At 62.6% G+C, this 56,093-nt stretch carries 54 protein-coding genes, 1 tRNA gene, 2 rRNA genes and 1 pseudogene (1 of these 58 running past the window's edge); 45 read left to right on the plus strand and 13 right to left on the minus strand.

What is annotated here, in order from left to right:
- Both V8V93_RS10495 and rrf read left to right on the plus strand, forming a co-directional pair.
- Window positions 1–1,270: ribosomal RNA gene (locus V8V93_RS10495) — 23S ribosomal RNA — on the plus strand (it extends 1,665 nt beyond the left edge of the window).
- Window positions 1,271–1,336: 66 nt separating this feature from the next.
- Window positions 1,337–1,451 (plus strand): 5S ribosomal RNA (gene rrf, locus V8V93_RS10500).
- Between the two features lie 90 nt (window positions 1,452–1,541).
- Here rrf and V8V93_RS10505 read toward each other — a convergent pair.
- Complete coding sequence (locus V8V93_RS10505; protein WP_338666626.1) at window positions 1,542–1,991, minus strand: hypothetical protein; 450 nt, start codon at window positions 1,989–1,991, stop codon at window positions 1,542–1,544.
- Window positions 1,992–2,101: 110 nt separating this feature from the next.
- Here V8V93_RS10505 and V8V93_RS10510 point away from each other — a divergent pair, with 110 nt between their 5' ends.
- Entirely contained in the window at window positions 2,102–2,737 is a 636-nt protein-coding gene (locus tag V8V93_RS10510; RefSeq protein WP_338666627.1) for a TetR/AcrR family transcriptional regulator, read from the plus strand.
- Window positions 2,738–2,779: 42 nt separating this feature from the next.
- Here the strand turns inward: V8V93_RS10510 and V8V93_RS10515 are convergent, their stop codons facing one another.
- On the minus strand, window positions 2,780–3,172 hold the full coding sequence (locus V8V93_RS10515) for a MucR family transcriptional regulator (RefSeq protein WP_338666628.1): 393 nt from the start codon (window positions 3,170–3,172) through the stop codon (window positions 2,780–2,782).
- Between the two features lie 245 nt (window positions 3,173–3,417).
- Between V8V93_RS10515 and V8V93_RS10520 the strand changes: the two genes are divergently transcribed.
- The 12 genes and pseudogenes from V8V93_RS10520 to V8V93_RS10575 all read left to right on the plus strand — a co-directional run bounded on the left by V8V93_RS10520 (window position 3,418) and on the right by V8V93_RS10575 (window position 14,542).
- Window positions 3,418–3,774 (plus strand): hypothetical protein, encoded by a 357-nt coding sequence (locus V8V93_RS10520; protein WP_338666629.1) that lies wholly within the window; start codon window positions 3,418–3,420, stop codon window positions 3,772–3,774.
- Window positions 3,771–3,920, plus strand: a complete 150-nt coding sequence (locus V8V93_RS10525) for a hypothetical protein (protein WP_338666630.1) — start codon at window positions 3,771–3,773, stop codon at window positions 3,918–3,920. Before V8V93_RS10520 ends, V8V93_RS10525 begins: the two co-directional genes overlap by 4 nt.
- A 238-nt stretch (window positions 3,921–4,158) precedes the next feature.
- Window positions 4,159–4,251: pseudogene (locus tag V8V93_RS10530) on the plus strand (MerR family transcriptional regulator); the annotation flags it as partial.
- Window positions 4,252–4,416: 165 nt separating this feature from the next.
- Entirely contained in the window at window positions 4,417–5,001 is a 585-nt protein-coding gene (locus tag V8V93_RS10535; protein WP_338670230.1) for a hypothetical protein, read from the plus strand.
- A 125-nt stretch (window positions 5,002–5,126) separates the two neighbouring features.
- Complete coding sequence (locus tag V8V93_RS10540) at window positions 5,127–5,555, plus strand: hypothetical protein (RefSeq protein WP_071547183.1); 429 nt, start codon at window positions 5,127–5,129, stop codon at window positions 5,553–5,555.
- A gap of 118 nt (window positions 5,556–5,673) precedes the next feature.
- Window positions 5,674–7,053, plus strand: coding sequence for a bifunctional hydroxymethylpyrimidine kinase/phosphomethylpyrimidine kinase (thiD, locus tag V8V93_RS10545; protein WP_338666631.1), 1,380 nt, complete (start codon window positions 5,674–5,676; stop codon window positions 7,051–7,053).
- A 71-nt stretch (window positions 7,054–7,124) separates the two neighbouring features.
- A tRNA-Leu gene (locus tag V8V93_RS10550) sits at window positions 7,125–7,209 on the plus strand.
- 51 nt (window positions 7,210–7,260) lie between these two features.
- Complete coding sequence (gene tig, locus V8V93_RS10555; RefSeq protein WP_338666632.1) at window positions 7,261–8,757, plus strand: trigger factor; 1,497 nt, start codon at window positions 7,261–7,263, stop codon at window positions 8,755–8,757.
- Window positions 8,758–9,026: 269 nt separating this feature from the next.
- Complete coding sequence (gene clpP, locus V8V93_RS10560) at window positions 9,027–9,635, plus strand: ATP-dependent Clp endopeptidase proteolytic subunit ClpP (RefSeq protein WP_338666633.1); 609 nt, start codon at window positions 9,027–9,029, stop codon at window positions 9,633–9,635.
- Between the two features lie 5 nt (window positions 9,636–9,640).
- Window positions 9,641–10,897, plus strand: coding sequence for an ATP-dependent Clp protease ATP-binding subunit ClpX (gene clpX / locus V8V93_RS10565; protein WP_338666634.1), 1,257 nt, complete (start codon window positions 9,641–9,643; stop codon window positions 10,895–10,897).
- Window positions 10,898–11,004: 107 nt separating this feature from the next.
- Window positions 11,005–13,467 (plus strand): endopeptidase La, encoded by a 2,463-nt coding sequence (gene lon, locus V8V93_RS10570; protein WP_338666635.1) that lies wholly within the window; start codon window positions 11,005–11,007, stop codon window positions 13,465–13,467.
- A 91-nt stretch (window positions 13,468–13,558) separates the two neighbouring features.
- Window positions 13,559–14,542 (plus strand): ADP-ribosylglycohydrolase family protein, encoded by a 984-nt coding sequence (locus V8V93_RS10575; protein WP_338666636.1) that lies wholly within the window; start codon window positions 13,559–13,561, stop codon window positions 14,540–14,542.
- On the opposite strand, the gene V8V93_RS10580 is transcribed toward V8V93_RS10575, so the two are convergent.
- The 3 genes from V8V93_RS10580 to V8V93_RS10590 all read right to left on the minus strand — a co-directional run bounded on the left by V8V93_RS10580 (window position 14,539) and on the right by V8V93_RS10590 (window position 17,161).
- Window positions 14,539–15,090: a hypothetical protein gene (locus V8V93_RS10580; RefSeq protein ID WP_338666637.1), complete on the minus strand. Its 552-nt coding sequence runs from the start codon at window positions 15,088–15,090 to the stop codon at window positions 14,539–14,541. The genes V8V93_RS10575 and V8V93_RS10580 overlap by 4 nt on opposite strands.
- Before the next feature lie 114 nt (window positions 15,091–15,204).
- Window positions 15,205–16,557: a M23 family metallopeptidase gene (locus V8V93_RS10585; protein ID WP_338666638.1), complete on the minus strand. Its 1,353-nt coding sequence runs from the start codon at window positions 16,555–16,557 to the stop codon at window positions 15,205–15,207.
- Between the two features lie 172 nt (window positions 16,558–16,729).
- Window positions 16,730–17,161 carry a CBS domain-containing protein gene (locus tag V8V93_RS10590; protein WP_338666639.1) on the minus strand — a complete coding sequence of 144 codons (432 nt, stop codon included), beginning with the start codon at window positions 17,159–17,161 and terminating at the stop codon, window positions 16,730–16,732.
- A 167-nt stretch (window positions 17,162–17,328) separates the two neighbouring features.
- Here V8V93_RS10590 and V8V93_RS10595 point away from each other — a divergent pair, with 167 nt between their 5' ends.
- The 19 genes from V8V93_RS10595 (at window position 17,329) to V8V93_RS10685 (ending at window position 36,384) form a co-directional block, all read left to right on the plus strand.
- Window positions 17,329–17,970, plus strand: coding sequence for a protein-L-isoaspartate(D-aspartate) O-methyltransferase (locus V8V93_RS10595; RefSeq protein WP_338666640.1), 642 nt, complete (start codon window positions 17,329–17,331; stop codon window positions 17,968–17,970).
- Between the two features lie 12 nt (window positions 17,971–17,982).
- Window positions 17,983–18,954: a DUF368 domain-containing protein gene (locus tag V8V93_RS10600; protein ID WP_338666641.1), complete on the plus strand. Its 972-nt coding sequence runs from the start codon at window positions 17,983–17,985 to the stop codon at window positions 18,952–18,954.
- A gap of 45 nt (window positions 18,955–18,999) precedes the next feature.
- Complete coding sequence (locus V8V93_RS10605) at window positions 19,000–19,887, plus strand: Mrp/NBP35 family ATP-binding protein (RefSeq protein WP_338666642.1); 888 nt, start codon at window positions 19,000–19,002, stop codon at window positions 19,885–19,887.
- A 10-nt stretch (window positions 19,888–19,897) separates the two neighbouring features.
- Window positions 19,898–20,485: a CDP-diacylglycerol--glycerol-3-phosphate 3-phosphatidyltransferase gene (gene pgsA, locus V8V93_RS10610; RefSeq protein ID WP_338666643.1), complete on the plus strand. Its 588-nt coding sequence runs from the start codon at window positions 19,898–19,900 to the stop codon at window positions 20,483–20,485.
- Between the two features lie 227 nt (window positions 20,486–20,712).
- On the plus strand, window positions 20,713–20,991 hold the full coding sequence (locus V8V93_RS10615; protein ID WP_338666644.1) for a hypothetical protein: 279 nt from the start codon (window positions 20,713–20,715) through the stop codon (window positions 20,989–20,991).
- Window positions 20,992–20,993: 2 nt separating this feature from the next.
- Window positions 20,994–21,317: an FtsB family cell division protein gene (locus V8V93_RS10620; RefSeq protein WP_338666645.1), complete on the plus strand. Its 324-nt coding sequence runs from the start codon at window positions 20,994–20,996 to the stop codon at window positions 21,315–21,317.
- Entirely contained in the window at window positions 21,301–22,092 is a 792-nt protein-coding gene (locus V8V93_RS10625) for a tetratricopeptide repeat protein (RefSeq protein WP_338666646.1), read from the plus strand. Before V8V93_RS10620 ends, V8V93_RS10625 begins: the two co-directional genes overlap by 17 nt.
- 56 nt (window positions 22,093–22,148) lie before the next feature.
- On the plus strand, window positions 22,149–22,937 hold the full coding sequence (locus V8V93_RS10630) for a hypothetical protein (RefSeq protein ID WP_338666647.1): 789 nt from the start codon (window positions 22,149–22,151) through the stop codon (window positions 22,935–22,937).
- Between the two features lie 29 nt (window positions 22,938–22,966).
- Window positions 22,967–23,998 carry a class 1 fructose-bisphosphatase gene (fbp, locus tag V8V93_RS10635; RefSeq protein WP_338666648.1) on the plus strand — a complete coding sequence of 344 codons (1,032 nt, stop codon included), beginning with the start codon at window positions 22,967–22,969 and terminating at the stop codon, window positions 23,996–23,998.
- Entirely contained in the window at window positions 23,998–25,068 is a 1,071-nt protein-coding gene (tsaD, locus tag V8V93_RS10640) for a tRNA (adenosine(37)-N6)-threonylcarbamoyltransferase complex transferase subunit TsaD (protein ID WP_338666649.1), read from the plus strand. Before fbp ends, tsaD begins: the two co-directional genes overlap by 1 nt.
- 153 nt (window positions 25,069–25,221) lie before the next feature.
- Window positions 25,222–25,542: a thioredoxin gene (gene trxA, locus V8V93_RS10645; protein ID WP_071547203.1), complete on the plus strand. Its 321-nt coding sequence runs from the start codon at window positions 25,222–25,224 to the stop codon at window positions 25,540–25,542.
- 3 nt (window positions 25,543–25,545) lie between these two features.
- Window positions 25,546–26,463 carry a thioredoxin-disulfide reductase gene (trxB, locus tag V8V93_RS10650; protein WP_338666650.1) on the plus strand — a complete coding sequence of 306 codons (918 nt, stop codon included), beginning with the start codon at window positions 25,546–25,548 and terminating at the stop codon, window positions 26,461–26,463.
- A gap of 8 nt (window positions 26,464–26,471) precedes the next feature.
- Window positions 26,472–27,200: an outer membrane protein assembly factor BamD gene (locus V8V93_RS10655; protein WP_338666651.1), complete on the plus strand. Its 729-nt coding sequence runs from the start codon at window positions 26,472–26,474 to the stop codon at window positions 27,198–27,200.
- A gap of 34 nt (window positions 27,201–27,234) precedes the next feature.
- Complete coding sequence (locus V8V93_RS10660) at window positions 27,235–28,098, plus strand: hypothetical protein (RefSeq protein WP_338666652.1); 864 nt, start codon at window positions 27,235–27,237, stop codon at window positions 28,096–28,098.
- Window positions 28,099–28,100: 2 nt separating this feature from the next.
- The gene (gene fusA / locus V8V93_RS10665; RefSeq protein ID WP_338666653.1) at window positions 28,101–30,152 is read left to right on the plus strand and encodes an elongation factor G; all 2,052 of its coding nucleotides are present in this window, start codon (window positions 28,101–28,103) and stop codon (window positions 30,150–30,152) included.
- A 3-nt stretch (window positions 30,153–30,155) separates the two neighbouring features.
- A complete protein-coding gene (locus tag V8V93_RS10670) occupies window positions 30,156–30,695 on the plus strand; it encodes a DUF2062 domain-containing protein (protein WP_338666654.1) in 540 nt (179 codons plus the stop codon).
- Window positions 30,696–30,955: 260 nt separating this feature from the next.
- Window positions 30,956–32,920: a methyl-accepting chemotaxis protein gene (locus V8V93_RS10675; RefSeq protein WP_338666655.1), complete on the plus strand. Its 1,965-nt coding sequence runs from the start codon at window positions 30,956–30,958 to the stop codon at window positions 32,918–32,920.
- 137 nt (window positions 32,921–33,057) lie between these two features.
- On the plus strand, window positions 33,058–35,298 hold the full coding sequence (locus V8V93_RS10680) for a chemotaxis protein CheA (protein WP_338666656.1): 2,241 nt from the start codon (window positions 33,058–33,060) through the stop codon (window positions 35,296–35,298).
- An 18-nt stretch (window positions 35,299–35,316) separates the two neighbouring features.
- Window positions 35,317–36,384, plus strand: coding sequence for a protein-glutamate methylesterase/protein-glutamine glutaminase (locus tag V8V93_RS10685; RefSeq protein WP_338666657.1), 1,068 nt, complete (start codon window positions 35,317–35,319; stop codon window positions 36,382–36,384).
- 106 nt (window positions 36,385–36,490) lie between these two features.
- On the opposite strand, the gene V8V93_RS10690 is transcribed toward V8V93_RS10685, so the two are convergent.
- Both V8V93_RS10690 and crcB read right to left on the minus strand, forming a co-directional pair.
- A complete protein-coding gene (locus tag V8V93_RS10690) occupies window positions 36,491–36,838 on the minus strand; it encodes a DUF190 domain-containing protein (protein ID WP_338666658.1) in 348 nt (115 codons plus the stop codon).
- Between the two features lie 21 nt (window positions 36,839–36,859).
- Window positions 36,860–37,237 (minus strand): fluoride efflux transporter CrcB, encoded by a 378-nt coding sequence (gene crcB, locus V8V93_RS10695; protein ID WP_338666659.1) that lies wholly within the window; start codon window positions 37,235–37,237, stop codon window positions 36,860–36,862.
- 46 nt (window positions 37,238–37,283) lie between these two features.
- Between crcB and V8V93_RS10700 the strand changes: the two genes are divergently transcribed.
- The 4 genes from V8V93_RS10700 to aat all read left to right on the plus strand — a co-directional run bounded on the left by V8V93_RS10700 (window position 37,284) and on the right by aat (window position 41,336).
- Window positions 37,284–37,880: a class IV adenylate cyclase gene (locus tag V8V93_RS10700; RefSeq protein ID WP_338666660.1), complete on the plus strand. Its 597-nt coding sequence runs from the start codon at window positions 37,284–37,286 to the stop codon at window positions 37,878–37,880.
- 80 nt (window positions 37,881–37,960) lie between these two features.
- Window positions 37,961–38,275, plus strand: coding sequence for an ATP-dependent Clp protease adapter ClpS (gene clpS / locus V8V93_RS10705; protein WP_338666661.1), 315 nt, complete (start codon window positions 37,961–37,963; stop codon window positions 38,273–38,275).
- A 9-nt stretch (window positions 38,276–38,284) separates the two neighbouring features.
- Window positions 38,285–40,600, plus strand: coding sequence for an ATP-dependent Clp protease ATP-binding subunit ClpA (clpA, locus tag V8V93_RS10710; RefSeq protein ID WP_338670183.1), 2,316 nt, complete (start codon window positions 38,285–38,287; stop codon window positions 40,598–40,600).
- 43 nt (window positions 40,601–40,643) lie between these two features.
- On the plus strand, window positions 40,644–41,336 hold the full coding sequence (gene aat, locus V8V93_RS10715) for a leucyl/phenylalanyl-tRNA--protein transferase (protein ID WP_338666662.1): 693 nt from the start codon (window positions 40,644–40,646) through the stop codon (window positions 41,334–41,336).
- Between the two features lie 7 nt (window positions 41,337–41,343).
- On the opposite strand, the gene V8V93_RS10720 is transcribed toward aat, so the two are convergent.
- The gene (locus V8V93_RS10720; protein WP_338666663.1) at window positions 41,344–41,823 is read right to left on the minus strand and encodes a hypothetical protein; all 480 of its coding nucleotides are present in this window, start codon (window positions 41,821–41,823) and stop codon (window positions 41,344–41,346) included.
- 84 nt (window positions 41,824–41,907) lie between these two features.
- Between V8V93_RS10720 and uvrB the strand changes: the two genes are divergently transcribed.
- From uvrB to dapB, 4 genes are read left to right on the plus strand one after another with little or no spacing between them, the layout of a single operon-like run.
- Window positions 41,908–43,911, plus strand: a complete 2,004-nt coding sequence (uvrB, locus tag V8V93_RS10725; protein WP_338666664.1) for an excinuclease ABC subunit UvrB — start codon at window positions 41,908–41,910, stop codon at window positions 43,909–43,911.
- Between the two features lie 36 nt (window positions 43,912–43,947).
- Window positions 43,948–44,949: a potassium channel family protein gene (locus V8V93_RS10730; protein WP_338666665.1), complete on the plus strand. Its 1,002-nt coding sequence runs from the start codon at window positions 43,948–43,950 to the stop codon at window positions 44,947–44,949.
- Between the two features lie 23 nt (window positions 44,950–44,972).
- The gene (gene ligA, locus V8V93_RS10735) at window positions 44,973–47,024 is read left to right on the plus strand and encodes an NAD-dependent DNA ligase LigA (RefSeq protein WP_338666666.1); all 2,052 of its coding nucleotides are present in this window, start codon (window positions 44,973–44,975) and stop codon (window positions 47,022–47,024) included.
- Between the two features lie 37 nt (window positions 47,025–47,061).
- Window positions 47,062–47,838 carry a 4-hydroxy-tetrahydrodipicolinate reductase gene (gene dapB / locus V8V93_RS10740; protein WP_338666667.1) on the plus strand — a complete coding sequence of 259 codons (777 nt, stop codon included), beginning with the start codon at window positions 47,062–47,064 and terminating at the stop codon, window positions 47,836–47,838.
- 434 nt (window positions 47,839–48,272) lie between these two features.
- On the opposite strand, the gene cls is transcribed toward dapB, so the two are convergent.
- Complete coding sequence (gene cls, locus V8V93_RS10745; protein ID WP_338666668.1) at window positions 48,273–49,721, minus strand: cardiolipin synthase; 1,449 nt, start codon at window positions 49,719–49,721, stop codon at window positions 48,273–48,275.
- A gap of 96 nt (window positions 49,722–49,817) precedes the next feature.
- Here cls and V8V93_RS10750 point away from each other — a divergent pair, with 96 nt between their 5' ends.
- Window positions 49,818–51,170, plus strand: a complete 1,353-nt coding sequence (locus tag V8V93_RS10750; protein ID WP_338666669.1) for an MATE family efflux transporter — start codon at window positions 49,818–49,820, stop codon at window positions 51,168–51,170.
- A gap of 68 nt (window positions 51,171–51,238) precedes the next feature.
- On the opposite strand, the gene V8V93_RS10755 is transcribed toward V8V93_RS10750, so the two are convergent.
- Both V8V93_RS10755 and V8V93_RS10760 read right to left on the minus strand, forming a co-directional pair.
- Entirely contained in the window at window positions 51,239–51,583 is a 345-nt protein-coding gene (locus V8V93_RS10755) for an Hpt domain-containing protein (protein ID WP_338666670.1), read from the minus strand.
- Between the two features lie 107 nt (window positions 51,584–51,690).
- The gene (locus tag V8V93_RS10760; protein WP_338666671.1) at window positions 51,691–52,320 is read right to left on the minus strand and encodes a CPBP family intramembrane glutamic endopeptidase; all 630 of its coding nucleotides are present in this window, start codon (window positions 52,318–52,320) and stop codon (window positions 51,691–51,693) included.
- Between the two features lie 248 nt (window positions 52,321–52,568).
- On the opposite strand from V8V93_RS10760, the gene V8V93_RS10765 reads away from it, so the two are divergent.
- Entirely contained in the window at window positions 52,569–53,333 is a 765-nt protein-coding gene (locus tag V8V93_RS10765; protein ID WP_338666672.1) for a substrate-binding periplasmic protein, read from the plus strand.
- Window positions 53,334–53,412: 79 nt separating this feature from the next.
- Here the strand turns inward: V8V93_RS10765 and V8V93_RS10770 are convergent, their stop codons facing one another.
- Window positions 53,413–53,844: an ACT domain-containing protein gene (locus V8V93_RS10770; RefSeq protein WP_338666673.1), complete on the minus strand. Its 432-nt coding sequence runs from the start codon at window positions 53,842–53,844 to the stop codon at window positions 53,413–53,415.
- Window positions 53,845–53,870: 26 nt separating this feature from the next.
- Window positions 53,871–55,175, minus strand: a complete 1,305-nt coding sequence (locus tag V8V93_RS10775) for a phenylacetate--CoA ligase family protein (protein WP_338666674.1) — start codon at window positions 55,173–55,175, stop codon at window positions 53,871–53,873.
- Window positions 55,176–55,501: 326 nt separating this feature from the next.
- Here V8V93_RS10775 and V8V93_RS10780 point away from each other — a divergent pair, with 326 nt between their 5' ends.
- Window positions 55,502–56,089, plus strand: a complete 588-nt coding sequence (locus tag V8V93_RS10780) for a nitroreductase family protein (protein WP_338666675.1) — start codon at window positions 55,502–55,504, stop codon at window positions 56,087–56,089.
- Window positions 56,090–56,093 lie beyond the last annotated feature (4 nt).

A 56,093-nucleotide genomic window follows, 5' to 3' on the forward strand; every position in this document is an offset into this window, starting at 1 on the left:
GGGTCGAGCAGACCAAGGCGCTTGAGAGAACTCTGGTTAAGGAACTCGGCAAAATGACCCCGTAAGTTCGCGATAAGGGTGCTCGAATCCGTGACCATTTGACTATGTGAGTGGATTTGAGACGCAGGAATCGAGGGGGCGACTGTTTACTAAAAACATAGGTCTCTGCTAAGTCGTAAGACGATGTATAGGGACTGACGCCTGCCCGGTGCTGGAAGGTTAAGAGGTGGGGTTAGACTTCGGTCGAAGCTCTAAATCGAAGCCCCAGTAAACGGCGGCCGTAACTATAACGGTCCTAAGGTAGCGAAATTCCTTGTCGGGTAAGTTCCGACCTGCACGAATGGCGTAACGATCTCCCGCTGTCTCAACCAGAGACTCAGTGAAATTGAATTCCCGGTGAAAATGCCGGGTACCCGCGGAAGGACGGAAAGACCCTGTGCACCTTTACTGCAGCTTGACATTGGTATTTGATTAATAATGTGTAGGATAGGTGGGAGACTTTGAAGCGTGCTCGCCAGAGTGCGTGGAGTCAACCTTGAAATACCACCCTTTATTACTTAGGTATCTAATCCATAACCGTTATCCGGTGTGGAGACAGTGTCTGGTGGGTAGTTTGACTGGGCGGTCGCCTCCTAAAAAGTAACGGAGGCTTGCAAAGGTTCCCTCAGGCTGATTGGAAACCAGCCGTTGAGTGCAAAGGCATAAGGGAGCTTGACTGTGAGAGAGACATCTCGAGCAGGAACGAAAGTTGGTCTTAGTGATCCGGTGGTTCCGAATGGAAGGGCCATCGCTCATAGGATAGAAGGTACGCCGGGATAACAGGCTGATCGCGTCCAAGAGTTCACATCGACGACGCGGTTTGGCACCTCGATGTCGGCTCATCACATCCTGGGGCTGAAGCAGGTCCGAAGGGTACGGCTGTTCGCCGTTTAAAGTGGTACGCGAGCTGGGTTTAAAACGTCGTGAGACAGTTTGGTCCCTATCCTCCGTGGGCGTAGGAGAGATTGAAGAGGGTCTGCCCTAGTACGAGAGGACCGGGGTGGACGAACCTATGGTGTTCCTGTTGTCACGCCAGTGGCACTGCAGGTCAGCTAAGTTCGGAACGGATAACCGCTGAAAGCATCTAAGCGGGAAGCCAGCCTCAAGATAAGTTCTCCCTGGACATTAGTCCCTAAAGATCCCTGGAAGACCACCAGGTTGATAGGCTGGAGGTGTAAGCAACGTGAGTTGTTCAGCTGACCAGTACTAATAGATCGTGCGGCTTATTTAACAATTACAGGAATTCTCTCTTCCCCTATTTACTAATATATTCCGAACTCCGGTTCGCCAAAATTTTCTTGGTGGCCAAGGAGGAGGGGGTACACCCGGTCCCATTCCGAACCCGGTAGTTAAGCCCTCCATCGCCGATGATACTGCATGGTAGCGTGTGGGAAAGTAGGTCGCCGCCAAGGAATATTTCAAAAAAGCCCTCAGTCATTCACTGAGGGCTTTTTTGCGTTGTGGAGTGGGTTGCCGGGAGAGGGGTGGCTGCACGTTCGCATTCAGTTGCTTTTGGTCTCGAAGTATTTGGGGCCGCGCATTTCCAGATCGCGTACGCATTCTTCCCTGACGGAAGAGTCGGGTTCGAGGAGCACGTAAGTGCTATTCCAGATGAAGCTCCTGACGGCTTTCTGTTCCGCTTCCGCAGTCAGGGCCGAAGACATGTTCTCACCTTGCGCGATGAGCAGAGGAGTTGCCTGCCAGCCCCCCATGTGGCCTCGAAGATGGGTATACGCGAGGATGAAAACGCCTGCCGATTCCGGCAATCCCTCGCTTTTGGGGTAAAGGGTGAAGAGATATTCCGAGCCTGATGCTCCGGTGAAGGTCCATTCGTCTCGCCTGATCATGATGGAGTGCCTTTCTCTTTGGTAATAGTCGAATAGTCGCCAAGCGGTGTTTGAAGGAAGGACTTGATGCTTTTCAAGCCGTGCAAGTCTGGTCAATTTGAACATGTTTCTTGGTCAAGGCCAAGTGTGGCGTATTGGTGAGAAATATCCTTGCGGGGCATGGATGTGTTTGCGATACTGGTTTTAGCCGGATTATTTTAGCTTAAGGAGGGGTTATGGCGATTTTGAAAGCCGTTCCCAAGGTCATACCCATCCGGAACAAGGAAATTACCAAGCAGAAGTTGGTCCGGGCCGTGGGCAAGGTGCTCGCCGAGGTCGGATTTCAACGGCTTGGCGTCAATATGGTAGCCCGCGAAGCCGGTGTGGATAAGAAATTGATCTACCGGTATTATCAGGGACTGGAAGGACTTGTGGCCGAATACGGCCGGACCGTGGAGTTCTGGCCCACGGCCGAGGAATTGCTCGGCGAGGACGTGGATCGCATCCGGGGTATGGCCCCGCATGAACTCATGTCCCAGTTTTTCAGACGCTACCTGCGGGCCATCCTGCGCAGGCCGCAGACCCTGGAGATCCTGGCCTGGGAAGGGGTCGTGCGCAACGACTTAACCCGGTCGCTGGAGGAGGTCCGGGTCAAGACCGCCCTGGAATTCTTCGAGTTGATGCAGGCCGACCCGCCCGAGGAAGTGGACCTGACCGCGTTGGTCATGATCCTGGCCTCGGCGGTCAATTTCCTGGCCGTCCGCTCCCGCATGCACCGCAGTCTGGGCGGGGTGGACCTCCAGTCCGAAGCCGGGTGGAAGCGGATCGACGACACCCTGGATCTGATGTTGGCACGGACGCTCACGCAATGAAAAAGGCCCGGGAATCAATCCCGGGCCTTTTCGATTTCGCGCTTACGCCTTCTTGCCGCGTTTGGTCCAGAGTTTCATCTCCTTCATCTTCTTGCGGCGTTCCCGTTGCAGGGACTTGCAGACCAGGGGGAGTTTCTTTTTGTATCCATATTGCTCCCGGTATTCTTCCGGAGTCATGCCGTGCGTGGACAGATGCTTCTTGGTCAGCACCTTGAAGGATTTGCCGCAGGCACAGCAGAGGATTGACTTTTCACGGATGGCTTTCTGAGGGTCGACGGCGGCGGGGATACCGCTCTCGACCACGTCCCCCTCGGCAATGGCTTTGATGCCGGCGGCCAGTTTCTGCACCATGGAGGTAATTTCTTCCTCGGTCATGGTTCGTACGCTTGCCTGGGCTTTCACGATCTCCAATGCCTCTTGCAAGTAATCTTCCATAGGAATCTCCTTGTTACTCGGACTGTCGGGAATACAGTGCTGAAGCAACTGTATCGTGTCCAAAGTTATAATGCTAAAGTTACACCGCAGCTACATCCTATTCAACATACGGAGTCGTGTGTCAAGAAAATTACACATTAGTGAACCAAAGAATAGCGTGTCTAGGAGATCGGGGGTGGTTATGAAAGGGATTCGGCCTTGGATGCGACCCGGCCTTGATTCCTCTTGCAGGGTGAAGTATATGCATGATCATTCAGGCGGTTGCCACGAGTAAAGCACAATCAATGGAGATTAAAATGGGTTCTGATGGAAATAAAATCCATAAATTGGAGGCTGTTCCGGCGGATAAAGTGAACAATGACGCAAACGGTCAGCAAGCGGGCCCCGCAGCGGCCGCCAACGCCACCAGCCGGGATATGAGCAAGGTTGCGGTCATTGTCTCCCTGCTCGTGGTCGTTCTGCTGGTCATCTTCTTTTTCGGCATGAACAGGAATATCGCCGGACTCACCGAAGAGGTGAAGAGCCTGGGGGCGCTGCGCCAAGACGTTTCCCAGCTTGACGGGCGTATGGTCAAGATGGAGGAGGGCTTCCGCTCCAGATGAAGCGGCTGCTCGCGTTGGACATGGTCAACGAGATGGCCATGAAGTCTGCCTACCTCGGCAACACCCTTGAAGATCAGGCGTTGCGCGACAAGATGCAGAACATTTTGCAGTCCCTCAAGGAAGTTCGTAGCGAGCTTGAGAAGTAGCGGTTCGCCGCATATTCGGTCCAGCCAGAGGTGCGGCGCAGTGTGCGCCGCACTTTTTTTTGTTCACTATATTGATCAGTGCTGTTCGACATTGTTCAAAAATTGGTTGACATAGCATGATTTCATTCATAATGTTCAATTAAATGATTAATGATCAACAGGGGCTGGCGGGGTGAGTAAAAAATTTATCAGTTTGCGCGAAGTGGGGAGGCGGTTGGATATTCCGCCTTCTACTGTTGTGTATTACAAGGATAAATTTGAACGATTCATCCCCTCCGAGGGCGGCGAGGGACGCCGGACCCGGTATCCCGTCGAGGTCTTGGAAATCTTCAGGAGGATTCGAAAGATGTTCAACGACAATTGGTCAACTGAACAAATTGAACAAGAATTAGCGTTGAAATTCGGATTGTTAATGAATGATCAACAGCGTGATCAAGGGTTTGAACAGCCAATCTCTTCCAGCGCCATGCAGGATCTGGCAGGGGTCCTGTCGCGGATGTCCGACGCGCTGGACAACCAGTCCCTGTTTCGCAGCGAGATCCGTTCCCTGCGGGATGAAGTGGCCGCGCTGCGCGCAGAGCGCGAGGCCGAGTCGGCCCGGCTTGAAGCCGAGTCGGTCAGGCAGGAGGAGACCGTCCGCGCGCTGCGGGACGAACTCGCCTCGCTCAAGCGCAGGCTGTCGGCCGGGGATGGGGGCGGCTCCGGCATCGACTTCCCGCCCGCCGAGTTTCTGGCCAGCCCGCTGGTCATCGCGTCCGGCGGCGAGTTTCTCGGCGTGCAGGGCAAGGGCAAGCATTTTTCCCTCAAGGATTTTGTCCAGCTCATTGAGCGCAAGGAGTCGGCCGCCGTGGCGGTGGAGACCTCCTGGAAGCGGCAGAACGGCCATTGGGTGCTCGTGGTGCGCACCGAGGACGCCGATGGCGGTCGTGAACAGAACATTGTCCTGGTGGCCAAGAAGACGGTCACGCCCAGCCGGAATACGGTCACGGAGATCATCCGCCTCAACATCGACGGCAATGACGCGCCCGATGCGCTTCTGCTCACTCTGTTCCGTCAATTGAAGACTGTTTTCAACGGGTAACGGCCATAATTGTTTTAACCTTCTTCTAGAAAAACTCTTGATTGATTCGGCCGTTTCCTTTATATAGCTACTGCCAAATATACTATCAGGTACTAAGTTTCGCCGGTTCATTTGGAGGAGACGGTATGCCCCAGGTCGCTGCAAGAATTACCCATGATCAGGAAAAGTGGCTCAAGGACTATTTCAAGACCAAGAGTGCCGGAGCCGAGTTCATCCTGCCCTGGGCCGTTGACGTCTTTTTCAAATCCATCCGCAACGTGTCGAGCGATTTTTCCGTTGCCGAACTCAAGACCATCCTCGAATCCCACAAGGAAGTGAAGCTGCTTCCCAACCAGTCCAAGCAGGCGTACCTGCTGCTTCGGGTGGAAGAGGCGTGCGACGAGCACAGCGTGCATATCCAGCATGGCGCGAGCAAGAGCAACCTCGAAGTGAAACTGCGTCGCCTGACAGACCTCCAGGCCACCGCCCTGATGATCTGGGCCACGGCCTACTGGGTCAGCAAGGCCTGGAACGGCGTCTCCGTCGAAGATTACGTCAAGTTGTCCTGCGGTTGATAGGCGGCCGTGCGGCCGTCCCCGTTTTTTCTGCTGCGATTGTCGGATGCAGGTGTTGTCACCCTCCGGCGATCGTTGTTTTTTTGCCGGTGATCGTTTTTTTATTGGAGGTTGAACAATGGACAGACTGCCTTGCGTCCTGACCATCGCCGGGTCCGATTCCGGCGGCGGAGCGGGCATCCAGGCCGATCTCAAGACCATCACCATGCTCGGCGGATACGGTGCCAGCGTGATCACCGCCCTGACCGCCCAAAACACCGCCGCCGTGACCGGCATCCACGCCCCGTCGGCCAAGTTCGTGGCCCTGCAGCTCAAAACCGTGCTCGACGACATAGCGGTGGACGCGGCCAAGACCGGCATGCTCTTTTCCGCACCGATCATTGAGGCCGTAGCCGCCTTGCTGAAGAAGAAAACCTTTCCGCTGGTGGTCGACCCGGTCTGCGTGGCCACATCCGGCGGCAAGCTGCTGCAGGACGACGCGGTGGAGGCCGTGGTCGACCGGATGTTCCCCCTGGCCGACCTGTTGACCCCGAACATACCCGAGGCCGAGTTGTTCACCGGCATGGAGATCAAGAGTCGGGAGGACATCCTCCTGGCCGGGAAGCTGCTCCTCAAGATGGGGCCCAAAGCGGTGCTCATCAAGGGGGGGCACGCCGACTCCCTGGCCGTGACCGACTGGTTCATGAAGCCCGGAGCGGACCCGATCCCGTTCATGCAGCGGCGAGTCGACACGGACTGCACCCACGGCACGGGCTGCACCCTGTCCTCGGCCATCGCCACCGGACTGGCCAAGGGGTTGGACCTGGGCGCGGCCATCCTGCGCGGCCAGGAGTATCTGAACATGGCCCTGCGCGCCGGGTACCGGCTCGGGGAAGGGGGCGGACCGCCCAACCATCTCGCGCCGTGGATCAAGGAGCGGGCCAGGGCCGACGTGCTGGCCTCGGTGGACGACCTGGGCCGGCGGCTGGCCGCCAGGCCGGGACTGAGGGACATGCTGCCGGGCGGCCGGGCCAACGTGGCCGTGGCCGTGCCCTTCGCCGACTGCCTCCAGGACGTGGCCGGGTTTTCGGGCGGGTTCATCACCACGGTCCGGGGCCGGGTGGATGTGGTCGGATACCCCGAGTTCGGGGCTTCGGTGCGCGCGGCATCCCTGCTGCTGTCCGCCCGGCGTGTGCGCCCCGAGATACATTGCGCCATGACCTTGAGCGGCGGCGGGGCACTGCTCGGGGCGCTCAAGGCCCTGGATATGGGAACGGCCTGGATGGATTGGGACGGGCGGCCGGACTACGTCAACGGCGCGAGCGGCGCCTTCGAGGAGTGGGGCGGCCTGGATGCTCTCAAGGCGCTCCCGGACGCGGAAAGGGTCCGCGTCCTGGGCGATCCCGGCGGACTGGGCCGGGAATCCGTTGTGTACCTGATGGCCACGGACATGGCCGAATTGCTCGTCTTCCTGCGCGGGATCGCCGACGAATTGACGGAAAACCCCGGAGAAGTGTAGATTTCCGCCTTCGCGAGGCCCCTATAGGTTGACATATGCGCGAGAGCTTGCTTAAACAGCACGTTCTTTTTGCGGGCGTGGCGGAATTGGTAAACGCGCCAGATTTAGGATCTGGTACCTCACGGTTTGGGGGTTCGAGTCCCTCCGCCCGCACCACAAAATGCCATATTTACGCGCCTGCCCAGGCGTTTGAGGAGGATACGTCTCATGGAATACAATGTTGAAGAACTCTCCCCGGTGAAACGCAAGATCACCGTTGAGGTCCCCGCAGAAGAGGTCAATGCGGCTCTCTCCGCCACCATCGCCCTGTATCGCATGCAGGCCGACGTCAAGGGCTTCCGCAAGGGCAAGGTGCCGTCCTCGATCATCGAGTCCAAGTTTCACAAGCAGGTCTACGGCGAAGCGACCACCGACCTGATCAACTACCAGATCAACGAGATCATGAGCGGCCTGTCCATGCAGCCCATGTCCCGCATCGACGTGGACGCCGAGGAACTGGTCCGTGACGAGGACTTCAAGTACGCCATCGAGTTCGAGGTCGCGCCCAAGCTCGACCTGCCCGAGTACAAGGGGCTGAAGATCGAGGAAGTGGACGTCACCGTGACCGACGACGAGATCGCCGAGGTCGAGGGACGCATCCTCGAAAACAATGCCGAGGTCAAGGTCATCGAGGATGTCCGCCCGCCCAAGGACGGCGAGGTCGCCTCCGTGAGCTTCGGCGCCTACCGCGACGGCCAGATCGTCGAGGGCATCCAGGCCGAGAACTTCGACCTGGTCCTGGGCCAGAACCAGGCCCTGCCCGAGTTCGAGGCCATGATCAAGACCCTGACCTCCGGCGAATCCGGCGAGACCGACATCACCTTCCCGGCCGACTTCATCAACGAGAATCTGGCCGGCCAGACCGTGACCATGAAGGCCAAGCTGCACGCGGTCAAGGAGCGCATCAAGCCCGAGATGACCGACACCGTGGCCCAGAAGGCCGGGTTCAAGGACGTCGAGACCATGCGTACCGGCATCCGCGAGTCCTACGCCTCCCAGCGCAAGCAGATGAACAAGTCTGCGGCCCAGAATGAGCTGCTGAATTCCATCATCGGCAGCATCGAGGATTTCCCGCTGCCTCCGGCCATGGTCGAGGATCGCATCGACCGCCTGCTCAAGGATCTGGAGTACCGTCTGGATCGCCAGGGCAAGGGCTTCCAGTCCCTGGGCAAGACCCCCGAGGAACTGCGCGAGGGCTTCCGCGCCGAGGCCGAGGCCTCGGTCAAGTCCGAGATCTTCCTGCTGGCCGTGGCCGCCGAGGAAGGGCTGGAGATCTCTCCCGAGGAGATCGAGGCCACCCTGTCCCAGTTGGCCATGCAGTCCCGCCAGCCCTTGCACGAGCTGAAGAAGTACTATGAGGACAACAACCTCATCGTGCCTCTCAAGGACCGTCTGCTGTGCGACAAGGCCTCCGAGTTGATCTATGACGCCGCCGAGGTCAAGCTGATCGCGTCGCCCACCGCGGGCGAGGCCGCCAAGAAGGCCCCGGCCGAGAAAGCCGAGGCCGCCGGCGAGGCGAAGTCCGGCGGAATCCAGTTCCAGGACAAGGCCGAGGCCGTCGAGTGGGCCGTGGCCAACCTGGGCATCAAGGAGTCCACGGCCAAGGGCTACTCCCTGGCCAAGCTCCAGGAGCGCGCCGACAAGTACGAGGTCGAACAGGCCTAGTTCTCAGCATCGTTTCAAGACAAGCGGCGGTCCGGGAGCTTCCGGGCCGCCGTTTTTTTGCGGCCGCACTTGACCTTGCCTCCGGGATGCCTATTTGGTTCCGGTAGCGGGGTAAGTTTCCCCTTGTCCTTACAGGGGAAATATCTCATACTGAATGACGTAAAACTGAGTGGATACGGGCGCTGTTCGCCCGATCAAGGGTGCATGAGGGCTCACGTTTTCCCTCCGGACATCCGATAAACCGCCCAAGAGCCTTCAAGGAGACATACATGGTCGCCATTCCGATGGTCATCGAAACAACCGGTCGTACGGAGCGCGCGTACGACATCTATTCCCGGCTCCTCAAGGACCGGATCATTCTGCTCGGCACCGCCATCGACGATCACGTGGCCAGCCTGATCTGCGCCCAGCTCCTGTTCCTGGAGTCCGAGGACCCGGAAAAGGAAATCTACATGTACATCAACTCGCCGGGCGGTGTGGTCACCTCCGGCATGGCCATTTACGACACCATGCAGTACATCTCCGCGCCGGTGGCCACCCTGTGCCTCGGCCAGGCCGCCAGCATGGCCTCCCTGCTGCTTTGCGCGGGCGAGAAGGGCATGCGCTACGCCTTGCCGCACAGCCGTATCCTGATCCACCAGCCGCTGGGGGGCGCACAGGGCCAGGCGTCGGACATCTCCATCCATGCCAGGGAAATCCTGCGCATGAAGGACGAGCTCAACGGGATCATGTCCCACCACACGGGCCAGTCCATAGACAAGATCACCGCGGACACGGACCGCGACTATTTCATGTCGTCCGAGGAAGCTCTCGAGTACGGACTCATCGACAAGGTCATGACGTCGAGGGCGGACGTGGACGAAAGCATCAAGGGTTAATCGCCATGACGACCGACAAGAAGAACAATTCATCCGACCTGTGCTGCTCGTTCTGCAGCAAGACCCAGGCGGAAGTGCAACGGCTCATAGCCGGGCCGGACGTATACATCTGCGATGAATGCGTTGCCCTGTGCAACGACATCATGGCCCAGGAGACCATCAGCGAGGAATTCGAGGACGGCCGCCTGCTCCCTCCGCAGGAGATCAAGGAGCTGCTGGACCAGTACGTCATCGGCCAGGAGCAGGCCAAGAAGATCCTGTCCGTGGCCGTGCACAACCACTACAAGCGCGTCTTTTACGCCGCCGCCAACGCGGGCGCGGACGACGTCGAGATCGACAAGTCCAATATCCTGCTCATCGGCCCCACCGGCTCGGGCAAGACGCTCCTGGCCCAGACCCTGGCCCGGGTGCTCAAGGTGCCGTTCGCCATTGCGGACGCCACTACCCTGACCGAGGCGGGCTACGTGGGCGAGGATGTCGAGAACATCCTGGTGCAACTGCTCCAGAACGCAGACTACGACATCGACGCGGCCTCGCGCGGCATTATCTACATCGACGAGATCGACAAGGTCGCGCGCAAGGGCGATTCGCCGTCCATCACCCGCGACGTGTCCGGCGAGGGCGTGCAGCAGGCCCTGCTCAAGATCATCGAGGGCACCGAGGCCAACATCCCGCCCAAGGGCGGGCGCAAGCACCCCCAGCAGGAGTTCATCCGCATGGACACCTCGAACATCCTGTTCATCCTGGGGGGCGCCTTCATCGGACTGGACAAGATCGTGCAGCAGCGCAAGCAGGGGTCCGGCATGGGCTTCGGCGCCAAGGTCGAGGCCAAGAAGGAAATGGACCTGGGCGAGCTGTTCGGCCTGGCCGAGCCCATGGACCTGATCAAGTTCGGCCTGATCCCCGAATTCGTCGGCCGCATCCCGGTGCAGACCGCCCTGGAAGAGCTGACCGAGGACGATCTGGTGCGCATCCTGACCGAGCCCAAGAACGCGCTCATCAAGCAATACCGCAAGCTGTTCGAGCTGGACAAGGTGGAGCTGACCTTCACCGAGAACGCGTTGCGGGCCATCGCCAAGAAGGCTATCGAGCGCAAGACCGGCGCGCGCGGACTGCGCAACGTGCTGGAAAACACCATGCTTGAGATCATGTACAAGCTTCCGGCCATGCCCGACGTGCGTGAATGCGTGATCAACGCCGCCGTGGTCGACAAGGACATGGATCCGCTGCTGATGTACCACCAGGAAGTAAAATCCGCATAGGGAAGTTCTCATTGACATTCCGCCCGCGGGCCTTACTTGTTGTGCATCGGCGGCGTCCATCCCCTCCGCATGAGGGAACCGCCTTATTTTAACCCCCGGAGGAATCAATGCCGACATTCAGTTTCGACGGCAAGAAATCCCCTGATCCCATGACCCTCCCGATGATGTCGCTGAGGGAAGTGGTGATGTTCCCGAAATCCATCGTCCCGCTCTTCGTGGGGCGTGAAGCCTCCATCAAGGCCATAGAGACCGCGGTAGCCGATTACGGCAAGCAGATATTCCTGGTCACCCAGAAGAGCCCGGAAAAGGAACACCCCGAAGCGGGCGACCTTTACCGCGTCGGTACGGTCAGCAAGATCCTGCAGATGCTGCGGCTGCCCGACGGCACCATCAAGGTGCTGTTCGAGGGCGTGTCCCGCGCCACCTGGGATCCCGAAGTGGACATGATCCCCTATGTCGAAGAGGACGGGGACTATCCCAAGGCCCGGTTCCAGGTGCTGGGCGAGACCGGCGAGGAGACCGCCGAGGGCAAGGCCCTCATCCGCGCGGTCCAGGATTCGCTGGAGGAGTTCGGCAAGGTCAACAAGAAGGTGGCCCCCGAGGCCATCCTGGCCATGTCCACCATCAAGGACGCGGGCCAACTCGCCGACCAGATCATGCCGCACCTCAAGATCGACTTCTCCCGCAAGCAGGAGATCCTCGAAGAGCTCGACCCCAACCGCCGTCTCGAACGCGTCTACGAGCTGCTGCTCGGCGAAATCGAGATCGTCTCCATCGAGAAGCGCGTCAAGGGGCGCGTCAAGGACCAGATGGAGAAGAACCAGCGGGAGTACTATCTCAACGAGCAGGTCAAGGCCATCAACAAGGAGATGGGCCGCGACGACGACCCGCAGGCCGAGGCGCAGGAGCTGGAAGCCCAACTGGACGCCAAGCCCATGTCCGAGGAGAACCGTGAGCGCGTCCGCAAGGAAATCAAGAAGATGCGGACCATGCAGTCGTCCAGTGCGGAGTACACCGTGGTCCGCAACTACATCGACTGGGTGCTCGATCTGCCCTGGGACAATATCAAGGACGACAAGGACGTGGACATCCGGAAGGCCCGGGCCATCCTCGACGAGGACCACTACGGCCTGGAAAAGCCCAAGGAGCGCATCCTCGAATATCTGGCCGTGCAGACCCTGGTGGAGACCATGAAGGGCCCCATCCTCTGTTTTGTCGGCCCTCCTGGCGTAGGCAAGACGTCCATCGCCCGGTCCATCGCCCGGTCCATGGACCGCGAGTTCCTGCGGTTGTCTCTGGGCGGCGTGCGCGACGAGGCCGAGATCCGCGGCCACCGGCGTACCTACGTGGGGGCCATGCCCGGCAAGATCATCCAATCGCTCAAGCGGGTGAAGTACAACAACCCGGTCATCTGCCTGGACGAGGTGGACAAGATGTCCGCCGATTTCCGTGGCGACCCGTCCGCGGCCCTGCTTGAAGTGCTGGACCCGGAACAGAACTACGCCTTCAACGACCACTACCTGGACCTGGATTACGATCTGTCCAAGGTGTTTTTCATCACTACGGCCAACAGCCTGGAAGGCATCCCGCTGCCGCTGCAGGACCGCATGGAGATCATCCGGCTGCCCGGCTACCTGGAGACCGAAAAGGTGGAGATCGCCAAGGGGTTCCTGCTGCCCAAGCAGATCAAGCAGCACGGGCTCAAGCCCGAGAACCTGAAGGTCTCGGACAACGCCATCCTGGACGTGGTCCGCTACTACACCAAGGAAGCGGGCGTGCGTAACCTGGAGCGCGAGATCGCCTCCATCTGCCGCAAGTCCGCCATGCGCATCGTGGAGGACCACGACCGCGACAAGTCCATCCAGATCTCCAAGCAGAGCCTGCAGAAGATCCTCGGCGTGACCAAGTTCACCTACGGCGAGCGCGAGGAGGAGGCCCAGGTGGGCGTGTGCAACGGGCTGGCCTGGACACAGCTCGGCGGCGAGATGCTGCTGGTCGAAGTGGTCCTCATGCCCGGCAAGGGCAAGGTGGAGATCACCGGAAAGCTCGGCGACGTCATGCAGGAGTCCGCGCGGGCGGCCGTGTCCTACATCCGCTCCCGGTCCGACCTGCTGGGGCTCAAGCCCGACTTCTACAAGCTCGTGGACATCCACATCCACGTGCCGGACGGGGCCACTCCCAAGGACGGTCCGTCCGCGGGCGTCACTCTGACCACGGCGCTCATCTCCGCGCTCCTGAACATCCCGGTGCGCAACGATCTGGCCATGACCGGCGAGATCACCCTGCGCGGCCGTGTGCTGCCCATCGGCGGCCTGCGCGAGAAGCTCCTGGCCGCTCATCGCGGCCTGATCAAGACCGTGCTCATTCCGGCCGACAACGAGAAGAACCTGCAGGATGTGCCCAAGGACATCCTCAAGGACCTTGAAGTCATCCCGGTCAAGACCATGGACCAGGTCATCGACAGGGCGCTCGAGGGCGACTCCAGGAACGTCTGGGTGCGCAACCACGGCGAGGCGCCGGTTGCGGCCTGCCTCCTCAAGGAGGAGTTCCGGCGGCCCGCCCGCCAGTAACCCCCTCCATACGAATCGGAAAAGAAAGCCGGACGGTACTATTGCCGTCCGGCTTTTTTCGTGTACTCTTGAGGGAACCTGGAGGTCCATCATGAATGAACTGACGAGAAAGGAACGCGCCATGGGCGCGATAGTCGGCATGTACATCGGCGATGCCCTGGGACTGGGGCCGCACTGGTATTATGATTTGAACGAGTTGCACGCGGATTACGGCGACTGGATCACGGACTACCGGCCGCCCAAGCCGGGACGCTACCACGACGGATGCAAGGCCGGAGACGTCTCCCAGACCGGGCAGGTGTCCATGCTTCTGCTCGCCTCCCTGGCGGAGCAGGGTGTTTACGACGAGGCCGACTTCACGGCCCGACTGGACGAATTCCTCAAAACCATCGACGGCACGCCGCAGGGCGGGCGGTACACGGACATCGCCATGCGCGAGGTCTGGCAGGCACGCCGGGACGGCAAGCCGTGGAGCGAAGCCGCCGGGTTGTCCGATTCGGGCGAGGCCGCCGTGCGCGGGGTCATGCTGGCCGCGCGCTACGCCGACGATCCGCGCGGGCTGGCCGCCCATGCCGTGGCCAACATCCATCTGACCCACGCCGAGCCGTTCGTGGCCGCGCAGTCTCTGGCCTTCATCCTGGCCGTGTGCCGCCTGATCCGCGGCAAGTCCCTGGAGAAGTCCGGCAAATCGCTCATGGGTTGGGCGCAGAAGGAAGTGGACCGGGCGCTCATCGACGTCTTTCTCCAGCCCGGCCTGGTGCACGAGGCGGCCGTGGACGGGGACATCCTGGTGGACCCGCCGGAGCGCATCGCCCAGATCTACGGCCTGGCCTGCCAGCTCGGCTTCATGGTCCCGGCGGCCTACTGGCTGTCCAGCCGGTTCGGCGACTTCGAGACCGCCGTGCTCACGGCCGTCAACGGCGGGGGCAACAACATGGCCCGAGCCTGCCTGACCGGCGCGCTGTCCGGGGCGCAGGTCGGCCTGGGGGGCATCCCCCGGCGGTTCGTGGACGGATTGCGCGACCGGGACGAGATCCTGGCGGGCGCGGAAAAGGTGGCTTCGGCCCTGGACTAGAGGACCGGCGAAGCGAGGGAGGAAAGGCCCTCTAAGCTGATGGCGTTGAACAGGGCGTTCCTGCGGAGCATCTGCATGCCCGGGTTGTCGCCCTTGCCCGTGAGCGGCTTGTTGTTGTGCACCGCCTCCTCGGGGTCGATGCCCACGGTCTGGTAGCCCAGTTCCCGCTCCCGATCTTCCTCCCTGTCCTTTTTCCTGTCGGTCTTGCCGGGCATTTTGGCGACCATGTTCGAGATGCGGGAATGCATCTTGACGCCGGTGATCTTCTCCAGCTCGTTCTCGATGTCGCGGATGCGCGTCTTCTGCTCGTCCGTGGGGTTGCCCTCGGCCATGGCCAGGGTCTGGGACAGGAGGTTCTGCAGGAATTCCACCCGCTGTTGCTCTTCGGGGGTGAGCTCCTTCGGCACGGTGAACGGCGCGCCCTCGGTCCGGCTCTCGTCCATGGTTTCGGCTTCCCCGTTCACGGGTGAGATGTTCCGCGACCGGGTCAGCAGCCGGGTGGCCGCCGTCGTGTCGGGCCAGGTAGTCGGGTCGGTGGATAGTTGCATGCCGTCTCCGGAGGAAAGGATTGCCGCCTCCGGGATGCATGCAGGATTCGGTCCGGAAAAAAAGTGCCCCAAAATAAGGCGGCCCGCTTGAGGCGGGCCGCTTTCTTTCCGGTATTACTGGATTTTCGAAGTGATGTTGTGTTTGATCCAGGTCCCGTCCCACCATTCGATGGGCTGGGTCGGGATGCCGCCCACGGTGATGCCGTAGTGCAGATGGTCGCCGCCCGCCAGGCCCGTGGCCCCGGTATGGGCGATGATCTGGCCCTTTTCGACCATGTCGCCGGGATGCACGGCGACGGACGAGAGGTGGGCGTAGAGCGATTGCAGGCCCAGGCCGTGGTCCAGGACCACCACGTTGCCGTAGATGCCCAGGAAGTCGGCGTAGACCACCCGGCCGCTGTTGCCCGCCGGGACCGGTGCGTGCTTGACGCTGGCCAGGTCCAGGCCGAGGTGGGTCTGGAAGTCCACCTTCTTGCCCTTGTACAGGTAGTCGCGGGCGTCGGCGAAGCGGGCCCGGTTGGCCGCGTTGGGCAGGCGTACGAACGGACCGGACCAGAGCATGGTCGGGCTGGTCTGGCGGCTGAATTCCACCAGCTTGGCCCGGTTCTCCTTGCGGATGGTGTTGTTGATGTACAGGTACTGGTCGATCAGCGAGCCCTGATTGGGGATCAGCCCCTGGAACTCCGGGATGGTCTGTTCCATGAAGCTGTCGGACAGGTTGATCTTGTCATGCCGGAAGGCCCGCGGGTTGGTGTGATAGTTGAAGGACCGCTTGGCGCTGTTCCCGGCCGCGTCCGAGGCGGTGATGAACGGCTGGAAGTCCTTGACCGGGACGTCCCAGGGGTGGGCGAACATGCAGTAATAGAGGAACTTGCCCTGGCCGCCGGTTTGCAGGTAGGCCGGGAAGAACCGTTCGCCCACCTGGATGCCGGTCTTGGCCGCCTCTTCGCTCAGGGCGTAGATCATCAGCCCGGCCCCGCCCTGATTCAGGTTGTTGACCGGGGATTCCACGTAGATGCGCGGCGGGGTCAGGTCCAGCGAATAGGTCTTTTCAGCCTTGCTCGTGCCCGCCTGCCCAAAGGGGTAGAGGGAGGCGTCCCGGGCCGTGACCTCAATGGTGAACTGCCCCTCCCGCATGGTCCCGGAGTCCAGGGGAATGTCCTCCTGGACCTGGAGGATGCCGCCGGGGTAGGTCTTGGCGGCCAAGGGGACGCGCTTGTCGCCCTGGACGGCATAAATTTCCAGGGACTTCAGGCCGCTGCCCGGGTCGTCGACCTTGACGGACACGACGGAGCCCTTGCCCAGTTGGTCCGTGTCCGGGCCTATGGAAACCACCGGAGGGGTGGTGTCCCGGAAAATCATGAAGGCCCCGGCGCAGAGGGCCAGGAGGATGATGATGGCCAGGAGGCCGCCGAGGGGCAGCTTGCCGCCGCTTTTCTTTTTCGTCAGACTCGTGTCTTTGTTCATAGTACTTCCTGTGTGATGAAATCTAGAGTATTTCTATAATACTCCATGGCAGGACACAAGGGGAGATGGGGAAAAGTCGGCGCCCCGGCCCCACGGGCGGGGCCGGGAAGGGCGGAATGTCAAAAAAGCCGCATCCCTGGGGATGCGGCTTCGGGTTCGGAGCGGGTCCGGGTCAATTGTCCTGATCCAGCCCGTCCATCAGGTTGATGGTCAGGCGCAGGAAGTCGGCCTCGGTGACGATGCCGACCAGGCCGCCGCCCTCGACCACGGGCAGGCACCCGTATTTGTTGTTCAACAGGAGCCGGGCGGCGTCCTTGAGGGAGGTCTCCGGCGTAACGGAGGTAATGTCCGCGCGCATGATTTCATGGATGGGGATGCCCGAGTCGATTTCCTTCTGCGTCTCGGGGTCGAGGTCGGCCAGTTTGGAGATGGTCGCGGACAGGATGTCCCGGTGGGTGATGAGCCCGGTGAAGACGTTGTCCACGGTGACGATGGGGATGTGCCGGATGCGTTGCAGGTCCATGAGTTCCCGCGCGCTGTGCAGCGAGTCGTTCTCCCTCAGGGAAAAGACGGGCGACGACATGAGATCACTCACCTTCAGCATAACTCCTCCTAGGTCTACTATTACTTTCCGCCACTGTGGGAAATGTGTCAAGATTTCTGCTCCCTTTCCGGTTATTTCTTGCCCCCCGAGTTGACTTGGAGGGTAAAATCTGTTCAGCATCCCGCAGGTGTTTTCGTTCATGGAACGCCGTATTCCCAGGAGAGACGATGGTTGACCCGGTAAGGCTCAGGGAGCGCATGGTGCGCGACCAGATTCAGGCGCGCGGCGTGACGGACGAGCGCGTACTTGCGGCCATGCGCGAACTGCCGCGCCATGTTTTCGTTGAGGAGGCCCTGGCCTACAAGGCCTACGGCGACGGGCCGCTGCCCATCGGCGAGGGACAGACCATCTCCCAGCCCTACATCGTGGCGCTGATGTCCGAGCTGCTCCAGGTGGAGCCGGGCATGAAGGTGCTGGAGATCGGCACCGGATCCGGCTACCAGGCGGCCGTTTTGGCCCACATGGGGGCCGAGGTCTACACCGTGGAGCGCATCAAGAAGCTCTTCCACGCGGCGCGCAAGCGGTTCATGGACATGCGCATGTTCTCGGTCAAGCTCAAGCTGGACGACGGGACCATGGGCTGGCCCGAGGAGGCCCCGTTCGACCGTATCATCGTCACGGCGGGCGGTCCCGAGGTGCCCGGCCCGCTGGTGGACCAGTTGGCCGACCCCGGTCGCCTGCTCATCCCGGTGGGCGGGTCCAGGCGCAGCCAGACCCTGGTCCTGGTGGAGAAGAAGGACGGCCGGGTCACCCGCGAGGACAAGGGCGGCGTGGCCTTCGTGGACCTGGTGGGCAGCCATGGCTGGTAGCGGGAGGGCGGCGTGAGCGGCGACAAAATGAATTTCAGGGCGGCCTTCATGGCCGCCCCCGGCCCGAGGTCCACGCGCGAGGCCGCCGTGCTCTGGCTCAAGGGGCTGTGCATGGGCGGGGCGGACATCATCCCCGGCGTGTCCGGCGGGACCATCGCCTTCATCACCGGCATCTATTCCCAACTGGTGGACGCCATCCGCTCCTTCGACGTCCTCTTCGTGCGCAGGCTGCTTCGCCTGGACCTGGCGGGCGCCTTGGCCGAAGTGCACGTCCGTTTCCTGGCCTGCCTGCTCTTCGGCATCCTGACCGCCGTCGTGACCATGGCCGGGGTCATGAACTACATGCTCAACAACCGGCCGGTGGAGATATGGTCCCTGTTTTTCGGGCTCATCGCGGCCTCCATATTCGTGGTCGGGCGGGAGATCAGGCCGCTGAACGCCGCGAATCTGTGTTTCGTCCTGCTTGGGGCCGTGGGCAGCTATCTGCTGGTGGGCATGATCCCGGTGTCCACGCCCGAGACGCTGTCCTTCATCTTTCTGTGCGGGGCCATCGCCATCTGCGCCATGATCCTGCCGGGCATCAGCGGGGCGTTCCTCCTGCTCATGCTGGGCAAGTACGAATATGTGACAAGGACCCTCAAGAATCCGTTCCTGTGGAATAATTTCGTGGTCATAGCGGCCTTCGCCGCCGGGGCGGTGGTGGGCATCGCCCTGTTTTCCAGGGTATTGCATTTCCTGCTCAGTCGCTGGCATGCGGCCACGGTGAGCGTGTTGACCGGATTCATGATCGGGGCGCTGCGAAAAGTCTGGCCCTGGAAAGAAGTCTTGGAATCGGCGGTCATTCGTGGGAAGATGCACGTGTTGAGGACGCAAAACGTCTTCCCCGACGGCTTCAGCGGGGAAGTGGTCCTGGCAATGGGCCTGTTCGTGGCGGGCGTGCTCGTCGTGGTCGTCTTGGAGCGGCTTTCGAACCGTGTGAAATGATTAGGTTCTCCTTAACGGGAGAGACAGATAAAGAGAGAAACGGATATGAGTGAGTGCAGTTCCGGCTCCTGCGGAGGCGGTGGCGACGGCAAGCCGAGCGCCAAGATGAAAATCCAGGACGAGATGATCAAATCCACCCTGGAAAAGATCAAGTACAAGCTGTTCATCATGAGCGGCAAGGGCGGGGTGGGCAAGAGCTCGGTCTCGGTCAACGTGGCCGCGGCCCTGGCCGCCGAGGGCTACAAGGTCGGCCTGCTCGACGTGGACATCCACGGCCCCTCGGTGCCGACCCTGCTCGGCATCTCCGGCACCCTGGACATCGACCGGGGGTCACTGATCCTTCCCAAGGAATACAATGAGAATCTCCACGTGGTCTCGATGGAGTCCCTGCTCAAGGACCCGGATCAGGCCGTGCTCTGGCGCGGCCCCATGAAGACCTCGGCCATCCGCCAGTTCATCTCCGACGTGCAGTGGGGCGAGCTGGACTTCCTGGTGGTCGACTCCCCTCCGGGCACCGGCGACGAGCCAATGACCGTGCTCAAGACCATCCCGGACGCCCTGTCCGTGGTGGTGACCACGCCCCAGGAGGTGTCCTTGTCCGATGTGCGCAAGTCCATCAACTTCCTACAGTACGCCAAGGCCCCGATCCTCGGCGTGGTGGAGAACATGAGCGGGCTGATCTGTCCGCACTGCCACCAGGCCATCGATCTGTTCAAGAAGGGCGGCGGCAAGGATCTGGCCGAGAAGTACGGCCTGGACTTCCTCGGGGCCATTCCCCTGGACCCGGCCACGGTGGTGGCGGGCGACCTGGGCACCCCGGTGGTCCTGCTGGAAGAGGACTCCTTTGCGAAACGTGCGTTCATCGAGTTGGCGGACACCATCGCGGCGGCCGCTCAGAGCAGTCTTGAGGCGGCCTCGACCACAAACACATAAGGCGGGAACGATGGACAAGAAGAAAGTTTTCAATCTTCCCAATTGCCTGACCATGGCCCGGATACTGGCGGCGCCCTTCATCGTGCTGCTGCTCTATTTCGAGATGTGGTTCCAATTCAAGTTCGGCTCCTATTTCGCCTTCGGCCTATACTTCCTGGCCTGCGTCACGGACTACTTCGACGGCAAGATCGCTCGCGAGCAGAACACCATCACCAACCTGGGCAAGTTCCTCGACCCCCTGGCCGACAAGCTGCTCATCGGCTCGGCCCTGATCATGCTGGTCAGGCTCGGGCCGGGGTGGGGCGTGCCCGCCTGGGTGGTGATCATCATCATCTGCCGCGAGCTGGCCGTGACCGGCATGCGCGCCATTGCCGCCGAGATGGGCGAGGTGGTGGCAGCGGACAGGCTGGGCAAGCTCAAGACCCTGACCCAGTCCTTGGCCGTGGGCTTCCTGATCTTCCATTACCCGCTGTTCGGCTGGGACCCGCGCCTCACGGGCAAGGTCCTGTTGTACATCGCGCTCGTCCTGACCGTGGTCTCGGGCGGCCATTACCTGTACAACTTCTACAAGAAGTGGATAGGCACCTCCGAGGGCTGATCAGGGAGACCGGAAACGTCCGGCCGAACGCGCCGGCCGAGTCTAGAAAAAATCGAGACCCGGCTCACAAGCACGGCTTTCCGCGCGACAACTGCTTGTCTCTACTGGGGAATTTCAAGGATGACAGGGGTGTTGTAACATGCTAGTTTTTGGTATTGCATAACTGTACAAGATCTCGGAAAAAGGGTTAATAAACGAAGAGAGACAAACATTTCTGAGAGATACCTATGTCGGATTCCAGCTCGGTCAAACATCTTGTCCGCATAACCAACTGCCTCCAGACCATTCTCGATCTCGAGTCACAGCTGGAGCAGTTGGAAAACGGCCATTCCCTTCTGGACGAATTCGCCGTGCTCAAGTCGTTCCTCGAAAAGATCGATGAAGTCGAGTTGAGCGAATCGGACGTGGAGCGCATTGAAACGGCGACCTCGAATTTCCTCAGGGAGTTGCAGGGGCCGCTGGCTCGTCGCAAGCCCCGGGCGAGGGCGGAGCGCAGGCTTCAGTAACCATGCGAGGAAGATTGATATTCGTGGTGCTGCTCGTGTCCATCAACCTTTTCCTGATGACCAGGTTGATATGGAGCGATCATGGAGTGTTCGCCTATCTGGAACTGAAGAACCGGTACGAGGTCCTTCGCAAGAAGATCGAGACCGTGGACGCCAGAAGCCTGGACCTGAGCCAGGAGATCCGCAAGCTCAAGTCGGACAAGGGCTACCAGGAGAAGGTCATTCGAGAAAAGATGAATTTTGTCAAGAAGGACGAATTGTTGTACATATTCCCGGATGAGAAGGACCAACCTCGCGGAGAAACCGCCGATGTGCAAGAAAATTGAATGGTATCAGGAAGTTCTCTCCCTGGAACCCGGCTCTCGGGTTTTCTTCCCTCTCGCCAAGCTGTTCGTGGAAAACGGACAGCCCGAGGACGCGGTCAAGACGCTGCGCCAGGGACTGGACAGACATCCCGATTACCTTGAGGCGCGCATGCTCCTGGTGGAGCTGCTGACCGAGCTCGACCGCGAGGCCGAGGTCCACGAGCAGTTGGAGCGGGTCATCAATCCCCTGCGCGACTATCCCGCGTTCTGGCGCGGCTGGGCTCGGAGCCTGCCCCCGGAACAGCGCGACCTGGCCGTCTTTCTGATGTTGGTGGCCTCCAATCTCTCCGGCGACATCATCAAGTGGACCGACGTGGTTTTCGAGGGCATCGGCACCCTGGCCGACCGGCTGGTGGGCGCGCCCTTGCCGCCCCCGGTGGACTGTCCCCCGCCTTTCAGGCTGCCCGAACGGGAGCGGCCGCATTTCGACGACGAGGCCGGTCGTCCGGACTTCCGGCCCGGCACCGGTTCCTTCCGGACCAAGACCATGGCCGACCTGCTGGCCTCCCAGGGGGACGTCGAGGGCGCACTTGAAATCTACCGGGATTTGTTGCAATCAACCATGTCCGACGAACGGCGCGCGGAACTGCAAGACCGGATCGTGCAGTTGGAGCGCGACCGGGACGGCGGAGGGCCGGACGGGGAAGCCGACGCCTTCAGCGTGCATGCCAAGAACCGGTTGATCAGCACGCTCGAAACCCTGGCCGCCAGATTCGAGGCCCGGGTCCAGAGCTAGCGAACCTGTAAGGGACGTTTCCGCCTCGCGGCGCGTCCATGCATGAAAGCGGGAATATGCGATACCTATTTTTGATCCTTCTGGCCACCGCCATGTTGCTCGGCGGCTGCGGCGTGTGGGACTCCACCGCCGAATATACCAAGGAAACCTGGCAGACCACGCGTGATTTCGTGGACCCGCCACCGGTCGTCGACACCGACAGCTACCAGTTCACCAACCCCAACCAGGAAAAGCTGGCCAAGCTCATCTCACCGGTCGACGGGCCGTTGACCTCCCTGATCCGGTTCGTGTCCGACACGGACACCATGCCCGGCATCGAGTGGCTCGACCTGCTCATGGCCCGCTTCCCGTGGGTCGACCGGGTCCTGGTCACGGACGAGGAGGGGACCATCATTTTCATGCAGCCCGAGCTCCCGGTGAAGCGCATCAGCAAACCGCTGGTCTTCGAGGGGGTCTGGCGGCAAGTCAGCCTGCTGACCGTGGTGGACTACTCCGATCTCGGTCCCGAGATGTACATCGGGAGGCCCTATTTCGAGGACGTTCGGTTCGGCGGGCTTATCGGCGTGGGGTTCGATCCCCGGTCGCTCATGCGACTGTGCCCGGCCCCCAAGGCCCTGATCATCATCCATCCCGGACACAACGTCTGGACTCTGGGTGCGGACGTGGACAAGAAGGCCCTGTTGGCCGTGGACTGGGAGGACATCCTCAAGAGCGAGGTCCACGGGCAGATCAGAGTTGGCAATCGGTATTACACCTGGTTGACCCGGTACGTGGGTAAGGACCAGTATATTTACGCTACGGAAAGCGTGGACCCAAACGCAGAGGGAAGCTGGTGGCCATTCTAGGGGCGCAAAACAACCGTGGGGGCAAGCAAATGTCGCAACAGGTAACCGTCACCGAGCACATCCTTCTGCACCAGAAGATGGTGCCGGGGGCAACCGGCCAGTTCACGCGACTCTTCAACGAACTCGTGCTTTCCGCCAAGATCATCGGCCGCGCCGTGAACAAGGCGGGGCTGGTGGACATTCTCGGCTTCACAGGCGACATCAACGTCCAGGGCGAGGAAGTCAAGAAGCTCGACGAGTACGCCAACCGCATCCTGATCCATCGGCTGGCCCGGTCCGGCGTGCTCTGCGCCATGGCCAGCGAGGAGAACGCGGACATTATCGAGGTGCCCGAGTCCCTGCCGCGCGGCGAGTACATCATCATCTTCGACCCCCTGGACGGTTCCTCCAATATCGACGTCAACGTCAATATCGGGACCATCTTTTCCATCTTCAAGCGCAAGAGCGACCCGGACGCCGCGCTGATGTCCAGCGACGTGCTGCAACGGGGCAGCGAACAGGTGGCCGCGGGCTACGTGCTCTACGGCTCCTCGACCATGCTGGTCTTTACCTGCGGCGACGGGGTGCACGGCTTCACCCTGGACCCGAGCGTGGGCGAATTCCTGCTCTCGCACCCGAACATCCGCATCCCGGAGCAGGGCAAGATCTACTCGGTCAACGAGGGGTACGAGCGGTATTGGGACCGCCACACCAAGAAGGCCCTGGCCTATTTCAAGTCGCCCAAGAACGCCCTGCGCAAGCCGTACTCGGGCCGGTACATCGGCTCCCTGGTGGCGGATTTCCACCGCAACCTGCTCTACGGGGGCATCTTCATGTACCCCGCCGATCTGCGCGACCCCAAGAAGCCCACGGGCAAGCTCCGGCTGACCTGCGAGTGCAATCCCATGGCTTTCCTCGCCGAACAGGCGGGCGGCATGGCCGTGGACGGCGTCAATCGGGTCATGGACATCGAGCCCGACCACCTGCACCAGCGCATTCCCTTCTTCTGCGGCTCGCGCAACGACGTCCAGGTGGTCCAGGAAATCTTCGAATCCGAGTCCCGGAGAAAGAAGAACCGCTGATGCTCATCCTCGGTATCGAGACCTCCTGCGACGAAACCGCCGTGGCCCTGGTCCGTGACGGCCGACTGCTGGGCCAGGAGCTGGCCACCCAGGTGGACACGCATGCCCTGTTCGGCGGCGTGGTTCCGGAGATCGCCTCGCGGGAGCACCTGCGCGTCCTGCCCCGGCTCTACCGGGAACTCATGCGCACGACCCGCGTCGATGTCGGGGACCTGGACGGCGTGGCCGTGGCACGCGGCCCCGGCCTGCTCGGCAGCCTGCTGGTGGGCGTGAGCTTTGCCAAGGGGTTGAGCCTGGCGTGCGGCGCGCCCCTGATCGGTGTCAACCACCTCTGGGCGCATCTGCTCGCGCCCGGGCTGGAAGGGGAGCTTGCGTTCCCGGCCCTGGGGCTGCTGGTCTCGGGCGGGCACACCCACACCTACCTGGTCGAGTCGCCCACGGAGTTTACGCTGCTCGGGCGCACTCTGGATGACGCGGCCGGGGAGGCTTTTGACAAGACTGCGAAAATGTTGAATTTTCCATACCCGGGCGGACGCTATATCGACGAGCTCGCCCAGGAGGCCGAGCCGGACACGGACCTGTTCCCCCGGCCGTATATCGACAACCCGACCCTGGATTTCAGCTTCAGCGGGCTCAAGACCGCGGTGGCCAACTACGTGGCCGACCACTCGGAACTGGTCTTCGAGACCATGGCCGATCCGCAGGCCGTGGCCGACCTGCCCGCAGAGCGGCGGGCCGCCCTGGCCCGGGTCTGCGCCTCCTTCAACTGGAGCGTGGCCGACACCCTGCGCATCAAGGTGGAGCGCGCCCTGAAACAGGCGGGCGAGGTCAGGAGCCTGATCGTGGCCGGTGGCGTGGCCGCCAACACGGGCGTGCGCGAGGCCATGCGGGGCGTGGCCGAGGGCCACGGGATCGGGCTGACCCTGCCCGGACTGTCTCTGTGTACGGACAACGGAGCCATGATCGCCCATGCGGGCTGGCTGCTCGCCGAGGCAGGATATCGGCACGGGCTCGACCTCGAAGCGATACCCCGTGGGCGTATCGTTCCGTTGGACTGGGAGCGGGTGTGACGGGCGTGAAAATTCCCGCCACTCCTTGACAGTAGGGTACATGCGGACCTATTTTAAATAAATTGCGAAAACAATTGCGGCATGACGCCGCTCCGGCGCTGCCGGACCCCGAGAATACAAAGGCCGTTGGCCGAGTAAAAAAAGGAGTACTTCATGGCGAACCAGATCACCGACGGTAGTTTTGAGCAGGACGTTCTGCAGAGCGACATCCCGGTCCTTATTGATTTCTGGGCCCCCTGGTGCGGCCCCTGTCGTGCCATGGGTCCCGTCATCGACGAGCTGGCCGAGGAATTCGACGGTCAGGTCAAGATCGTCAAGATGAATGTCGACGAGAACTCCGCCACTCCCGGCAAGTACGGTATCCGCGCCATCCCCACCCTGATTCTGTTCAAGGGCGGAGAAGTCGTCGACCAATCCACCGGTGCCGTTTCCAAGAGCAGCATCAAGGAAATGATCACGAAAAAGGCGCTGTAATCGATGAAATCTTATGACGCCGTAGTCATAGGGGGCGGCCCGGCAGGAATGACGGCTGCCCTTTATCTTTTACGGTCCGGAGTAAAGACCGCCATGGCCGAGAAGCTGTCCCCCGGCGGGCAGGTTCTGATGACCTCGGAGATCGAGAATTACCCCGGTTTTCCCAAGGGGCTCCAGGGGTGGGAATTGGCTGACAAGTTCGCCAACCATCTTGAGGACTACGACCTCCACCGAATCAACGACGAGGTCCGCGAAATCAAGGTAGGTTCTCCCTGGCACACCATTGTGGTGGGCGACGAGGAGGTCCGGGCCAAGTCCGTGGTGCTGGCCACCGGTTCCCGGTACCGCAAGCTCGGCGTACCCGGCGAGGAACGCCTGCTCGGGCGCGGCGTGTCCTATTGCGCCCTGTGCGACGGAAACTTCTTCCGTGACCGGGACGTGGCCGTCATCGGGGGCGGCAACTCCGCCCTGGAGGAGGCCCTGTACCTGGCCCGCCTGGTGAACAAGGTCTACCTCATCCACCGGCGCGAGGATTTCCGCGGCCATATCTGCTACCAGAACAAGTGCTTCGCCAACGAGAAGATCAAGGTCATCCGCAACAAAGTGGTGGAAGAAGTCCTGGGCGACAGCGACGTGGAGGCCCTGGCTCTGCGGGACGTGTGCAACGGCGAGCAGACCCGGCTTGAACTCGACGGCGTCTTCATCTTTGTCGGGTTCGAACCGATCATCGATTTCGTTCCCAAGGAGATCGAGATGGAGCCCAACGGCGTCGTGACCGACGTGGAGATGCGCACCAACGTGCCCGGCATCTTCGCGGCCGGCGACATCCGGGCCAAACAGTGCCGTCAGGTGGCCTCCGCCGTGGGCGACGGGGCTACCGCCGCCACAGCCGCCTTTTCCTATCTTGAGCAACTGGACTAGGAGTCCCCATGCGTCGAATATTGGCCCCCGTCCTTGTCGTCGTCCTGTTGTCCCTTTCGGGGTGCATCTGGATCGACAGCTATTTTCTGCCTCCGCCCGAGGATACGGCCCAGGAGCTGTACGAGGCGGGCATGGCGGCAATGGACCAGAAGGAATACGGGGACGCCCAGGATTACTTCTCGAAGCTCAAGGACCGCTTCCCGTTCAGTCCGTACTCGCTCAAGGGCGAACTGGCGTTGGGAGATGCCTACTTCCTGGATGAGGACTACCTGCACGCCCTGGATTCGTACAAGGAATTCGAGGCACTGCATCCCAGCAACGAAAACATTCCCTATGTGTTCTACCAGATCGCCAACACCGATGTGTCCATGTTCAAGACCATCGACAGGCGGCAGGAGAATATCAAGGAGGGGCTGGAGTATCTCTACCGCCTGGTGGAGACCTATCCGAAGTCCAAGTACGTCAAGCCGGCCAAGGAAATGATCCTCAAGAGCCGCCGCATCCTGGCTGAGCACGAGATATTCGTGGCCGACTTCTTCTGGCGTACGGACCAGTTCGGCCCCGCTTGGCATCGCTACCAGTACGTGGTGGAGAACTTTTCGGATATCCAGGACCTGCGCGACTACGCCATGAAGCGGGCCGAATACTCCTACTTCGAGTACCAGAAGACCCTGTCCGAGGGCGAGCGAGAGCGCGTCCAGGGGAGTTGGAAGCTCTGGCTCAAGCAGTGGCTCTAGGCCCTGCCCAACCCTTCAACCGCTGGCCGTTTCCATGCCCGACCCCGCATTGTCCCTGCCTGATCTGATCGGCGAGTCCCTGGTGGACGACGCCCTGTTCGCGGCGGCCTACGAGGAGTCCTCGGACCGGGAACGCGCCCTGATGAAGACCTGCATCGCCCGGCTGTACGACTGGTACGGCCCGCGCAAGGATACGGCCTGCGAGGTTGCCCGGCGCTGGCGCGGTGGTTTTTCCTCGGTGGCAAGGGTTGCGCCCGCGGATTGCGCCCTGGTCCTGTTCGACGATTCCTTCGTTTCCCCGGCACGGCTGCTGGCCGCGCTGGTGCCCGCCATTGCCTGTGGCGTGCCGAACGTCCTGGCCGTTCGCGTGGACGGCCGGGGGAAATGGCCGCGCGCGCTGCTCACGGCCATGGAATTGGCCGGGCAGGAACTGGTGGCCGACCTGACCGGGGAGGGCGTCTTCCATTTGCTCGACGACCTGGCCGGGGCCGGGGCGAGCGTGGCGGTCGTGGACCTGGCCGGACGGCCCGGCCTGCGCGCCGGACGGAGCAGAGTGGCCGTACACAGACCGGCCTTCGACCGTAGCGCCGTACTCTTTTCGGATGACCGGGAGCCGTTCGATCTCGATGCCCTGGCCTTCGTTCATCCCGACATCGCGTTCACCGCGTTCGGGGCCGACGTCCCCCTGCCCGGCGGCTTCGTCCGGGGCGGGGCCGATTTCCCGGCCTTTCTCGATGCGGTCCGCGACGCGGCATTCGTCCCTTCCGACCGGATCGGCGACGCCCTCGACCGCGCCCGGCTCGTCTTCGGGCCCGGCCAGGAAGGGGGCTGGGTCTGGCCGGAACTGCATCCCGGTTTTTTCCTTTTTCACCGTACCGCCTGGACCATCGGAGACTGATCGTGAGCAAGAGCAACGCCCCCTCGGCGAAGGTTCTCGGCAACCTCCGCAATATCGGCATCATCGCGCACATCGATGCCGGAAAGACCACGCTGACCGAGAGAATTCTCTATTACTCCGGACGGATTCACCGTATCGGGGAGGTCCATGAGGGCACGGCTACCATGGACTTCATGCCCGAGGAACAGGAGCGCGGCATCACCATCACCTCGGCCGTGACCTCCTGCCAGTGGGACCCGTGCATGATCAACATCATCGACACGCCGGGCCACGTGGACTTCACCATCGAGGTGGAGCGCTCCCTGCGCGTACTCGACGGAGCCGTGGGCGTGTTCTGCGGGGTCAGCGGCGTGGAGCCGCAGTCCGAGACCGTCTGGCGGCAGTCCGAGTCCTATCACGTGCCCAAGCTGGCCTTCGTCAACAAGATGGACCGGCTGGGCGCGGACTTCGAGGGCGTGCTCGACGACATCGTCCGCAAGCTGCGGGCCAACCCGGTGGCCGTCCAGTATCCGGACGGCGAGGGCCAGGACTTTTCCGGCGTCTTCGATCTGGTGACCATGGAGCGGCTCGAGTTCGACCAGGGAGCCAGCGGCGCGACCTACACCCGTACCCCGGTCAGCGAGGACCAGGCCGCCATGCTCTCGCCCTGGCGCGAAAAGCTCATCGAGGCCGCCGCCGAGGAGGACGAGGAAATCCTCGACCTGTACTTGTCCGGCGAAAACGTGCCTGCCGACAAGATTCACGCGGCCCTGCGCAAGGCCACTCTGGCGCGCCGGATCGTGCCCGTGCTGGTCGGTTCGGCGCTCAGGAACATCGGTGTGCAGCCGGTGCTCGACGCGGTCTGCCGTTATCTGCCGAGTCCTCTCGACGTTCCGCCCGCCACCGGCGTGGATCCGGTCACGCACAAGAAAAAGCATTTCGAGGTCTCGCCCAAGGAGCCCCTGTCCGCCCTGGTCTTCAAGGTGGCCATGGACTCCGGCCGCAAGCTGGCCATGATGCGCATCTATTCGGGGCGCATCGAGGCGGGCGGGACCGTGTACAACGTCACCCAGGACCAGGACGAGCGCGTGGCCCGGCTGTTCCGGCTGCACGCGGGCCGCAAGGAGAAGATCGACGCGGCGTTCGCGGGCGACATGGTGGCCGCGGCGGGAATGAAGTTCGCCCGAACCGGCGACTCCCTGTGCGACAGGGAATCGCCCATCATCCTGGAGCAGATCGCGGACTACAAGCCGGTCATCTCCCTGGCCATCGAGCCGCGCAACACCGAGGAGGGCGACAAGCTCGACGAGGTCCTGGAAAAATATCTTCTGGAAGACCCGACCCTGGACCTGACGCACGACGAGGACACGGGCCAGATCATCCTGTCCGGCATGGGCGAACTGCACCTTGAGGTCGTCCTGGAGCGGCTCGGGCGCGAGTACAAGCTCGAACCACGGGCGGGCAAGCCCCAGGTAGTCTACCAGGAAACCATCGGCGCCAAGGGGTCGGGCAAGGGCCTGTTCAGCCGCGAGCTGGGCGAGGTCATGCACTTCGGCGCGGTGGAGCTTTCCGTGGAGCCGCTGCCGCGCGACAAGGAGCGGACCATCTCCTTCGAGGTGGACACCGAGGCCTGGCCCGCCGCCTGGCTGGAAGCGGTGGAGGACGGCATCACCGACGGGTTGCAGAGCGGCGTGATCCGGGGCTACCCGGTGCAAAATGTCCGCGTCCGGGTGCTCGGCCTGGAGCGGCGGGAGGGCGAGTCGAGCCCGGTGGGCTATCGTATGGCCTCGGCCATGGCCCTGAAGGAGGCGTTGGCCAACGCCGATCCCAAGCTCATGGAGCCGATCATGTGGGTCGAGATTTCCGTGCCCGAGGAGTTCGTCGGCGACGTGGTCGGCCTGCTCGGCTCCAAGGGGGCCAAGATCGAAAACATGATCGACCGAGCAGGGCTCAAGATCGTCCAGGGGTTGGCCCCGCTGGGCAGGCTGTTCGGCTTTTCCACCGACCTGCGGTCGGCCACCCAGGGCCGCGCCGGGTTCCTGATGAAATTTTCACGTTTTGATGTCTTGGAGTGAGTCTTGACCGCGAGGACTCTTCGCAGGACGCCCCCGGACAAGCCGCCCAGAAGGTCCTTCAGGGAGTGGTGGAAGGGCAGCAAGCGCTGGATGCGGTACTGGTACCTGCGTCTCATGCGCCAGAATTCGTCGCCCAAGAATCTGGCCGCCGCCTGCGCCCTGGGCATGTTCATCGGCGCGCTGCCCATCATCCCGTTCCAGTCCGTGGTGGTCATCGCCCTGGCCTTCCTCTTGCGGGTCAACAAGCTGGCCGCCTGGGTGGCCACCTGCTACTCCAACGCGGCCACCATGGTCCCGTTCTACTATTTCCTCTTCCGCGTGGGCCAGTCGGTCACGCCTTTCCAAAATGTGGCCTTCGATCCCGACAAGCTTCGCATGGTCGACATGATCCATGCGGGCTGGCAGGTCTTCGGGGTCATGTTCGCGGGCGGACTGGCCTTCGGCATCCCGGCCACCATCGTCACCTATTTCTTTTCCCTGTTCGCCATCCGCCGCTACCGCAGGCGCCGGGCCGTCCGCATCCTGCGCAAGCGCGAGGAATAGTCCGCAGCTCGGCTTTTGCCTTCCACCGCGAAACGAAACGGGTTTTTGCGGCCTATAATTGCCAATACCCTCAAAGAGGGGTAGTGGTGGCCCGGTATATGTTTTCCAATTTGCCATCCACCACATCGCACGGGAGCAGATGAATGCCGGTACGTCCACTGGGTAGAATGGTCTTGGCGGGATTGGTCGTGTGCGGGGTATTCGCCGTCGCAACCTTCCGGGAAGGTTGGCTGTTTTATGGTCTGGCGGCCGGTTGCGCCATGCTCGTCTGCATTGCGATAGGCTCCGGCGAGGAGTGGTCCGGGAACCGGCTGAAGGCGGCCCTCGGGCGGCTGGCCGAGGGCGGGGAGCTGTCCGAAGAAGACGGGCATTTGCTCGGCGGCGCGCTGGGCCCCCTGGCCGAAGGGCTGGCCGTCCGGCGCGAGGAGGCGGCGTATTTCGAACGGGCCCTGCGCGCACTGGGCAGTCCCGCGCTGGTCTGCGATGCCGAGGGGCACGTCCGTCTGGCCACCCGGTCCCTGCTCAAACTACTGCGCAGGTCCGAGGAACAGGTGGTCGGCCAGACCGTCGGCCGGGCTCTCTACGACCGCGACAGGGGCTCGGTGACCGAAAAGGCCCTGCGCGACAAAAAGCCCGTGGCCGAGATCCTGGACCTCAATCTGTGGGACGGGCGGACCCTTCCGGTCCAGCTTTACGTGAATATCATCTACGACGCATCGGGCGCGGCCCTTGGCGCGGCGACTTCCTTCCTCGACCTGTCCGACCAGGCGGCCCGCCAGCGGGAGATCGAGGAGCAGCGCGAGCGCATGAAACAGGCGGGCGAGCGCATCAGCGGCCTGGCGGAGCACGTTGCCTCGGCCACGGAGCTGCTCTCCGCCTCGGCCGACGAGCAGGCCCAGGGCGCGCAGAAGCAGCGCCGTCAGACCGCTTCGGTGGCCGCCTCCATGGAGGAAATGACCGGCACGGTGCTGGAAGTGGCCCGCAACGCCACGGTGACCAGCGAGGCTGCGGGCGAGGCCAATACCTCCGCCGCCGAAGGCGTGTCCATGGTCAGCGACGCGGTTTTGGCCATCAACCAGGTGGCCGAATCGGCCCGCCAGCTCGGCCGGGAGATCGGCGAGCTGGATTCCCAGGCCGGGGCCATCGGCCAGATCATCAACGTCATCAACGACATCGCGGATCAGACCAACCTGCTGGCCCTGAACGCAGCCATCGAAGCGGCCCGGGCGGGCGATGCGGGCCGCGGCTTCGCCGTGGTCGCCGACGAGGTCCGCAAGCTGGCCGAAAAGACCATGGATGCCACCAAGGAGGTGGAGAAAGCCATCATCGCCATCCAGGCACGGTCCAAGGACGCCACCAGCTCCATGCAGGCCACGGCGGCCAAGGTAGATGAGAGCACGGCCCTGTCCAACCGCGCGGGCGAGGCCCTGCAACGGATCATGGACAATATCGGCGACATGGTGAAGCGGGTCGCCCAGATCGCCACCGCCGCCGAGGAGCAGTCCTCGGCCGCCGAGGGGATTATGCGCAGCGTGGAGGACATCGCCTCCATCGCCGAGGATGCGGACGAGGCCGCCGGACAGGCTGCCGGGGCCACGCGCGAGATGGCCGAATTGGCCAGGGAGCTGCTGAGCGTGTCCAGGGAGTTCGGCAGCGGGAAATCCCCATCCGGCGACAAACTGCGCCGGTCCGAAGGGCAGATGAAGGGCGTCCTGCCCAAGCTGGCCCAGGAATACGTGCGCAAGACCCTCGGCGACAAGCTCTACGCGGCCATGCAGGAGGAGATGGGCAACCCGGTCTTCCTGCCGGGGGACAGCTACCCCGACCAGGCCCTGCGCCAGATGGCCGAGTTCGCGGCCGCGAAAGCCGGGCTGACGGTCCGGGAGTTCTTCATCGGCCTGGGCCGGTATACGGTGGTCCGCTTCAACGAACTCTATCCTGGCTACTTCAAGAAGGATTCGCTCAAGGCGTTCTACCTGCGCATGAACGACGTCCACGCCCAACTGACCAAGGCCCAGCCGGGCATCAAGCCGCCCAAGTTTACCTATGAGGACAAGGGCGACGTCCTGTTTATGAACTACCGTTCGAGTCGGGGATTGTTCGAGTATTTCGAAGGAATCCTGCTCGGAGCGGCGGATTTCAAGGGCGAACGGGTGGAGATCGCCGTGAAGCCCTTTGACGAGCAATCGGCCCGGGCCGAGATCAAATTCCTGGGAACCAAATAATCTCGCCGTTTCGGAAAAGATTATAATGGTCTATTCCGCTCTTTCCGGATGATATACTGTCAGTACGCCGCAAGTGGCCAACCTAATCGATTCATGCTGTTGAATGTATGCGAATCCGACGTGAGGAGAGTGGCGGAATGTCAGGAGACGACCTGAACAGGCAGATATTCAAGGAGGAGGCCTACGACCTCCTGATCGAACTCGAGGGAGCCCTGCTCGAACTCGAGGAAGCTCCGGACGACATGGATCTGGTCAACCAGATATTTCGGGCCCTGCACACCATCAAGGGGTCCGGCTCCATGTTCGGGTTCGAGGAGATCGCCGCGTTCACCCATGAGGTGGAGACGGTTTTCGACATGGTGCGCAACGGCGACTTGCAGGCCACTCCGGTCCTGTGCAGCCTGGCCCTGCGTTCCCGCGATCAGATCCGGGCCATGCTCGACGCCGAGGATGACGAGCCCGTGGCCCCGGAAACCATGCAGGATATCCTCGACAGCCTGCGGGCCTTTGTCGAAGGGACCAACGAGGCGGCCGAGGCCGGCTCCGTTCAGGCCGTCCCGGACGAAGAGCCCGAAGCAGAGCCCGAGCCCGAAACCGGTCCGGATGCCGAACCCGGCGCAGATCTTCACCGTTATACCATTACCCTGCGGCCCTTGGGCGGCTCCGTGGATGCGGACGCCGTGGAGGGGTTTTTTGAGGAGCTGGAACGGCTGGGGACTCTCAAGATCGAGTCGGGGCACCGCGACACCGGCCAGGGCTGGGAACTGTCCCTGGAGACCGAGGCCGCCCAGGACGACGTCCAGGACGTGTTCTTCTTCCTGGACGCGGACCTCAAGGTGAAGGTCGAGGAGGCGGGAGCCCCTTCCGCGCCGGAACCGGCCCCTTCCGAGCCTCAACCCGCGGCGGAACCGGCCCCGGCCGAGCCCCCCCAGGCAGGGGAGACCCGGCGGGAGAGCGGCCCGGCCACGTCGGTGTCCAGCTTCGCGGACGACGAGGATACTGTCCGCATTCCCATGATCGGCGAGATGCTCGTGGAGAGCGGCGACCTGACCTATGCGGACGTGGCCGAGGCCCTGACCTCCCAGAAGGGTGGCGTGGACAAGCCGTTGGGCCAGATCCTGACCGAGTCGGGCAAGGTCCCGGCGGACAAGGTCAGCAACGCCGTCAAGCGGCAGGGCGAGGTCCGGGAAAAGGTGGTCCACAAGAAGCGCCAGGAAGCCCTGAGCAGCATCCGCGTGGCCGCCGACAAGCTGGATTATCTGGTGGACCTAGTGGGCGAACTGGTCATTGTCCAGGCGCAGATCACCCAGGTGGTCAGCGAGAAGCACGATTCGGCCCTGACCCTTCTGGCCGAGGAACTGGAGCGTCTCAGCGACGAACTGCGCGATTCCACACTCGGCATCCGGATGCTGCCCATCGGCACTTCCTTCAGCAAGTTCCGCCGGTTGGTGCGCGATCTTTCGGCCGACCTGGGCAAGCAGATCACCCTGTCCACCAGCGGGGCGGAGACCGAACTGGACAAGACGGTCATCGAACGGCTGGGCGACCCGCTGGTCCACCTGCTGCGCAACTCCATCGACCACGGCATCGAGCAGCCCCAGGAACGCCAGGCCAAGGGCAAGCCGCCGCAGGGCACCATCATGCTGTCCGCCGAGCATTCGGGTGGCGAGGTGCTCATCCGCATCACCGACGACGGCAAGGGGATGAGCAGCGAGATGATCCGCGAGAAGGGCATCGAGCGCGGCCTGATCACCAAGGACGCCGAGTTGACCGAGAAGGAACTGCTCAAGCTCATCTTCGAGCCCGGTTTCTCCACCGCCAAGGTCGTGACCAGCGTGTCCGGCCGGGGCGTGGGCATGGACGTGGTCAAGCGGGCCATCGACTCCCTGCGCGGGACCATCGACATCGACTCCAAGCCGAACGCGGGCACGACCATCACCATCCGCCTGCCCCTGACACTGGCCATCATCGATGGGTTGCAGGTCCGGGTGGAGGACGAATACTACGTCATCCCCCTGTCCCTGGTGGAGGAGTGCGTGGAACTCTCCCGCAGCGAGGTCGAGGAGGCCGGCTCCGAGCAGCGCATTCTGCACCTGCGCGGCGAGATCGTCCCGTATATCCACATTCGCGAATGGTTCAACATCGAGGGCGAGAACCCGCCCATCGAACAGATCGTCATCACCGGCGTAGAGGGAAGCCGCGTCGGCATCGTGGTGGACACGGTCATCGGCGAGCACCAAACCGTCATCAAGAGCCTCGGTCGCGTCTACAAGGACGTGGAAGGCATCTCGGGCGCGACCATCAAGGGCGACGGTTCCATCGCGCTCATTCTGGACGTGCCCAGCCTGGTGCGCCGGGTCATTGCAGAATCCAGATAGCATTTCAAGAGGTTACAAATGCGCAAGATTCGAGTTCTCATCGTCGACGATTCCGCCGTTGTCAGGCAGACTCTCGAGGACATCCTTTCGTCCGATCCCCAGATCGAGATCATGGGAACGGCCGTGGACCCCTACGTGGCCGCCGAGCGGCTCAAGAAGGAAGTCCCGGACGTCATCACCCTGGATATCGAGATGCCGCGCATGGACGGATTGACCTTCCTGCGCAAGATCATGAAGCAGCGGCCCATCCCGGTGGTCATTTGCTCGTCCGTGGCCGGCGAGGGCACCACCACGGCGCTCAAGGCCCTGGAATACGGGGCCGTGGAGATCATCACCAAGCCCAAGGTGGGCACCAAGAAATTTCTTGAAGAGGCGAAAATTCGCCTCATCGACAAGGTCAAGGCCGCGGCCATGGCCGGGACCCGGCCCATCCGTCCCACGGCCCCGCCGGTCCAGGTCAAGCCCAAGCTCAGCGCGGACGCGGTCATCCCGGCCGGCAAGCCCGTGGCCCTCTCGCGCACGGAAAAGGTCTGCCTGGTGGGCGCGTCCACGGGTGGCACCGAGGCGTTGCGCGTCTTTCTCGAGGCCCAGCCCGAGAACTGCCCGCCCATCGCCATCGTCCAGCACATGCCGGAGCATTTCACGGCGGCCTTTGCCAACCGTCTCAACGGCATCTGCCGGATCAACGTCAAGGAGGCCAAGGACGGCGACGCCCTGATGCGCGGCCTGGCCCTGGTGGCGCCGGGCGACAAGCACATGCTGCTCAAGCGCACAGGGAACAAGTATTACGTCGAGGTCAAGGACGGCCCTCTGGTCTCCCGGCACCGGCCCTCGGTGGACGTGCTGTTCCGTTCCGGAGCGCGCTACGGCGGGGCCAACGTGGTGGCCGCCATCATGACCGGCATGGGCGACGACGGGGCCAAGGGGATGAAGGAGCTCAAGGACGCCGGGGCGTACACCATCGCCCAGGACGAGGCGAGCTGCGTGGTCTTCGGCATGCCCCAGGAGGCCATCAAGCAGGGCGGCGTGGACAAGATTCTGTCCCTGGAAAAGATCGCGCCGGAAATTGTTCGGGCCTGCGGCTGAGGCCGCGGGAAGGGATAGGGCCAACGGATGCGCCCCGGCGGGAATTTTCCCGCCGGGGCGCCTTCTTTCGTATCGTGAAAGCATCGCGCCGTTGGCGCGAAATCGGCTATTTTTCGTTCATCCTGCTGTGGCGATAGGCGATGACGTCCACGGCTTCCTTGGTGACCATGCCTTCCTTGAGCATGGTGTCGAGCTTGTCGAGCAGGGGCAGGAGCTTTTCCGGGTGGTCCACGACTTCCACGACCACCGGCAGGTCCTCGGAGAGGCGCAAAATCTTGCTGGTGTGGATCAGACTGTTGGCGCCGAAGCCCATCAGTCCCCGGTAGACCGTGGCCCCGGCCAGGCCCATCTTGCGCGCCTCGCGAACGATGGCGTCGGCCAGCGGCTGCCCGTCGAACTTGTCATCCTCGCCGATGTAGATTCTGATTCGTTCAGCTTTTTCGAGCAATTTCATGGCGTTCCCCCTAGTATTGGGTTAGAGCAGGCGGCCCAGGGCGATGCCGGTCAGGACCAGGGCCAGTCCGGCCACGGACTGGCCGACCACGTTGACCAGGGCCATGGCCATCTGCGCGGACTTGACCAGAGTGGCGGTCTCGAACATGTAGGTTGAGAAGGTGGTGAACGCGCCCATGAACCCGGTCAGGACCAGGAGCCGGACTTCGCTGCCGGGCAGCAGCCGGTTCTCGAAAAATCCCCAGACCGCGCCGAAGAGCAGGCAGCCCGCCATGTTGACGGCAAACGTGCCCGCCGGGAAGGATCCGCCCGCCATGCGCTGGACCACGCCCGACAAATAATAACGGGCAAGGGCTCCGGCGGCCCCGCCCAGAGAAATATAGAGAATTTTGGTCAGCATTTCGATATCCTTGAGCAGGGTATATCAACACAAGGAGAGAAAGCCAATGGCGCTGGAGTGCGAATTGAAATATCTGGAGGCCGACCTGGCCGACCTGGCCGAGCGGCTGCGCCTGGCCGGGGCCGAGACCACGGGCCGCTACTTCGAGGCCAACACCGTCTTCGACCGGCCCGATCGTTCCCTGAAGCGGGACGGCATCCTCCTGCGCCTGCGGGAGAAGCAGGGCCATACGGTGCTTACGGTCAAGCATCCTCCCGAGGCTCCCGAGCCCTCGGCCCTCAAGATTTTCGAGGAGATCGAGACCGGGGTGGACGACGGCGCGGCCCTGGCCGAAGCTCTCGGTGTCCTGGGGTTCGCTCCCGTCTTCCGCTACGAGAAGGTCCGGGAGAAGTGGCGGTATATGGACTGTGTCATCTGCCTGGACCGGCTTCCCTTCGGGGAGTTCGTGGAGATCGAGGGCGACGAGGCGCGGGTCCTGGCCTGCGCCGCCGGGCTCGGCCTGAACGCGGCCTGCACCACCAAGGCCACCTACCACGGCCTGAATATCGAGTACCGCGTGGCGAAGGGGCTGGAACCCGACGAGAATTTCGTGTTCGAGCCCGGCGAGCGGGCGGCCCTGCTGGACGAACTTGAGAAACTTTGACCGTCGGCCCTCGACAGCCGGGTAAAAGGAATTTATATTGGGAGCTAGGAAATACAAAGGATTGGTGGATTCGAACCGTTATGAGCGACCCTTTTACCGGGGACCGTTTCGATTCGGAGCTCCTTGGCCAACACGAGGCCAAGGAACCGAAAAAGTATAAGGTCCTGTTGCATAATGACGATTACACGACCATGGACTTCGTGGTCGAGGTTTTGGTGCGCGTCTTTCACCGGACAGAGGCGCAGGCGACGGCCATCATGCTCTCCGTGCATAACCAGGGGTACGGAGTGTGCGGCGTGTACACCGCCGAAGTGGCCGAAACAAAGGTGGACCTGGTGCACCGGCTGGCCAAAAGCGCGGGTTTCCCGCTCAAGTGCAGCATGGAAGGTGAATAGAATATGACGATGCTGAGCAAGGAACTGGAAAGTGCGTTGACCTCCGCGGTCAATGAGGTGAAGCGTCGGAACCACGAGTTCCTGACGCTCGAACACCTGCTGTACGCCATCTCCATTGAGGAGCAGGGCGAGGAGATCCTCGAGGCCTGCGGCGCGGAGATGGAACGGCTCAGGGACCAGCTCGGGCGGTTCTTCGTGGAGAACGTGGAGGCTCTGCCCGAAGGCACCGAGTCCGAAGTCATCCAGACTCTGGGCGTGCGCCGCGTGTTGCAGCGCGCCGTGTGGCAGAAAAAGGCCTCGGGCAAGAACACCGTGGAGGTGGGCGATGTGCTGGCCGCCATGTTCGACGAGGAGGATTCCTACGCGGTCTACTTCCTGCGGACCCACGATGTGTCCCGGCTCGATATTTTGGAGTTCATCTCGCACGGCATGTCCATGAGCGAGGACTGGAACGACCTGGGCGACGACCAGCCGTCCAAGGCCGATCCCCTGGACGGCCGGCCCGGCGAAAAGAAGAGCCCGCTCAAGGAGTTCACGGTTAACTTGACCGACCGGGCGTCCCACGGGCTCATCGACCCGCTCATCGGCCGGACCATGGAATTGGAACGGACCATCCAGGTCCTGTCCCGCCGCCGCAAGAACAACCCCATCTTCGTGGGCGACCCCGGCGTGGGCAAAACCGCCATGGCCGAGGGGCTGGCCCTGATGATCGTCGAGGGCAGGGTGCCCAAGGAGTTCATCAACGCCGAGGTCTACAGCCTGGACATGGGGTCGCTGCTGGCGGGCACCAAGTACCGGGGCGACTTCGAGGCGCGGCTCAAGGGGGTCCTGGCCGAGCTCAAGCAGAATCGCGACGCCATCCTGTTCGTGGACGAGATCCACACCATCGTGGGCGCGGGGTCGGTCTCGGGCGGGTCTATGGACGCCTCGAACATCCTCAAGCCCCTGTTGCAGTCCGGAGAGATCCGCTGCATCGGCTCGACCACCTTCGAGGAATACAAGAACCATTTCGAAAAGGACCGCGCCCTGTCGCGCCGGTTCCAGAAGATCGAGATCAACGAGCCCACCGTGGAGGAGACCATCGCCATCCTCAAGGGGCTCAAGCCGCACTACGAGCAGTTCCACGGGGTCAACTACACCCACTTCGCCCTCAAGGCGGCGGCCGAACTGTCCGAGCGGCACATCACCGACCGGTTCTTGCCGGACAAGGCCATCGACGTCATGGACGAGGTCGGGGCGCTGTACAAGCTCTCCGGCCGGCCGCGCAAGGGCGACCGCATCAAGGTTGCCGACGTGGAGAAGGTCGTGGCCCGCATGGCCCGTATCCCGGCGCGCAGGCTGACCATGTCCGACCGCGAGCGGCTCAAGAGCCTTGAAAGCGACCTCAAGTCCGTGGTCTTCGGCCAGGATGAGGCCGTGGCGGCATTGGCCAAGTCCATCAAGCGCTCCCGTGCGGGCATGCGTCAGGCGGGACGTCCTGTGGGCAGCTTCCTGCTGACCGGCCCCACCGGCGTGGGCAAGACCGAACTGGCCCGGCAATTGGCCGCGGTGCTCGGCATCGGCTTTTTGCGCTTCGACATGTCCGAGTACATGGAGAAGCATGCCGTGGCCCGGCTCATCGGCGCGCCTCCGGGCTACGTGGGCTTCGACCAGGGCGGACTCCTGACCGAGGGTGTGCGCAAGAAGCCGCACTGCGTGGTTCTGTTCGACGAGATCGAGAAGGCCCACCCCGACGTCTTCAACATCCTGCTCCAGGTCATGGACTACGCCACCCTGACCGACAATAACGGGCGTAAGGCGGACTTCAGGCACGTCATCCTGCTGATGACCTCCAACGCGGGCGCCCGCGAGATGTCCAAGGGCGCCATCGGCTTCAAGCGCGACGAGAATTCCGACCGCAAGGGCGAGGCCATGAAGGCGCTGGAGCAGCTCTTCAGCCCCGAGTTCCGCAACCGGCTCGACGCCACCGTGACCTTCCACTCCCTGGAGAAGCCGATCATGGAGCGCATCGTGGACAAGTTCATCAAGGAACTCAACGACCAGTTGCAGGACCGCCGCGTGGTGGTCGCCCTGACCGACGCGGCGCGGGCACGGCTGGCCGAACTCGGCCATGACGCCACTATGGGCGCGCGTCCCATGGGCCGGGTCATCCAGACCGAGATCAAGGACGTCATCGCGGACGAACTGCTCTTCGGCACCCTGACCAAGGGCGGGGTGGTCACCGTGGACGTGGCCGCCAAGAAAAAGAAGTCCAAGAAGATTCCGGTGGTCGGCGAATCCGGAGAATTCGCGTTTTCCTTCGACGTCGTCGGAACCAAACAATAGCCAGGACAGGGGGCGGCGCGGGCCGCCCCCTTTTTTACAGCCCATGACCATCTATCGCCTGTTCGACGAACCCGTGTTTCCCGACCCGGAAGAGGCCGATCCGGACGGACTGCTCGCCGTGGGCGGCGACCTCTCCCCCCAACGGTTGCTGAACGCGTACGCCAACGGCATCTTCCCGTGGTACGCTGAAAATTCCCCCATCCTGTGGTGGTCCACCAATCCAAGGCTGGCGCTTGTCCCCTCGGAGCTGCACGTGCCGCGCAGCCTGCGCAGGATGCTCAACAAGGGGGTTTTCACCTTCACCCTGGATACCCGGTTCGAAGCGGTCATCCGGCGCTGTGCCTGCTGCCCCAGGCCCGAACAGGAGGGCACCTGGATCGTGGACGAGATGATCGAGGCCTACACCCTGCTGCACCGGCTGGGCTACGCGCACAGCGTGGAGGCATGGCAGGGCGACGACCTTGTGGGCGGACTGTACGGCGTGTCGCTCGGCTCCATTTTTTACGGGGAGTCCATGTTCTACAACGTGCCGGACGCCTCCAAGGCGGCCTTTGCCGTGTTCGTGGAGCAGTTGCGCAAATGGGAGTTCACGCTCATCGACTGCCAGCAGACGACCCGCCATCTCCTGCGCTTCGGCGCGCGGGAGTTCCAGCGGTTCCGCTTCATGTCCATGATCCGCGAGGGGATGAACGCGCCCCCCCTCGAAGGGATGTGGCGGTTCGACGATCAGGCTTGACCCCGGCTCAGTCCTCGTTCACCAGGGGGAGGTGCCGGCTCAGGTCGAAGTATCCCTTGAGAGGGAAGTCTAGGGGATAACTCGGGATTTTTTTAAACTCGATGAAACCGGCGTCCTTGCCCGGTTGGACCTCGGTGAACCCGGCCAGCCCGGCCGGAACCGGGAAGTCCAGCGGGTTGGACCGGATGGCCGTAAGCCTTGTGGAATACTGTTCTTTCAGGTAATTGACGATGAGATCGCGCTCGTCGGCCGTGAAGGACTCCAGGATGACCTTGCGGCCCTCCGGCAGAACGGTTTTCGGGGCGGAGGGGGCCTGCTCGATCAGCCCGGTGTAGTCCGATTCCGATTCCTCGGATCGGTTCCAGCGGGAGCGGAACAGGTGTACCTCGACGTCGCGCCTGCCCTTGAAACTCCTGATGACCATGGACAGGGAGTAGGCTCGCTGGCAGGGCAGGGGGGAGGCGGGGGTGTTGATGGAGATATCCATAGCGCTGACTCCGGTTCGCGGTTACAGGTTTTTTATAGTTACTTACGTGTTTTGGCGGGCCAGCTCAAGCCCGGGTGTGAAAGAATGCCGGATTTTAAACTTGTCAGCGAATATACCCTCAAGGGCGACCAGCCCCAGGCCGTGGCCGAGCTCATCGCCGGGCTGAACGCCGGCGTGCGCGATCAGGTCCTGCTCGGCGCCACGGGCACGGGCAAGACCTTCACCATGGCCAACGTGGTGGCTCAATTGAACCGCCCGGCCCTCATCCTGGCCCCGAACAAGACCCTGGCCGCCCAGCTCTACACCGAGTTCAAGGGGCTGTTCCCGGATAATGCGGTTGAATACTTCGTCAGTTATTACGACTATTACCAGCCCGAAGCGTACATGCCGCACTCGGACGTGTACATCGAGAAGGATTCGTCCATCAACGACGACATCGACAAGATGCGCCACTCGGCAACCCACGCGTTGCTGACGCGCCGGGACGTGCTCCTGGTGGCCTCCGTGTCGTGCATCTATGGCTTGGGCTCGCCCGATTTCTACGCCAAGATGGTCATCCCCGTGGAGGAGGGCCAGACCATGGCCATGGATTCCCTGCTCGGGCGGCTGGTGGAGATCCACTACGAGCGCAACGACTACGACTTCCACCGCAGCAGCTTCCGAGTGCGCGGCGATGTAGTCGAGATTATCCCGGCCTACAGCCGGGAGAAGGCGCTGCGCATCGAGTTCTTCGGCGACGAGATCGACTCCATCACCGAGACCGACCCGCTGACCGGTGAGGTCAAGGACCGGCTGCGCAAGACGGTCATCTACCCCGGCTCGCACTTCGTGTCCGACCGTGACAACGTAGACCGGGCCATCAACGACATCCGGGACGAACTCCAGTCCCGGCTGGCGTACCTCAAACGCAACAACAAGCTGGTCGAGGCACAGCGGCTGGAACAGCGGACCATGTACGACCTCGAGACCATCGAGGAGTTGGGCTACTGCAACGGCATCGAGAACTACTCGCGCCACCTGGACGGGCGCGTGGAAGGCCAGCCGCCGTCGACCCTGCTCGACTATTTCCCGGACGATTTCATCCTCTTCGTGGATGAGTCGCACATCGCCCTGCCCCAGGTGGGCGGCATGTACCGGGGCGACCGTTCGCGCAAGACCACCCTGGTGGACTTCGGTTTCCGCCTGCCTTCGGCCCTGGACAACCGGCCGCTCAACTACGAAGAGTTCCAGGAGCGCATCCACCAGGCGGTCTACGTTTCGGCCACGCCCGGCCCGCTGGAGCTGGACCTGGCCCAGGGCGTCGTCGTGGAGCAGATCATCCGGCCCACCGGGTTGCTGGATCCGGAGATCGAGGTGCGCAAGACGCAGGGACAGATTGACGATTTGCTGGCGGAGTGTAAGAAGAGGCAAGCAAAGGACGAGCGGGTCCTGGTGACCACGTTGACCAAGCGCATGGCCGAGGACCTGAACGACTACCTGAACCAGATGGGCGTCCAGGCCAAGTACCTGCATTCGGATATCGACACGCTCGAGCGCATGGCCATCATCAAGGCGCTTCGGGAAGGCGAGTTTTTTGTCCTGGTGGGCATCAACCTCCTGCGCGAGGGGCTGGATATTCCCGAGGTCTCCCTGGTGGCCATCCTGGACGGCGACAAGGAGGGCTTCCTGCGCTCCACGCGCTCGCTCATCCAGACCTTCGGCCGGGCCGCCCGCAACGCGGGCGGACGGGTCATCCTGTATGCGGACAAGGTCACGGACTCCATGGCCGCGGCCATGGGCGAGACCGAGCGCAGACGGGAGAAGCAGCAGGAGTACAACCTGGAGCACGGCATCACGCCGACGACCATCCGCAAGAAGGTGGACAACCTCTTCGGGGAACTCACGGGCCACGCCGACAAGGGGGCAACCGTGGCCAGGGCCGCCGAGGACGGCGTGGACTACGGCGCGGACCAGAAGACGCTGAACAAGACCGTCAAGCGGCTGGAGCGGGAGATGCGCGAGGCCGCCAGGGAACTCGAATTCGAACGGGCCGCGGAACTCCGGGACCGCATCGCCCGGATTCGCGAGCGCATGCTGGAGTTGGGGTAAGGGATGAAGGGTACATTTCATCGACGGATGTTGCGCATGCGCGCCAGGCTGGGCTCCTTCTGGAGCATCGTCCTCGGCGTCATCTATCTCTTCGTCATCTTCCTGCTCGGCATCGGCTTCTACATGATCTACGAGCACTGGGACCTGGGCAGCGCCTTCTACATGGTGGTCATCACCCTCTCCACCGTGGGTTTCATGGAGGTCAACCAGCTCTCGCCGGAAGGGCGCATCTTCACGGCTTTCCTGATTATGCTCGGGGTGGGCGGCTTCGTGTATATCGCGGGCGCGTTCGCCCAGGTGCTCATGGACGGGCGACTGCAAATCTTGTGGGGTAAGCATAGAATGATGAAAATGATCAGCAAGTTGAGGAACCATTTCATCGTCTGCGGCCATGGCCGCATCGGCAGCATCGTGGTCCAGGAGATCATGAACGACGGCCACGACGTGGTGGTCATCGAGAACGATCCCGGCCTCATCGACAAGATGGAACAGGAGGGTATCCTGTGTCTCGAAGGCGACGCCACCAGCGATGCCGTGCTCATGAGCGCCGGGCTGCCCTACGCCAAGTCCTTGATCTCGGCCGTGACCAGCGAGGCGGCCAACGTCTACGTCACCCTGACCGCCCGCCAGCTCAATCCCACGATCACCATCGTGGCCCGTGCCGGGGACAAGTCGCACATCTCACGCCTGGAACTGGCCGGGGCCGACCGGGTGGTCCTGCCGCACTTCATCGGCGGACTGCGCATGGCCCAGAGCGTGCTCAGACCCACGGTGACCAACTTCCTCGAACTGGCCGTGCGCGGCGGCATCGACCTCCAGATGGAGGAGTTGGCCGTATCGCCCGAGTCGGAGCTGGTGGACAAGGACCTCATCGAGTCCAAGATCAGGCCCAACTTCAACCTGATCATCATCGCCATCAAGAAGGAGTCCGGGGAGATGGTCTTCAACCCCGGCCCGAAGGAGATCATCCGGGCCAACGACACGCTGCTGGCCGTGGGCAAGAAGACCAATCTGGCTGAACTCAGAGAAATTTTGTAATTATATCCAGGTAGAAAGTATACATGGTTCCTGACAGCGTTGCCGAGCGCGCGGCCTTTCTGCGCGAAAAAATCGAATATCACAACCACCGTTACTACGTCCTGGACGATCCCGAGATATCGGATCAGGAGTTCGACGTCCTGTTCCGCGAACTGGCCGCCATCGAGGCCGAGCATCCCGAGCTGGACGACCCCAACTCCCCGACCAAGCGGGTGGGCGGCGAGCCCGCCGAGGGGTTCATCCCCTACGAGCACGCCCTGCGGCTGTACTCCCTGGACAACGCCATGGACCTGGACGCCTGGTACGCCTTCCATGAGCGCGTGGCCAAGGGCGTGGGCACCTCCGACGTCGCCTATTGGGCCGACCCCAAGATGGACGGCCTGGCCCTGGAAGTCATTTACGAGAACGGGCGGTACGTGCGCGGTGCCACGCGCGGCGACGGCCTGGTGGGCGAGGACGTGACCGGCAACATGCGCACGGTCATGAACCTGCCCATGACCCTCCACGGCGGCGACGTCCCCGAACTGATCGAGGTGCGCGGCGAGGTGATCATGTCCAACAAGGACTTTGCGGCCCTCAACGCGCGCCAGGAGGAGAAGGGCGACAAGGTCTTCGCCAACCCGCGCAACGCCGCGGCCGGGACCATCCGCCAGCTCGACCCCAAAGTGGCCGCTTCGCGCCCCCTGCGTTTCATGGCCTACGGCGTTGGCCGGGTGCAGTGGGCCGGCCGGGGAGCCGACTGGGCCACCCAGCAGGAGCTCATGGAAGGGCTGCGCGGCCTCGGGTTCGCCATTCCGCCCGACGTGAAGCTGTGTGCTTCGGCCAGGGAAGTGGCCGACTATTTCCAGAAACTGATGGCCATGCGGGCCACGCTGCCGTTCGAGATCGACGGCATGGTCGCCAAGGTCAACGATCGCGGGATGCAGGAGGCACTCGGCTATACCTCCCGCGCTCCGCGCTGGGCCCTGGCCCTCAAGTTTCCGGCGCACCAGACCAGAACACGGCTCAACGCCATCCGCATCCAGGTGGGCCGCACCGGCGTGCTCACCCCCGTGGCCGAACTCGAGCCCGTGGAACTGGCGGGCGTGGTGGTCTCCAACGCCACCCTGCACAACAAGGGGTACATCGCGGAGCGCGACCTGCGCGTCGGCGATACGGTTCTCATCCAGCGGGCGGGCGACGTCATCCCGCAGGTCCTGTCCGCCGACCTGGAGCAACGGCCCGACAACGCCGAACCCTTCACCTTTCCCGATACCTGTCCGGTCTGCGAGAGTCCGGCCGTGGAGGACGGTGAGCGGGTGGTCTGCACCAATCCCGCCTGCCCGGCCAAGACCGTGCAGCGGCTCATCCATTTCGTGTCCAAGGCGGGCCTGGACATGGAGGGCGTGGGCAAGCAGTGGGTCCGCAAGCTGGCCGAGGACGGCGTCCTGAACACCCCGGCCGACCTCTTCACCCTGAAGAAGACCGACCTGCTCAAGTACGAGCGCATGGGCGACAAGTCGGCGGAAAATTTCATCAAGGCCATCCAAAAAGCCAAGGAGGTGGCCCCCCTGTGGCGGTTGATCGCCGGGCTCGGCATTCGCCACATCGGCGAGCAGGCCGCGCGCGCTCTGGCCGCCCGGTTCAAGGATCTCGACGCGCTTTTTGCCTCCACTCTCGACGAGTTGACCGAGCTCGACGGCATTGGCGGCATCATGGCCGAATCCATCCTCGATTTCCGGGTGGACGCCTCCAACCGGGCGATGATCGAGCAGTTCAAGGAAGCGGGCCTTCATCCCGAGGGCGGCCCGGCCGCCGCCGCGTCCGACGACGCACCCCTTGCCGGGAAGGTCTTCCTGTTCACCGGGACCCTGCCCGTGACGCGCGACGAGGCCCACGCCATGGTCGAGGCGCGCGGCGGCGTGCCGGTCAAGTCCATCTCCAAAAAGGTGGACTACCTGGTGGCCGGCGAAAAGGCCGGTTCCAAGGTCGCCAAGGCCGAAAAGCTGGGAATTGAAGTCATTGACTTCGCCGCCTTTAAAGCATTACTCGAAGGCAAGACCGCAGCTAGGCAAAAGTCTCTTCTGGACTTTTAACCATACGTATTTTCAACACGAGACAAGGAGAGATTCCATGACTGTCGACATCGTCATCCTGGGTGCCAAGGGCCGGATGGGCAAGACCCTTATCGACATGGCTCTGGCCGACGAGAAACTGAACCTGGTGGGCGCGTGCGAGCGCAAGGGCCATGCGGAAGGCCTGGATTACGAGTGCGCCGTCTCCGACTGCCTCGAAGAACTGCTGCCCAACGTGCCCGGCGCGGTGGTCGTCGATTTCACCGCCCCCGAGGCTTCGGTGGCCATGTCCAGGACCGTCGCCAAATACGGCAACCCCGCGGTCATCGGCACCACCGGCCTGAACCCGGAACAGCAGGCCGAGTTGGCCGAGTCCGCCAAGAAAACCCCGATCTTCTGGGCTCCGAACATGTCCGTGGGCATCAACGTGCTGCTCAAGTTCCTGCCCCAGCTCGTCCAGGCCTTGGGCGAGGACTACGACATGGAAATGGTCGAGACGCATCACAAGATGAAAAAGGACTCCCCGAGCGGCACCGCCCTCAAGCTGGCCCAGGTCCTGGCCGAGGCGCGCGGCTGGGACTACGACGAGGTCAAGCGGCACTGCCGCGACGGCATCATCGGCGAACGCCCCAAAAAACAGATCGGCGTCCAGGCCCTGCGCGGCGGCGATGTGGTCGGCGACCATACCATGTACTTTTTCGGGCCCGGCGAACGTATCGAGATCACCCACCGCGCCCACTCCCGCGAGACCTTCGCGGCCGGCGCCCTGCGTGCCGCCAAATGGCTGGCCCGGCAGAAACCCGGCAAGCTCTACGCCATGGCCGACATCTTCTAGGCCGGGGATATTACAGAACGCCCGAAAGGGAGTCTCTCGCGAGGCTCCCTTTTTTGTACGTGTGCCTCCGGCGGGCCCTCGCCGGGCGGGCGTCTCCGACGGCCGGGGCGCTGCCCCGGACCCCGCCAGGGAACCCTTTGAAAAGGGTTCCCTGGACCCTCCCAAACTTTTTGTGTCGCCTGCGGCGAAAGCGGGGGGGCGGGAAAGGGGATGTTAACACGGGGAGATTGGCTGGTGGCGGTTTGGCGGTGTCCCAAAGGGGGCGGCGTGTTGAACTACGGCGAAATAACCGATTTGCCGCGCTGCCGCCTTCCGCGAAGCGGCACCGAAGAGTTTAGGAGGGGAGATGGGGATGGAGGTCCGGGGAAGGGGAAGAGGGAAGCCCTTTTCAAGGGTCCCCTTCCCTTCCCCGGCCGCCGGAGGCAACCTCCCCCCTACAAAATGGGCGACAGCAGGCGGGCGAAGCGGATGACGGTTTGCTGGAAGATGTTTTTTCCGTCGAACTCGTTGGTCCCGGTCTCGACGCAATGGTTGAAGTCGTCGAGGAACATGGTTTCGATATCCTTGCAGAAGTCGGGGTCTTCGACGAGCATGGTGATTTCGAAATTGAGCCGGAAGGAGCGGTTGTCGAGGTTGGCGGTGCCCACGCCCGCCAGGGCGTTGTCGGCCAGGAAGACCTTCTGGTGCAGGAAGCCGTCGACGTAGCGGAAGACGCGGATGCCGGGCTGGACGAGTTCCTTGAGGCAGGCGAATCCGGCCATGTAGACCATCAGGTGGTCGGGCCGCTTGGGCAGCATGATGCGCACGTCCACGCCGCGCATGGCGGCCATCTGCAAGGCCTTCATGACCGAGGTGTCGGGCACGAAGTAGGGGCTGGCAATCCAGAATCGTTCTTTGGCCGAGGCGATGGCCTGAATGAACATGAGGGAGCAGTTTTCCAGGGCGTCCACCGGGCCTGTGGGAAGGGCCAGGACTTCGGCCTTGCCCTGTTTTGCGGGCATGGACAGGTCCAGGTCCGGGACCTCGCTGGTGGCCCAGTACCAGTCCTTGCCAAAGCAGACCTGGATGGGCAGCACGGCCGGGCCGGAGATGCGGGCGTGGGTGTCGCGCCAGCCGCCGTAGCCGTTGTCCTTGCCGCCGAGGTATTCGGTGCCCACGTTGTGCCCGCCGACAAAAGCGGTGTGGCCGTCCACGACCACGATCTTGCGGTGGTTGCGGAAGTTGAGCTGGAAGCGGTTGCCCGGACCGCGCGTGGTGTGGAAGGGAAAGGCCTCGACTCCGGCGGCGTGCAGGGCGTCCCAGTAGGCGGCCGGGGTCTTGTAGCTGCCCAGTTCGTCGTAGAGGAAGCGGATGTGGACCCCTTGGCGGGCCTTGCGGACGAGGAGCTCGCCGAGCTGTTTGCCCAAGTCGTCGTCGCGGACGATGTAGAACTGGATGAGCACGTATTTTTCGGCTTTTTCGACAGCGTCGAAGATGGCTTTGAAGGTGTCGGGGCCGTTGACCAGCAGTTGCATGTCGTTGCCGCCGAGATAGGGTGACTCGGCCAGGGTCTCGAAGACCGTGCGGGGCTGGTGCGGGAGTTCGCGTTCGGACAGGGGGGTGACGGGAGGCACGTCGTGGCGGTCCCCGATGCGCCGTTGGAACTCGGCCCGGCCGGTGCGCATGGCGTCCACGTAGCCGTGGAACTTGGACCGGCCGAAGATCCAGTACAGGGGCAGGGCGATGATCGGGAAGGTGGCCAGGGAGATGGCCCAGGCCACGGCTCCCTGCGGTGTGCGGGTCTCGCGGATGGCGATGAGCGCGGTGAGGATACCCGTTATCTCCATCGCGGTATAGAACAGGCTGGCCAAGCCGAGCAGGAAGGACATTTCCAAAGATTCCATGGGAGTTATTGCTATCAGAAAACCGCTGAAAAGGGAAAGCTTTGCTTGTCATCGCAGGGGGGATGTGTTCTGGGTTTTTTGGCAGGAGAAAACACGGTGCACGACAGACCGGCACAACAGCCCCAACGACATCCCTTTCTGGACAAGCCCAACCGGACGCTCGTGCGCATGGCCTTGCCCGTGCTCTTTTCCCTGGTGGCCGAGCCGCTGACCGGCCTGGCCGACACCGCCTTCGTGGCGCGGATTCCCGGCTCGGAACCCGTGGCGGCCCTGGGCGTCGGCACCATGGCTTTTTCCGCCATCTTCTGGGCTTTCGCCTTCCTGGGCATCGCCACCCAGACCGAGGTGGCCCACAGCGTGGGCCGGGGCGAGGAAGACCGCGCGATCAAGGTGGTCTCCCTGGCCGGACTGCTGGCGGCGGGCATCGGCATGGGGCTCCTGGCCGCGTCCATCTGGTTTCTGTCGCCCATCGCCTCGGTCTTCGGGGCCGAGGGGCTGGTCAACGACTATGCCTGTCGGTATATGTTTTACCGGCTGCTGGGCGCGCCCGCGGTGCTGGTCACCCTGGCCTGTTTCGGCGGCTTGCGCGGGGCTCAGGACATGCGTACGCCGCTCTATGTGGCCGTGGGCATCAACCTGGTCAACGTCCTGCTGGACTGGCTGCTGATCTTCGGCCACGGGTCGTTTCCGGCCATGGGCGTGGCCGGCGCGGCCATCGCCAGCTCGGTCAGCCAGTGGATCGGGGCGTTCTGGTGCCTGATCGCGGTCTACCGGACCCTCGGCTTGACCTGGCGCATGCGCGGCGCCGGGCTGGCCCGGCTCATGCGCGTGGGCGGCGACCTGTTCCTGCGCACCGGGGCGGTGCTGGTCTTCCTGGCCCTGTGCACCCGGGTGGCCAATCTGTTCGGCGCGGACCAGGGCGCGGCCTTCCAGGCCATCCGGCAATTTTTCCTTTTTTCGGCACTGTTTCTCGACGCCTTCGCCATCACCGGGCAGAGCCTGGTCGGGTATTTCATGGGGGCGGACGAACGGGACAAGGCCCGCGAGGTGGCCAAACTGGTCTGCTGGTGGAGTTTCGGCACGGGCGTGGCCTTGTGCCTGGCCATGCTGCTGGGGACCGAGATGGTGGCTTGGCTGCTGGTGCCCCCGGCGGCCTACGCCGTGTTCGGGCCGGGCTGGGTGGTGGTCTCCCTGTCCCAGCCCATCGGCTCCCTGTCGTTCGCCACGGACGGCATCCACTGGGGCACCGGAGATTTCGCCTACCTGCGCAACAGCATGTTGGTGGCATCGGCCGTGGGCGGGGCGTGCGTCCTGGCCGTGGAGATATCCCGGCCGCAGCACGTGCTGGTCTACATCTGGCTGGCCTCGGCCCTGTGGACCTTCATTCGGGCGGGGTTCGGCCTGGCGCGCATATGGCCAGGCGTGGGCAATGCGCCGCTCAAGGGCTAGGGCCGGTGCATGAAAAAGGCCCGCCGGTCGCGCCGACGGGCCCTGTGAGGGCGTGTCTCCGGGCCGGTTCAGTGCTCGGCCAGGTAATTGAACATGAATTCGTAGGCGTTGCGCATCTCTTCCTCAAGCTGGTCCATGAGCGCCAGGGCAGCGTCCAAGTCGCCGGTCTTGCAGGCTTTTTCAAGCTGGAGGCAACACTCGCGCACCCGCTCCACGCCGATGGTGGCGGCTCCACCCTTGAGGGAATGGGCCAGGTGGCGCAGTTTTTCCACGTCGCCGGAGGAGAGGGCGTCCTTAATGCTCTGGATCCTCTTGGGTTCCTGGGAGATGAACACGGTGAACATCCGTTTCATGAACGGACGACGATCCGCCATTGATTCCAGGAACTTGCTGTCGACTATTTCCTTGCTCACTGTGTTCCCCATCTCTTGAATAGGCCGATTGTGCCGACCATATTTCATCTACATACTTCGATGGGCAGTTTTCAGCAACAGGTTTGCGAACAAAACGAAGAAGTCGATCAACCGGGGTGGTAGAAGAACCGGCCGAGGCCCACGGTGAAGACGATGCAGCCGTATGCGGCGTGCTCCACAGAGGCGAGGATCAGGGAGCCGGTTCTGCGGTAGGTCCGGGCGAAGATCCAGCCTGCCGGGAGGGTCAGGGCCACGGCCACCCAGTTGCCGAAGACGATGTGCAGGAAGGAGAAGGCCAGGACGCTGGCCCAGGTCCGGGCGTGGTCCGACTGCAGAATGGGGGCGTAGCGACGGAAGAGAAAAGCTCGGTAGACGGCTTCCTGCGGAAAGGCGGAAAGCAGGGGGTAGAGTAGCATGACGGCCGCCCACAGGAGCGGTCTGGTGCGGGGAAAGCTGAAGAGTTGGTCCGGTGCCCAAACGAGCACCACGAGCACGGAACACAGGGCGATCGCCAGGGAACGGAGGGCTATCGCCCTTAAATTGGCTCTGTTTTCATGGAGAAAAACGGAAAATTCCGTTTTTGGAAGGTATCCGCCCTTGCCGAGATAGATCAGGCAACCGCCCGCAAAGACGAGGAGCAGGGGGATTTTGGGAAACGGCAACCAGCCCAGCGCGTGGAGTAACGGGGTCAGGCCGAAGAGGGCCAGGAATTCAAACCAGAGGAACGGGGTGGGCATCTCGCGTATATACGTATGGTTGCCGGGTCGGTCCAGCCCGCCGCGCTGTTGTCATGCAACCGCCACATTGTTCTTCCTCTCAGGTTGTCCACAAATATTCACGAAAATCATTCCGTGTTGGCACAACCTGTGGAAAAAAAGTGGAAAGGGCTGAAATCTCCCGCAGTGCCGGTTTATTCGCGTCTCCCTTTGAGATAAGGTCCTCCGTCCGAACATGTGTACCGATTACGGTGGCGAAGGAGGTTCGGTTGTTCGCAGTGATTCATAGGCGGCCCCTTGCGGTCCTTCTGTTGCTGGTCCTGGCGGGGGCGTTCCTGATGCGTCCCGCCCTGGCAGGCGACTCGGTTACTTTCGCCCTGTTCACCAGGGGGTGGCCGCCGTTGGAGATGGTCGTGGACGGCGAACCCAGGGGGGCAGCCCTGGACATCTTTCGGGTCTCCATGCCCGAGGACGCCGAGACCTTCGTGCTGATGCTCCCCGCATCGCGCAGTGTGCTCAGAACGCCGGGGGACAGGGTTTATACCCGGCTGGAGTGCCGGGAATGGATGGGCAACGCCGACCTCTACCTGTGGAGCGATCCCGTTCTGAGGCTGCGAACGGTGTTGCTATCCAGACGGAACCGGCCCGTGGAGTACCGGGGTGAGTCCAGCCTGCACAACCTGACCATCGGCTGCATCAAGTCCTACAACTATCCCGATGTGGAGCCGCTGTTCGAGAGCGGCAAGGCCTACCGCTACGACGTGAACAGCGACGTGGTGCTGTTGCGCATGCTCAAGGCGGGCCGGGTCGACGTGGCCTTGTTCGACGAGTTTACGGTCCGCTGGGTCCTTCGCAGTTCCCCGGAGTTGAGCGTGGAGGATTTTTACGTCTCGAAACGGGAACTGGGCAGTTCGGAACTGCGGTTCGCCTTCAACCGGCATCCGGGCTGGGCATCCCGCCTGCCCGAGATCAACGAGCGCATCCGGATCAACCGGGCCGCCGGGGTCTACAGGGAGATCATGGCTCACTATTGATCGTGTTTCGGCGCGCGGGCCGAAAAAAAAGGGTGAGGGCAGGACGCCTTCACCCTTTTTTCACATGGTTGCGGGAGCGCTACATGGCGTAGAGCTTGTCGCCGGGGATGATGTTGATGTTGTTTTTCTGGAGCAGCTCGATGCCCTGGTCCGTGCGGTCGAAGCGGAAGATCAGGACAGCGGAATCGCCGGACTGCTGGACGAAGGCGTACATGTATTCCACGTTGATGCCCGCCTCCTGGAGCATGGTCAGGATGTTGTTCAGGCCGCCGGGCTGGTCGTTGACCTCCACGGCCACCACCGAGGTGCGGCCCACGGTGAAGCCCGCTTCCTTCAGCTTGGCCTTGGCCTTTTCGAAGTCGGACACGATCAGGCGCAGGATGCCGAAGTCCGAGGTGTCGGCCAGGGACAGGGCGCGGATGTTCACCTCGGCCTCGGAAAGGATGCGGGTGACCTCGGCCAGGCGTCCGGCCCGGTTTTCCAGAAATATGGAGAGTTGATCGACTTTCATGGTGTTCTCCTTGGCTTATTGACTGGTTAGTCCTTGTGGCGGTTGTCGATGATGCGTTTGGCCTTGCCCAGGGAACGCTCGATGCTCTTGGGCTCGACCAGCTTGACCTTGGCGGTGACGCCGAGGAATTCCTTAATGTTCTTCATTACCTTCGATTCCACACGCTGTAAACTCTTGATCTCGTCGGAGAACAGGGACTCGTTGACCTCCACCTGGACCTCCAGGGTGTCGAGGTTGCCCTGGCGTTCGATGATCAACTGGTAGTGCGGGGTCAGCCCCTCGGTGTCGATGAGGATGGACTCGATTTGGGACGGGAACACGTTGACGCCCCGGATGATGAGCATGTCGTCGCTGCGGCCGGTGACGCGTTTCATGCGCGCGGTGGTGCGGCCGCATTTGCACGGTGTGTAGTTCAGGGTGGTCAGGTCGCGGGTGCGGTAGCGGATGAGCGGGATGCCTTCCTTGGTCAGGGTGGTGAAGACGAGTTCGCCTTCCTCGCCGGGCCCCACGGGCTCGCCGCTGACCGGGTCGATGGTCTCGGCCAGGAAGTGGTCCTCCTGGATGTGCAGGCCGTCCTGGGCGACGGCGCACTCGATGGCCACGCCGGGGCCCATGATCTCGGACAGGCCGTAGATGTCGATGGCCGTGATGCCGAGCTTCTTCTCGATGTCCGCCCGCATCTCGTTGGTCCAGGGTTCGGCCCCGAAGATGCCGATGCGCAGGGGCAGTTCGCGAATGTCGATGCCCATCTCCAGGCCGGTTTCAGCCAGGAACAGGGCGTAGGAGGGGGTGCAGCAGATGACGTCCGGGGCGAAATCCTTGAGCAGGGTGACCTGCCTGCGGGTGGAGCCGCCGGACATGGGCACCACGGTGGCGCCCAGAGCTTCGGCCCCGTAATGGGCGCCCAGCCCGCCGGTGAACAGGCCGTAGCCGTAGGCGTTGTGGACCGTGTCTGCGGCCGAGGCCCCTGCGGCCATCATGCACCGGGCCACCAGTTCGCCCCAGTTCTCGATGTCGCGTTTGGTGTAGCCGACCACGGTGGCCGTGCCGGTGGTGCCGGAGGAGGAGTGGATGCGGACGATCTGGTCTTTGGGCACGGCGAACATGCCGAAGGGGTACTGGTCGCGAAGGTCCTGCTTGACGGTGAACGGCAGCAGAGAGACGTCTTTCAGCGTCTTGATGTCCTGGGGCTTGACGCCCTTTTCATCGAATTTTCTCTTGTAGAATGGAACGTTGGCATACACCCGTTCACACAACGACTTGAGCCTGCGCAGTTGGAGCGCTTCCATTTCCTCCCTGGGCAGGGTCTCGTTCCTCACGTCGTAGATCATCCCTTCATCCTCCTTGGGCGGCCTTGAATCGGCCATGCTGTCCATATGAAAAAACCACGGTCTGTTACAGCCCGTGGTCCGCTCCCGCGCCTTCCCCGCGCCATTCCATAAGCCACGAGCCTTCTACAGAGAGCCCGTAAACCAAAAAAAGCACGCAAATAGGAATTGTTGCATAGGCGAAACAGTGCCCCATGTCCCGGTTTGCGTCAAGGGGTTTGTGGCCGCGGGACAGCCGGGGGCCTGTTGTCTGTTTGGGGCGCGATTGTTGCGGACCGTCCAAAAGTGCATTACACAATCGGAGGTTAACAACCAACAGTGGAGTAACTATGACATTCAGGGAATTGATGGAGCGCAACCGGTCGCGGCGCAAGTTCGACGAGTCCAAGCCGGTGAGCGCGGAAGATCTGACCGAACTGGTGGACATGCTCCGGTTCATGCCTTCCGGCAGGAACCTGCAGCCGCTCAAGTACATCGTCACCGCCGATCCGGCGCAGTGCGCCGAAATCTTTCCGCTCCTGGGCTGGGCCGGGTATCTCGCGGACTGGAAGGGACCGGCCGAGGGCGAGCGGCCCACGGGGTACATCGTCATGCTTCTGGACAAGGAACTGGCCGATACGCCCCACTGCGACCACGGCATCGCCTGCCAGAGCCTCATGCTCGGGGCGGTGGACAAGGGGTACGGCGGCTGCATCATCGCCACGGTCAACCGGAAAAAGCTGGCCGCGCTCTTCGACCTCCCGGACCGTTTCGAGATCCTCATGGTCCTGGCGCTGGGCGTCCCCGCCCAGGAAGTGGTCCTGGAATCGCTTCCCTCCGACGGCAGTATCAAGTATTGGACCGGCGAAGACGGCAAGCACCACGTGCCCAAGCGCGGGCTCGACGAGATCCTGGTGGGCCGGTTTCCCGAGGATTGACCGT

The organism is Pseudodesulfovibrio sp. 5S69, assembly GCF_037094465.1.
GTDB classification, from domain to species: domain Bacteria; phylum Desulfobacterota; class Desulfovibrionia; order Desulfovibrionales; family Desulfovibrionaceae; genus Pseudodesulfovibrio; species Pseudodesulfovibrio methanolicus.

Excerpts from the sequence above, each read along its gene's own strand:
- V8V93_RS10505 (WP_338666626.1), bottom strand. The coding sequence starts at position 1,991 with ATGTTCAAATTGACCAGACTTGCACGGCTTGAAAAGCATCAAGTCCTT.
- V8V93_RS10510 (WP_338666627.1), top strand. The coding sequence starts at position 2,102 with ATGGCGATTTTGAAAGCCGTTCCCAAGGTCATACCCATCCGGAACAAG.
- V8V93_RS10515 (WP_338666628.1), bottom strand. The coding sequence starts at position 3,172 with ATGGAAGATTACTTGCAAGAGGCATTGGAGATCGTGAAAGCCCAGGCA.
- V8V93_RS10520 (WP_338666629.1), top strand. The coding sequence starts at position 3,418 with ATGATCATTCAGGCGGTTGCCACGAGTAAAGCACAATCAATGGAGATT.
- V8V93_RS10525 (WP_338666630.1), top strand. The coding sequence starts at position 3,771 with ATGAAGCGGCTGCTCGCGTTGGACATGGTCAACGAGATGGCCATGAAG.
- V8V93_RS10535 (WP_338670230.1), top strand. The coding sequence starts at position 4,417 with ATGTCCGACGCGCTGGACAACCAGTCCCTGTTTCGCAGCGAGATCCGT.
- V8V93_RS10540 (WP_071547183.1), top strand. The coding sequence starts at position 5,127 with ATGCCCCAGGTCGCTGCAAGAATTACCCATGATCAGGAAAAGTGGCTC.
- thiD (WP_338666631.1), top strand. The coding sequence starts at position 5,674 with ATGGACAGACTGCCTTGCGTCCTGACCATCGCCGGGTCCGATTCCGGC.
- tig (WP_338666632.1), top strand. The coding sequence starts at position 7,261 with ATGGAATACAATGTTGAAGAACTCTCCCCGGTGAAACGCAAGATCACC.
- clpP (WP_338666633.1), top strand. The coding sequence starts at position 9,027 with ATGGTCGCCATTCCGATGGTCATCGAAACAACCGGTCGTACGGAGCGC.
- clpX (WP_338666634.1), top strand. The coding sequence starts at position 9,641 with ATGACGACCGACAAGAAGAACAATTCATCCGACCTGTGCTGCTCGTTC.
- lon (WP_338666635.1), top strand. The coding sequence starts at position 11,005 with ATGCCGACATTCAGTTTCGACGGCAAGAAATCCCCTGATCCCATGACC.
- V8V93_RS10575 (WP_338666636.1), top strand. The coding sequence starts at position 13,559 with ATGAATGAACTGACGAGAAAGGAACGCGCCATGGGCGCGATAGTCGGC.
- V8V93_RS10580 (WP_338666637.1), bottom strand. The coding sequence starts at position 15,090 with ATGCAACTATCCACCGACCCGACTACCTGGCCCGACACGACGGCGGCC.
- V8V93_RS10585 (WP_338666638.1), bottom strand. The coding sequence starts at position 16,557 with ATGAACAAAGACACGAGTCTGACGAAAAAGAAAAGCGGCGGCAAGCTG.
- V8V93_RS10590 (WP_338666639.1), bottom strand. The coding sequence starts at position 17,161 with ATGCTGAAGGTGAGTGATCTCATGTCGTCGCCCGTCTTTTCCCTGAGG.
- V8V93_RS10595 (WP_338666640.1), top strand. The coding sequence starts at position 17,329 with ATGGTTGACCCGGTAAGGCTCAGGGAGCGCATGGTGCGCGACCAGATT.
- V8V93_RS10605 (WP_338666642.1), top strand. The coding sequence starts at position 19,000 with ATGAGTGAGTGCAGTTCCGGCTCCTGCGGAGGCGGTGGCGACGGCAAG.
- pgsA (WP_338666643.1), top strand. The coding sequence starts at position 19,898 with ATGGACAAGAAGAAAGTTTTCAATCTTCCCAATTGCCTGACCATGGCC.
- V8V93_RS10615 (WP_338666644.1), top strand. The coding sequence starts at position 20,713 with ATGTCGGATTCCAGCTCGGTCAAACATCTTGTCCGCATAACCAACTGC.
- V8V93_RS10620 (WP_338666645.1), top strand. The coding sequence starts at position 20,994 with ATGCGAGGAAGATTGATATTCGTGGTGCTGCTCGTGTCCATCAACCTT.
- V8V93_RS10625 (WP_338666646.1), top strand. The coding sequence starts at position 21,301 with ATGTGCAAGAAAATTGAATGGTATCAGGAAGTTCTCTCCCTGGAACCC.
- V8V93_RS10630 (WP_338666647.1), top strand. The coding sequence starts at position 22,149 with ATGCGATACCTATTTTTGATCCTTCTGGCCACCGCCATGTTGCTCGGC.
- fbp (WP_338666648.1), top strand. The coding sequence starts at position 22,967 with ATGTCGCAACAGGTAACCGTCACCGAGCACATCCTTCTGCACCAGAAG.
- tsaD (WP_338666649.1), top strand. The coding sequence starts at position 23,998 with ATGCTCATCCTCGGTATCGAGACCTCCTGCGACGAAACCGCCGTGGCC.
- trxA (WP_071547203.1), top strand. The coding sequence starts at position 25,222 with ATGGCGAACCAGATCACCGACGGTAGTTTTGAGCAGGACGTTCTGCAG.
- trxB (WP_338666650.1), top strand. The coding sequence starts at position 25,546 with ATGAAATCTTATGACGCCGTAGTCATAGGGGGCGGCCCGGCAGGAATG.
- V8V93_RS10655 (WP_338666651.1), top strand. The coding sequence starts at position 26,472 with ATGCGTCGAATATTGGCCCCCGTCCTTGTCGTCGTCCTGTTGTCCCTT.
- V8V93_RS10660 (WP_338666652.1), top strand. The coding sequence starts at position 27,235 with ATGCCCGACCCCGCATTGTCCCTGCCTGATCTGATCGGCGAGTCCCTG.
- V8V93_RS10675 (WP_338666655.1), top strand. The coding sequence starts at position 30,956 with ATGCTCGTCTGCATTGCGATAGGCTCCGGCGAGGAGTGGTCCGGGAAC.
- V8V93_RS10680 (WP_338666656.1), top strand. The coding sequence starts at position 33,058 with ATGTCAGGAGACGACCTGAACAGGCAGATATTCAAGGAGGAGGCCTAC.
- V8V93_RS10685 (WP_338666657.1), top strand. The coding sequence starts at position 35,317 with ATGCGCAAGATTCGAGTTCTCATCGTCGACGATTCCGCCGTTGTCAGG.
- V8V93_RS10690 (WP_338666658.1), bottom strand. The coding sequence starts at position 36,838 with ATGAAATTGCTCGAAAAAGCTGAACGAATCAGAATCTACATCGGCGAG.
- crcB (WP_338666659.1), bottom strand. The coding sequence starts at position 37,237 with ATGCTGACCAAAATTCTCTATATTTCTCTGGGCGGGGCCGCCGGAGCC.
- V8V93_RS10700 (WP_338666660.1), top strand. The coding sequence starts at position 37,284 with ATGGCGCTGGAGTGCGAATTGAAATATCTGGAGGCCGACCTGGCCGAC.
- clpS (WP_338666661.1), top strand. The coding sequence starts at position 37,961 with ATGAGCGACCCTTTTACCGGGGACCGTTTCGATTCGGAGCTCCTTGGC.
- clpA (WP_338670183.1), top strand. The coding sequence starts at position 38,285 with ATGCTGAGCAAGGAACTGGAAAGTGCGTTGACCTCCGCGGTCAATGAG.
- aat (WP_338666662.1), top strand. The coding sequence starts at position 40,644 with ATGACCATCTATCGCCTGTTCGACGAACCCGTGTTTCCCGACCCGGAA.
- V8V93_RS10720 (WP_338666663.1), bottom strand. The coding sequence starts at position 41,823 with ATGGATATCTCCATCAACACCCCCGCCTCCCCCCTGCCCTGCCAGCGA.
- uvrB (WP_338666664.1), top strand. The coding sequence starts at position 41,908 with ATGCCGGATTTTAAACTTGTCAGCGAATATACCCTCAAGGGCGACCAG.
- V8V93_RS10730 (WP_338666665.1), top strand. The coding sequence starts at position 43,948 with ATGCGCGCCAGGCTGGGCTCCTTCTGGAGCATCGTCCTCGGCGTCATC.
- ligA (WP_338666666.1), top strand. The coding sequence starts at position 44,973 with ATGGTTCCTGACAGCGTTGCCGAGCGCGCGGCCTTTCTGCGCGAAAAA.
- dapB (WP_338666667.1), top strand. The coding sequence starts at position 47,062 with ATGACTGTCGACATCGTCATCCTGGGTGCCAAGGGCCGGATGGGCAAG.
- cls (WP_338666668.1), bottom strand. The coding sequence starts at position 49,721 with ATGGAATCTTTGGAAATGTCCTTCCTGCTCGGCTTGGCCAGCCTGTTC.
- V8V93_RS10760 (WP_338666671.1), bottom strand. The coding sequence starts at position 52,320 with ATGCCCACCCCGTTCCTCTGGTTTGAATTCCTGGCCCTCTTCGGCCTG.
- V8V93_RS10770 (WP_338666673.1), bottom strand. The coding sequence starts at position 53,844 with ATGAAAGTCGATCAACTCTCCATATTTCTGGAAAACCGGGCCGGACGC.
- V8V93_RS10775 (WP_338666674.1), bottom strand. The coding sequence starts at position 55,175 with ATGATCTACGACGTGAGGAACGAGACCCTGCCCAGGGAGGAAATGGAA.
- V8V93_RS10780 (WP_338666675.1), top strand. The coding sequence starts at position 55,502 with ATGACATTCAGGGAATTGATGGAGCGCAACCGGTCGCGGCGCAAGTTC.